The sequence below is a fragment of the Streptomyces sp. NBC_00203 genome, from assembly GCF_045206325.1.
GTDB classification, from domain to species: Bacteria; Actinomycetota; Actinomycetes; order Streptomycetales; family Streptomycetaceae; genus Streptomyces; species Streptomyces lutosisoli.
Map to the genome: position 1 here is coordinate 8,641,369 of NZ_CP108126.1, position 57,671 is coordinate 8,699,039.

The 57,671-nt window shown below is 70.0% G+C and carries 44 protein-coding genes and 8 pseudogenes (1 of these 52 running past the window's edge); 26 read left to right on the plus strand and 26 right to left on the minus strand.

Annotated features, from left to right (window positions below; translation table 11 throughout):
- Positions 1-442 carry the end of a cytochrome P450 gene (locus OG975_RS38385; RefSeq protein WP_406334096.1) on the plus strand. Its footprint begins 731 nt before the window's first position, so 442 of the gene's 1,173 nt are visible here — the last part of the coding sequence; the start codon falls outside the window, past its left edge; its stop codon occupies positions 440-442.
- Between the two features lie 272 nt (positions 443-714).
- On the opposite strand, the gene OG975_RS38390 is transcribed toward OG975_RS38385, so the two are convergent.
- Positions 715-1,728 carry a Gfo/Idh/MocA family oxidoreductase gene (locus OG975_RS38390; RefSeq protein WP_406334097.1) on the minus strand — a complete coding sequence of 338 codons (1,014 nt, stop codon included), beginning with the start codon at positions 1,726-1,728 and terminating at the stop codon, positions 715-717.
- Positions 1,729-1,854: 126 nt separating this feature from the next.
- Between OG975_RS38390 and OG975_RS38395 the strand changes: the two genes are divergently transcribed.
- The 7 genes from OG975_RS38395 (at position 1,855) to OG975_RS38425 (ending at position 10,587) form a co-directional block, all read left to right on the plus strand.
- Positions 1,855-2,592, plus strand: coding sequence for a GntR family transcriptional regulator (locus OG975_RS38395; protein WP_330310340.1), 738 nt, complete (start codon positions 1,855-1,857; stop codon positions 2,590-2,592).
- Between the two features lie 270 nt (positions 2,593-2,862).
- On the plus strand, positions 2,863-3,867 hold the full coding sequence (locus OG975_RS38400; protein WP_406334098.1) for a sugar ABC transporter substrate-binding protein: 1,005 nt from the start codon (positions 2,863-2,865) through the stop codon (positions 3,865-3,867).
- Entirely contained in the window at positions 3,864-4,931 is a 1,068-nt protein-coding gene (locus OG975_RS38405) for an ABC transporter permease (RefSeq protein WP_406334099.1), read from the plus strand. Before OG975_RS38400 ends, OG975_RS38405 begins: the two co-directional genes overlap by 4 nt.
- 14 nt (positions 4,932-4,945) lie before the next feature.
- On the plus strand, positions 4,946-5,746 hold the full coding sequence (locus OG975_RS38410) for an ATP-binding cassette domain-containing protein (protein WP_330310341.1): 801 nt from the start codon (positions 4,946-4,948) through the stop codon (positions 5,744-5,746).
- A 169-nt stretch (positions 5,747-5,915) separates the two neighbouring features.
- Positions 5,916-7,058 (plus strand): ROK family glucokinase, encoded by a 1,143-nt coding sequence (locus OG975_RS38415; RefSeq protein ID WP_406334101.1) that lies wholly within the window; start codon positions 5,916-5,918, stop codon positions 7,056-7,058.
- Positions 7,055-7,636, plus strand: a complete 582-nt coding sequence (locus OG975_RS38420) for a sugar kinase (protein ID WP_406334102.1) — start codon at positions 7,055-7,057, stop codon at positions 7,634-7,636. The genes OG975_RS38415 and OG975_RS38420 overlap by 4 nt, the downstream gene beginning before the upstream one ends.
- Before the next feature lie 101 nt (positions 7,637-7,737).
- The gene (locus OG975_RS38425) at positions 7,738-10,587 is read left to right on the plus strand and encodes a DEAD/DEAH box helicase (protein WP_406336664.1); all 2,850 of its coding nucleotides are present in this window, start codon (positions 7,738-7,740) and stop codon (positions 10,585-10,587) included.
- A 1,217-nt stretch (positions 10,588-11,804) separates the two neighbouring features.
- Here the strand turns inward: OG975_RS38425 and OG975_RS38430 are convergent.
- The gene (locus OG975_RS38430; RefSeq protein ID WP_406336800.1) at positions 11,805-11,966 is read right to left on the minus strand and encodes a hypothetical protein; all 162 of its coding nucleotides are present in this window, start codon (positions 11,964-11,966) and stop codon (positions 11,805-11,807) included.
- Between the two features lie 45 nt (positions 11,967-12,011).
- Between OG975_RS38430 and OG975_RS38435 the strand changes: the two are divergent.
- Positions 12,012-13,301 (plus strand): annotated as a pseudogene (locus OG975_RS38435) (SWIM zinc finger family protein); the annotation flags it as partial.
- Between the two features lie 98 nt (positions 13,302-13,399).
- Here the strand turns inward: OG975_RS38435 and OG975_RS38440 are convergent.
- The 5 genes from OG975_RS38440 to OG975_RS38460 all read right to left on the minus strand — a co-directional run bounded on the left by OG975_RS38440 (position 13,400) and on the right by OG975_RS38460 (position 19,056).
- Entirely contained in the window at positions 13,400-14,470 is a 1,071-nt protein-coding gene (locus OG975_RS38440) for a LacI family DNA-binding transcriptional regulator (protein WP_406334104.1), read from the minus strand.
- A 47-nt stretch (positions 14,471-14,517) separates the two neighbouring features.
- Entirely contained in the window at positions 14,518-15,465 is a 948-nt protein-coding gene (locus OG975_RS38445) for a carbohydrate ABC transporter permease (protein WP_406334106.1), read from the minus strand.
- Between the two features lie 11 nt (positions 15,466-15,476).
- On the minus strand, positions 15,477-16,385 hold the full coding sequence (locus tag OG975_RS38450) for a carbohydrate ABC transporter permease (RefSeq protein WP_406334108.1): 909 nt from the start codon (positions 16,383-16,385) through the stop codon (positions 15,477-15,479).
- Positions 16,386-16,481: 96 nt separating this feature from the next.
- Complete coding sequence (ngcE, locus tag OG975_RS38455) at positions 16,482-17,906, minus strand: N-acetylglucosamine/diacetylchitobiose ABC transporter substrate-binding protein (protein WP_406334110.1); 1,425 nt, start codon at positions 17,904-17,906, stop codon at positions 16,482-16,484.
- A 139-nt stretch (positions 17,907-18,045) separates the two neighbouring features.
- On the minus strand, positions 18,046-19,056 hold the full coding sequence (locus OG975_RS38460; protein ID WP_406334111.1) for a hydroxyacid dehydrogenase: 1,011 nt from the start codon (positions 19,054-19,056) through the stop codon (positions 18,046-18,048).
- A 242-nt stretch (positions 19,057-19,298) separates the two neighbouring features.
- Here OG975_RS38460 and OG975_RS38465 point away from each other — a divergent pair, with 242 nt between their 5' ends.
- The 3 genes from OG975_RS38465 to OG975_RS38475 all read left to right on the plus strand — a co-directional run bounded on the left by OG975_RS38465 (position 19,299) and on the right by OG975_RS38475 (position 24,680).
- Entirely contained in the window at positions 19,299-22,193 is a 2,895-nt protein-coding gene (locus OG975_RS38465; RefSeq protein WP_406334112.1) for a polysaccharide lyase family 8 super-sandwich domain-containing protein, read from the plus strand.
- A gap of 65 nt (positions 22,194-22,258) precedes the next feature.
- The gene (locus tag OG975_RS38470) at positions 22,259-24,010 is read left to right on the plus strand and encodes a DUF2264 domain-containing protein (protein WP_406334113.1); all 1,752 of its coding nucleotides are present in this window, start codon (positions 22,259-22,261) and stop codon (positions 24,008-24,010) included.
- Positions 24,011-24,035: 25 nt separating this feature from the next.
- A complete protein-coding gene (locus OG975_RS38475) occupies positions 24,036-24,680 on the plus strand; it encodes a ThuA domain-containing protein (RefSeq protein WP_406334114.1) in 645 nt (214 codons plus the stop codon).
- Positions 24,681-24,683: 3 nt separating this feature from the next.
- On the opposite strand, the pseudogene OG975_RS38480 reads toward OG975_RS38475, so the two are convergent.
- Positions 24,684-24,947, minus strand: a pseudogene (locus OG975_RS38480) (DUF5994 family protein); the annotation flags it as partial.
- Positions 24,948-25,547: 600 nt separating this feature from the next.
- Here OG975_RS38480 and OG975_RS38485 point away from each other — a divergent pair.
- The 3 genes and pseudogenes from OG975_RS38485 to OG975_RS38495 all read left to right on the plus strand — a co-directional run.
- A complete protein-coding gene (locus OG975_RS38485; protein WP_406334116.1) occupies positions 25,548-26,549 on the plus strand; it encodes an acyl-CoA desaturase in 1,002 nt (333 codons plus the stop codon).
- 33 nt (positions 26,550-26,582) lie between these two features.
- Entirely contained in the window at positions 26,583-27,026 is a 444-nt protein-coding gene (locus tag OG975_RS38490; protein ID WP_406334117.1) for a DUF5994 family protein, read from the plus strand.
- A 464-nt stretch (positions 27,027-27,490) separates the two neighbouring features.
- Positions 27,491-28,015, plus strand: a pseudogene (locus tag OG975_RS38495) (slipin family protein); the annotation flags it as partial.
- A gap of 82 nt (positions 28,016-28,097) precedes the next feature.
- Here the strand turns inward: OG975_RS38495 and mgtA are convergent.
- Genes mgtA through OG975_RS38520 form a run of 5 tightly spaced genes read right to left on the minus strand, consistent with a single transcriptional unit; the run spans position 28,098 to position 35,136 of the window.
- Positions 28,098-30,716 carry a magnesium-translocating P-type ATPase gene (mgtA, locus tag OG975_RS38500; protein ID WP_406334119.1) on the minus strand — a complete coding sequence of 873 codons (2,619 nt, stop codon included), beginning with the start codon at positions 30,714-30,716 and terminating at the stop codon, positions 28,098-28,100.
- Complete coding sequence (locus OG975_RS38505; RefSeq protein WP_406334121.1) at positions 30,698-33,118, minus strand: phosphoketolase; 2,421 nt, start codon at positions 33,116-33,118, stop codon at positions 30,698-30,700. Before OG975_RS38505 ends, mgtA begins: the two co-directional genes overlap by 19 nt.
- Positions 33,119-33,144: 26 nt before the next feature.
- A complete protein-coding gene (locus OG975_RS38510; RefSeq protein WP_406334123.1) occupies positions 33,145-33,870 on the minus strand; it encodes an ANTAR domain-containing protein in 726 nt (241 codons plus the stop codon).
- 31 nt (positions 33,871-33,901) lie between these two features.
- Positions 33,902-34,714: a GAF and ANTAR domain-containing protein gene (locus OG975_RS38515; protein ID WP_406334125.1), complete on the minus strand. Its 813-nt coding sequence runs from the start codon at positions 34,712-34,714 to the stop codon at positions 33,902-33,904.
- The gene (locus OG975_RS38520; protein ID WP_406334126.1) at positions 34,702-35,136 is read right to left on the minus strand and encodes a hypothetical protein; all 435 of its coding nucleotides are present in this window, start codon (positions 35,134-35,136) and stop codon (positions 34,702-34,704) included. Before OG975_RS38520 ends, OG975_RS38515 begins: the two co-directional genes overlap by 13 nt.
- 1,747 nt (positions 35,137-36,883) lie before the next feature.
- Here OG975_RS38520 and OG975_RS38525 point away from each other — a divergent pair.
- The 5 genes and pseudogenes from OG975_RS38525 (at position 36,884) to OG975_RS38545 (ending at position 40,091) form a co-directional block, all read left to right on the plus strand.
- Positions 36,884-37,510 (plus strand): transposase, encoded by a 627-nt coding sequence (locus tag OG975_RS38525; RefSeq protein WP_406334127.1) that lies wholly within the window; start codon positions 36,884-36,886, stop codon positions 37,508-37,510.
- 14 nt (positions 37,511-37,524) lie between these two features.
- Complete coding sequence (locus OG975_RS38530; RefSeq protein ID WP_406334128.1) at positions 37,525-38,010, plus strand: transposase; 486 nt, start codon at positions 37,525-37,527, stop codon at positions 38,008-38,010.
- A gap of 13 nt (positions 38,011-38,023) precedes the next feature.
- Positions 38,024-38,122, plus strand: a pseudogene (locus tag OG975_RS38535) (3-oxoadipate enol-lactone hydrolase); the annotation flags it as partial.
- Between the two features lie 237 nt (positions 38,123-38,359).
- Positions 38,360-38,515, plus strand: a pseudogene (locus OG975_RS38540) (transposase); the annotation flags it as partial.
- 139 nt (positions 38,516-38,654) lie between these two features.
- Positions 38,655-40,091, plus strand: coding sequence for an FG-GAP repeat protein (locus tag OG975_RS38545; protein WP_406334129.1), 1,437 nt, complete (start codon positions 38,655-38,657; stop codon positions 40,089-40,091).
- Positions 40,092-40,153: 62 nt separating this feature from the next.
- Here the strand turns inward: OG975_RS38545 and OG975_RS38550 are convergent, their stop codons facing one another.
- Both OG975_RS38550 and OG975_RS38555 read right to left on the minus strand, forming a co-directional pair.
- Positions 40,154-40,318 (minus strand): hypothetical protein, encoded by a 165-nt coding sequence (locus tag OG975_RS38550; RefSeq protein WP_406336802.1) that lies wholly within the window; start codon positions 40,316-40,318, stop codon positions 40,154-40,156.
- A gap of 443 nt (positions 40,319-40,761) precedes the next feature.
- Positions 40,762-41,139, minus strand: coding sequence for a hypothetical protein (locus OG975_RS38555; protein WP_406334130.1), 378 nt, complete (start codon positions 41,137-41,139; stop codon positions 40,762-40,764).
- 1,146 nt (positions 41,140-42,285) lie between these two features.
- Between OG975_RS38555 and OG975_RS38560 the strand changes: the two genes are divergently transcribed.
- Complete coding sequence (locus OG975_RS38560) at positions 42,286-42,495, plus strand: DUF6243 family protein (RefSeq protein ID WP_075032920.1); 210 nt, start codon at positions 42,286-42,288, stop codon at positions 42,493-42,495.
- A 369-nt stretch (positions 42,496-42,864) separates the two neighbouring features.
- Here the strand turns inward: OG975_RS38560 and OG975_RS38565 are convergent, their stop codons facing one another.
- The 3 genes and pseudogenes from OG975_RS38565 to OG975_RS38575 form a co-directional block, all read right to left on the minus strand.
- Complete coding sequence (locus OG975_RS38565) at positions 42,865-43,524, minus strand: NADPH-dependent F420 reductase (protein WP_406336666.1); 660 nt, start codon at positions 43,522-43,524, stop codon at positions 42,865-42,867.
- A 78-nt stretch (positions 43,525-43,602) separates the two neighbouring features.
- Entirely contained in the window at positions 43,603-44,538 is a 936-nt protein-coding gene (locus OG975_RS38570; RefSeq protein WP_406334131.1) for an SDR family oxidoreductase, read from the minus strand.
- A 91-nt stretch (positions 44,539-44,629) separates the two neighbouring features.
- Positions 44,630-45,262 (minus strand): annotated as a pseudogene (locus OG975_RS38575) (NADPH-dependent F420 reductase).
- Between the two features lie 180 nt (positions 45,263-45,442).
- On the opposite strand from OG975_RS38575, the gene OG975_RS38580 reads away from it, so the two are divergent.
- Complete coding sequence (locus tag OG975_RS38580; RefSeq protein ID WP_406334132.1) at positions 45,443-46,354, plus strand: LysR family transcriptional regulator; 912 nt, start codon at positions 45,443-45,445, stop codon at positions 46,352-46,354.
- Positions 46,355-47,003: 649 nt separating this feature from the next.
- On the opposite strand, the gene OG975_RS38585 is transcribed toward OG975_RS38580, so the two are convergent.
- Positions 47,004-47,615: a TetR/AcrR family transcriptional regulator gene (locus OG975_RS38585; protein WP_406334133.1), complete on the minus strand. Its 612-nt coding sequence runs from the start codon at positions 47,613-47,615 to the stop codon at positions 47,004-47,006.
- 144 nt (positions 47,616-47,759) lie between these two features.
- Here OG975_RS38585 and OG975_RS38590 point away from each other — a divergent pair, with 144 nt between their 5' ends.
- Positions 47,760-48,494 carry an SDR family NAD(P)-dependent oxidoreductase gene (locus OG975_RS38590; RefSeq protein ID WP_030354521.1) on the plus strand — a complete coding sequence of 245 codons (735 nt, stop codon included), beginning with the start codon at positions 47,760-47,762 and terminating at the stop codon, positions 48,492-48,494.
- 33 nt (positions 48,495-48,527) lie between these two features.
- A complete protein-coding gene (locus OG975_RS38595) occupies positions 48,528-49,151 on the plus strand; it encodes an NADPH-dependent F420 reductase (RefSeq protein ID WP_406334134.1) in 624 nt (207 codons plus the stop codon).
- A 501-nt stretch (positions 49,152-49,652) separates the two neighbouring features.
- Here OG975_RS38595 and OG975_RS38600 read toward each other — a convergent pair.
- The 6 genes from OG975_RS38600 to OG975_RS38625 all read right to left on the minus strand — a co-directional run bounded on the left by OG975_RS38600 (position 49,653) and on the right by OG975_RS38625 (position 54,773).
- A complete protein-coding gene (locus OG975_RS38600) occupies positions 49,653-50,099 on the minus strand; it encodes a hypothetical protein (protein ID WP_406334136.1) in 447 nt (148 codons plus the stop codon).
- Between the two features lie 114 nt (positions 50,100-50,213).
- Positions 50,214-51,020, minus strand: a complete 807-nt coding sequence (locus OG975_RS38605; RefSeq protein ID WP_406334138.1) for an ABC transporter permease — start codon at positions 51,018-51,020, stop codon at positions 50,214-50,216.
- Entirely contained in the window at positions 51,017-51,757 is a 741-nt protein-coding gene (locus OG975_RS38610; RefSeq protein ID WP_330310343.1) for an ABC transporter ATP-binding protein, read from the minus strand. The genes OG975_RS38605 and OG975_RS38610 overlap by 4 nt, the downstream gene beginning before the upstream one ends.
- Positions 51,758-51,764: 7 nt before the next feature.
- Positions 51,765-52,961: a hypothetical protein gene (locus tag OG975_RS38615; protein ID WP_406334139.1), complete on the minus strand. Its 1,197-nt coding sequence runs from the start codon at positions 52,959-52,961 to the stop codon at positions 51,765-51,767.
- 26 nt (positions 52,962-52,987) lie between these two features.
- Entirely contained in the window at positions 52,988-53,626 is a 639-nt protein-coding gene (locus OG975_RS38620) for a flavin reductase family protein (protein WP_406334141.1), read from the minus strand.
- Between the two features lie 55 nt (positions 53,627-53,681).
- Entirely contained in the window at positions 53,682-54,773 is a 1,092-nt protein-coding gene (locus tag OG975_RS38625; RefSeq protein ID WP_406334142.1) for a DUF1989 domain-containing protein, read from the minus strand.
- Positions 54,774-54,969: 196 nt separating this feature from the next.
- On the opposite strand from OG975_RS38625, the gene OG975_RS38630 reads away from it, so the two are divergent.
- Together OG975_RS38630 and OG975_RS38635 are read left to right on the plus strand one after the other, a co-directional pair.
- On the plus strand, positions 54,970-55,662 hold the full coding sequence (locus OG975_RS38630; RefSeq protein ID WP_406334143.1) for a GntR family transcriptional regulator: 693 nt from the start codon (positions 54,970-54,972) through the stop codon (positions 55,660-55,662).
- A gap of 329 nt (positions 55,663-55,991) precedes the next feature.
- Positions 55,992-56,093, plus strand: a pseudogene (locus tag OG975_RS38635) (IS5/IS1182 family transposase); the annotation flags it as partial.
- 24 nt (positions 56,094-56,117) lie between these two features.
- Here the strand turns inward: OG975_RS38635 and OG975_RS38640 are convergent.
- A pseudogene (locus OG975_RS38640) lies at positions 56,118-57,349 on the minus strand (IS110 family transposase).
- Positions 57,350-57,671: the final 322 nt, after the last annotated feature.

Sequence of the window (57,671 nt, forward strand, 5' to 3'; positions counted from 1 at the left end):
CACCCTGCTCACCCACCCGGACCAACTCGTCGCGCTGCGCGCCGACATGACCCTCCTGGACGGCGCGGTGGAGGAAATGCTGCGCTTCGAGGGACCGGTCGAGACGGCGACGTACCGCTACGCGGCCGAGCCGATGGAGATCGGCGGGCAGTCCATCGCGGAGGGCGACCCTGTCATGATCGGCCTCGACGCGGCCAACCGCGACGCGGCGTACTGCCCTGACCCGCACCGCTTCGACATCCACCGCGCCCCACAGGGCCATCTCGCCTTCGGGCACGGTATCCACTACTGCCTGGGCGCCCCCTTGGCCCGCCTCGAAGCCCGTGTCGCGCTGCGCTCGCTGCTGGAGCGCTGCCCGGATCTCGCCCTCGACGGGCCGCCCGGCGACTGGCTGTCCGGCATGCTGATGCGCGGCCTCCGCCACCTGCAGCTCCGCTGGTAACCACGGGCTTCCTTCGCCCCCGCCGCCCCTACCCGTCCCATCCCTGGGGGCTGCGCCCCCAGACCCCCGCTAAAAGATTGCGCAGTTCCCCGCGCCCCGAAAACGGGGGGCGGGCGTGGGATCGCGGGGCGCAGCCCCGCGCCTTAGGGGCGCGGGGAACTGCGCGACCAGCCCCCACCCACCCGCACCCGACACACAACCCACGGGGTCGAAGGGGCGGAGCCCCTGGGGGATGGGACGGGTAGGGGCGGCGGGGGCGAGAGAGCGCAGGCTCAGGTCCGCGCGTCCGGGATCTCAGCGAGCCGCACCGGACGCCGCTCCCGCCGAGACACCACACAGGCCTCGGCGATACGCAACGCCTCCAGCGCCTCACGCCCGTCGCACGGATTGCCCCGCTCACCACGCACCACCTCGACGAACGCCGAGAGCTCAGCCTCGTACGCGGGCCCGAACCGCTCCAGGAACCCCATCCACGGCTTGTCGGCAGGCGGCGGCCCGGCCGGTTCGGTGGACGCGATCGGCGTCCGGTCGTCCAGGCCGACGGCGATCTGGTCCAGCTCCCCGGCGAGCTCCATCCGGACGTCATAACCGGCACCGTTCAGCCGAGTCGCCGTAGCCGTGGCCAGCGTCCCGTCGTCAAAGGTGAGAACAGCCGCGGCGGTGTCGATGTCACCCGCCTCGCGGAACATCGCGGGCCCGGCGTCCGACCCGGCCGCGTACACCTCGGTGACCTCGCGGCCGGTGACCCAGCGCAGTATGTCGAAGTCGTGGATCAGGCAGTCCCGGTAGAGCCCACCGGAGAGCGGGAGGTAGTCGGCCGGGGGCGGCGACTGGTCGGACGTCATCGCCCGGACGGTGTGCAGCCGCCCGAGCCGTCCCGACCGCACCGCCTCGCGCGCCGCCGTGTAGCCCGTGTCGAAGCGGCGCTGGAAGCCCAGCTGCAGTACCGTCCCGGCGGCGTCGACCTCGGCGAGCGCGGCCAGCGTGCCCGCCAGATCGAGGGCGATGGGCTTCTCGCAGAAGACCGGGAGCCCGGACCGTGCTGCCCGACCGATCAGTTCGGCGTGGGCCGAAGTCGCCGCGGTGATGACCACCGCGTCCACACCCCAGGTGAAGATCTCGTCCACGCTGGGCGCCGCCGTCGCGCCCAGCCGGTCCGCCAGCCGATGGGCCCGAGCGGTGTCCGCGTCGGTGACGATGAGGGAGCCGCCGACCTCACGGTGACGGCTGAGAGTGGCCGCGTGGAATGTACCGATACGACCCGCTCCGATAAGTCCGATGCGCATGGGAACAGTGTGGGCGAACCTGGCACCGTGTCAATGGTTTGTCCGGACAATCGAACTTCACAACTTCCCGTCAACATCTCCCGGGGCTACGCTCGGCCCGTGCCGAAACCAGACGTCGATCCGACCGTGTCGCTCCAGCTCAGCGTCGACCGCAGCAGTCCGGTCCCGCTCTACTTCCAGTTGTCCCAACAGCTGGAGGCCGCGATCGAGCACGGGACGCTGACCCCGGGCAGCCTCCTGGGCAACGAGATCGAGCTCGCCGGGCGGCTCGGGCTGTCCCGGCCCACGGTCCGCCAGGCCATCCAGTCCCTCGTCGACAAGGGCCTGCTCGTACGGCGCCGAGGCGTGGGCACCCAGGTCGTACACAGCCAGGTCAAGCGCCCGATGGAGCTCAGCAGCCTCTACGACGACCTGGAATCGGCGGGCCAGCGCCCGGCGACCCAGGTGGTCCTCAACACCGTCGTACCGGCGTCCGCCGAGGTCGCGGCCGCGCTGGGCGTGGCCGAGGGCAGCGACGTACACCGTGTCGAGCGGCTGCGCCTCTCCCACGGGGAGCCGATGGCGTACCTCTGCAACTATCTGCCCCCCGACCTGCTGGAGCTGGACAGCGACCAGATGGAGGCCACCGGGCTGTACCGGCTGATGCGCGCGGCGGGCATCACCCTGCACAGCGCCCGGCAGTCCGTCGGCGCCCGCGCGGCCAGCGCGGAGGAGGGCGAGCGGCTCGGCGAACCGGCCGGTGCACCGCTGCTCACCATGCAGCGCACGACCTTCGACGACACGGGCCGGGCCGTCGAGTTCGGCACCCACATCTACCGGGCCTCGCGCTACTCCTTCGAGTTTCAGCTCCTCGTACGTCCGTAACCCCTTTTCGTACGCCCGTGCCTGACTGACCCGCGCCCCGCGCGGGCCTCGCCGTGCCACCGAGGTCCGCCGTCGTCACCGAGAGGGACGTGCCGCCGGGGGGAGAAGTCCACCGCGCGCGGGACCCGCTGGTGGGGTGCATGATCCCGGTGATTGATACTTGGGCGTTTGGGCCGGTGTCGACACCGGCCCACGAGGGCCTACGGAACGGCCCTCCGGCCGGCCCGCAGGGCCCGGCGCACCAAGGAGCAGCAAGAAGGGCACGGCCTCGTGGCACGCACTCGAACCTGGGTAAGCATCGCGCTCGCAGGGGCGCTGGGGGTGTCCCTCGCGGGATGCAGCAGCACCGGCGGGAAGCGGGCCGAGGACGCCCGCAAGGCGGCGGCAGCCCAGGGCAAGGCCGCGGTGAACACGCCCAGGTGGACGTTCGCGATGATCACCCACTCGGGCGACGGCGACACCTTCTGGGACATCGTGCAGAACGGCGCCAAGCAGGCCGCCGTCAAGGACAACATCAACTTCCTGTACTCGCACAACGCCGAGGCACAGCAGCAGGCGCAGCTCGTGGACGCCGCGGTCGACAAGCAGGTCGACGGCATCATCGTCACGCTCGCCAAGCCCGACGCCATGAAGGCGGCCGTCGCGCGCGCCGTGAAGGCCGGCATCCCGGTGATCACGGTGAACTCGGGCTCCGAGGAGTCCAAGGCGTTCGGCGCGCTCACCCACATCGGCCAGGACGAGACGATCGCCGGCGAGGCCGTCGGTGAGGAGCTGAACAAGCGCGGCCGGAAGAAGACCGTGTGCGTCCTGCACGAGCAGGGCAACGTCGGTCACGAGCAGCGCTGCGCGGGCATCAAGAAGACCTTCCACGGCACTGTGGAGAACCTCTACGTCCAGGGCACCAGCATGCCCGACGTGCAGTCCTCCATCGGCGCGAAGCTGCAGGCCGACAAGTCCATCGACTCGGTCGTCACGCTCGGCGCCCCCTTCGCCGACACCGCGGTCAAGGCCAAGCAGGACGCGGGCAGCAAGGCCGAGATCGACACCTTCGACCTGAACGAGAAGGTGGCCGCGGAGCTCAAGAACGGCACGCTCGGCTTCGCCGTCGACCAGCAGCCGTACCTCCAGGGGTACGAGGCCGTGGACCTGCTCTGGCTGTACAAGTACAACGCCGATGCCCTCGGCGGCGGCAAGCCGGTCCTCACCGGTCCGCAGATCATCACCAAGGACCAGGCCGCCGCGCTGGAGGACTACGCCAAGCGGGGGACCCGATGAGCACCACGGCACCCGCACCCGCCCCCGCGCCGTCGCCGGACACCAAGGCCGACGAGCGGCTCCTGAAGACCTCGCCGCTGCGCAAGCTGATGAGCCGCCCCGAGCTCGGCTCCGTGGTCGGCGCGATCGCCGTCTTCGTCTTCTTCGCGCTCTTCGCCGACAGCTTCGTACGGGGCGCGAGCCTGAGCACGGTGCTCTACGCCTCGTCGACCATCGGCATCATGGCCGTCCCGGTCGCGCTGCTGATGATCGGCGGAGAGTTCGACCTCTCCGCGGGCGTCATGGTGACCAGCTCCGCGCTGATCTCCTCGATGTTCAGCTACCAGATGACCGCGAACGTCTGGGTCGGTGTCTTCGTCTCGCTGCTGGTCACCCTGTCGATCGGCGTCTTCAACGGCGTCATGCTGACCCGCACCGACCCGCCGAGCTTCATCATCACTCTCGGCACGTTTCTGATGCTGACCGGCATGAACCTCGGCTTCACCAAGCTGATCAGCGGCACGGTCTCCACGAAGTCGATCTCCGACATGGAGGGCTTCTCCTCCGCCAAGGACGTCTTCGCCTCGACGATCACCATCGGCGGCGTCGACTTCAAGATCACCATTTTGTGGTGGCTGGCCCTGGTCGTCGTCGCCACCTGGATCCTGCTGCGCACCCGCGTCGGCAACTGGATCTACGCCGTCGGCGGCGGCGAGGAAGCGGCCCGCGCGGTCGGCGTCCCGGTCGACAAGACCAAGATCGGCCTCTACATGGGCGTCTCCTTCGGCGCCTGGATCTCCGGCCAGCACCTGCTGTTCTCGTTCGACGTCGTGCAGTCCGGCGAGGGCGTCGGCAACGAGCTGATCTACATCATCGCGGCCGTCATCGGCGGCTGTCTGATCACCGGCGGCTACGGCTCCGCGGTCGGCGCGGCGGTCGGCGCGCTGATCTTCGGCATGGTGAGCAAGGGCATCGTGTTCGCCGAGTGGAACCCGGACTGGTTCAAGTTCTTCCTGGGAGTGATGCTGCTCCTGGCGACCCTGCTCAACCACTGGGTTCGCAAGCGCGCGGAGGCGACGAAGTGACCACGGACGCGGACATGACCACCGACTCGGCCGCCACGGACCGTACGGCGCTCGTCGAGCTCGACGACGTCAGCAAGTACTACGGCAACATCCGCGCCCTCGAAGGCGTCTCGCTGGAGGTCCACGCGGGGGAGATCTCCTGCGTGCTCGGCGACAACGGCGCGGGCAAGTCCACCCTCATCAAGATCATCGCGGGGCGGCACCAGCACGACGCGGGCACGCTGCGCATCGAGGGCGAGGAGACCCGGCTGTCCTCCCCGCGCGAAGCCCTGGACCGCGGAATCGCCACGGTCTACCAGGACCTCGCCGTCGTCCCGCTGATGCCGGTCTGGCGCAACTTCTTCCTCGGCTCCGAGCCGACGAAGGGCGTCGCCCCCTTCAAGCGCATGGACATCGACCTCATGCGCAGGACCACCCATGCCGAGCTGCTGCGCATGGGCATCGACCTGCGCGACGTCGACCAGCCCATCGGCACCCTCTCCGGCGGCGAGCGCCAGTGCGTGGCGATCGCCCGCGCCGTCCACTTCGGCGCCAAGGTCCTCGTCCTCGACGAGCCCACCGCGGCCCTCGGCGTGAAGCAGTCCGGTGTGGTCCTCAAATATGTGGCCGCCGCACGGGACGCCGGCCTGGGTGTTGTGTTGATCACCCACAACCCGCACCACGCGTACCTGGTGGGTGACCGTTTCGTGCTCCTGAAGAGGGGCGAAATGTTCAGCAGCAACGCGCGTGAGGACATCACCCTCGACGAGCTGACCCGCCAGATGGCGGGCGGCAGCGAGCTGGAGGACCTGCGACACGAGCTGGAACGTACGTGACGCGGGGCGCTCCGTAACTGGAGCGCCCCGTAGGGGCGCGGGGAACTGCGCGACCAGCCACAACGGACTCGCAGCTCACAGACGACCCGCAGCTTTCGGAGCCAGCCCCAAGCGCAGCGAAGGGGCTCCGCCGTGCACCCCGTGGGCAGCGTGCGGCAGAATCGGCTCGATGAGCACCTACCGCGACCTCGCACACCGCGGCTCCGCGCGGGCCACCGTCCTGCGGACCGTCGGGACGCGCGAGCGCCGTTCCCACCTGACGGCGCCCCGCGTCCCCACCGTCGGCATCGACATCGGCGGTACGAAGGTGATGGCGGGCGTCGTGGACGCCGACGGCAACATCCTGGAGAAGGTCCGCGCCGAGACGCCGGACAAGTCCAAGAGCCCCAAGGTCGTCGAGGACACCATCGTCGAGCTGGTCCTGGACCTCTCCGACCGGCACGACGTGCACGCGGTCGGCATCGGCGCCGCCGGCTGGGTCGACGCGGAGCGCAGCCGCATCCTGTTCGCCCCCCACCTCTCGTGGCGCAACGAGCCCCTGCGCGATCGCCTCGCGGGGCGGCTCGCCGTCCCCGTCCTGGTCGACAACGACGCCAACGCCGCGGCCTGGGCCGAGTGGCGCTTCGGCGCCGGCCGCGGCGAGGACCACCTCGTCATGATCACGCTCGGCACCGGTATCGGCGGCGCGATCCTGGAGGACGGCCAGGTCAAGCGCGGCAAGTTCGGTGTCGCCGGCGAGTTCGGCCATATGCAGGTCGTGCCCGGCGGCCACCGCTGCCCGTGCGGCAACCGCGGCTGCTGGGAGCAGTACAGCTCCGGTAACGCGCTGGTCCGCGAGGCCCGCGAGCTCGCCGCCGCGGACTCCCCGGTGGCGTACGGGATCATCGAGCACGTCAAGGGCAACATCGCCGACATCACCGGCCCGATGATCACCGAGCTGGCCCGCGAGGGCGACGCCATGTGCATCGAGCTGCTCCAGGACATCGGCCAGTGGCTCGGCGTCGGCATCGCGAACCTGGCCGCCGCCCTGGACCCCTCCTGCTTCGTCATCGGCGGCGGCGTCAGTGCCGCCGACGACCTGCTGATCGGCCCCGCGCGGGACGCGTTCCGCAGGCACCTCACGGGCCGCGGCTACCGCCCCGAGGCCCGGATCGCCCGCGCCCAGCTCGGCCCCGAGGCCGGCATGGTCGGCGCCGCTGACCTCGCCCGCCTCGTCGCCCGCCGCTTCCGCCGCGCCAATCGCCGCCGGGTGGAGCGATACGAGCGCTACGAGCGGTACGTGGAGTCGCGCCGCACCCCGGAGTCGCTGTGACGGCCTCGCTGCCACGCCAGGCGTCGCCGCCGGACGAGCCGCAGCGGCCGCCGGAGGACCCGCGCCGCAAGTTCCGCCGCCGTGCCCTCACACTGCTGATCATCGTGCTGCTCATCGGCGTACCCGCCGGCTATCTGGTGATCTCCGCCAACCAGAGCCGCAACAGCGGCAAGCAGAAGGAGGAGAAGTACTCCGCGACCGGCCTCACCGAGGGCTGGCCGTCGCGCGTCCAGCGCCGCCTCTACCAGGTGCCCATTCCGGGGAAGTCCACGGACGCCGCCTACTACGAGACGAACAACTGGAAGACCAGCCGCCTGTACGTGCAGTTCGGCACCACCAACGCGGGCCTGGACAAGTTCCTGGCCGACGTCGGCACCAGCCGTGACGCCCTGCAGAAGGGCGACATCACCATCAGCGCCCGCGACCAGAAGGTCGTCGGCTGGGAGTTCACCGGCGCCGGCCCCTGGTGGGGGCTCATCCACAAGCAGAAGGACCCGGCGCCCACCCAGGACATCGTCGTGAACTGGTCCCAGCCCCAGCACCCCATGGTCTACGTGGTCTCGCGCACGATTCCCTGACCCGGCCCCGGCCCCGCGGGGTCGCCGAGGCCGATTGTCAGACCCCGCCCGTAGAGTCGAAGACAACTGATTCGACTGAGGGGCGGGAGGTGACCGGACGTATGGGGGACGGCGTGTATTCGGCGGGCGCGGCGGTTGCCGAGGACGAGCCGGTGGGGGCCGACACGGCGGTGTCCGTGCGCCTCGCCGCCGTCTTCCTGCCCGCGCCGCTTCCCCGCGAGGGACGGGTCGCGTTCTGGGATCCGGACGGCGACCGGCTCCCACCGGGCAAGCGGACCGAACTGACGGTCGTACGGCCGCACGGCCCCGGAGTCCGCAGAGGTACCGTCCCCGCGCTCACCCTGCCGGTCGCCGAGGCCCTGCCACTGCTGGCCGGGGCACGCCGGGACCCCGCCGCGCATCCCGCCACGGCCTGCTGGGGCGCGGCCGCGCTGCACGCGCTGCGGCTCGTCGCACGCGGGCGACTGCTGCCGGGGCTCACGGCCGACGGGCTCGACGCCTGGCGCGCGGGCCCGCTGGACCAGGACGACATCGCCCACCTCAGGGCCGTGGCCGCGGCCCTTCCGTACGAGGGACACGCCGTCCCGCTGCCCGGCAAGGGCCCGCTCCGGCTGCCCGAGCCGGAAGCGCTGATGCGGTCCTTCCTGGACGCGGTCGCCGACACACTGCCGCGCACCCCGGCCGCGCCGTACACCTCGGGGAAACCCTTCGCGGCGAGCGAGCCGCAGCGGCTGCCCGGTGCCCACGACTGGGCCGCCGAGGTCGCCGCGGGCATGGACGCGGGCGTACGGATCTCACTCCGCCTGGACCTGTCCGCCTACCAGCTCTTCGACGACGGCGAGGGAGCGCGGCGGGCGGGCGCGGCCGTCGTCCAGGTGCACAGCCTCGCCGACCCCACCCTCGTCGTGGACGCGACGGCCCTGTGGGCGGGGGAGGCCGACGCGGTCTTCGGTCCCCGCGCGCGCGTCGACGCGGCCCTCGCCGTCCGCCGCGCGGCCCGCGTCTGGCCGCCCCTGGACCGGCTGTCCGAGCAGGACGTGCCGGACGTACTCGCCCTCTCCGAGGAGGAGCTGTCCGACCTGCTCGGGATCGCGGCGACCCGGCTCGGCGCGGCCGGGGTCGCCGTGCACTGGCCCCGGGACCTCGCCCACGACCTGAGCGCGGCGGCGGTGGTGCGCCCCGCGCCCGGGTCGGCCACGGACGGCACCGGGTTCTTCGAGAGCGAGGAACTGCTCCAGTTCCGCTGGCAGTTGGCCCTCGGCGGTGACCCGCTCAGCGAGGCCGAGATGGACACCCTGGCCGAGGCCCACCGCCCGGTCGTCCGGCTGCGCGACCAATGGGTGCTCGTCGACCCGGCCCTCGTCCGCAAGGCCCGCAAGCGCGAGCTGGGACTGCTCGACCCGGTCGACGCGCTGTCCGTCGCGCTCACCGGCACCGCGGAGATCGACGGCGAGACGGTCGAGGCGGTACCGGTCGGCGCGCTGGCCGCACTGCGCGACCGTCTGACGGCGGGCGTGGCTCCCGTGGAACCGCCCCCAGGCCTTGAGGCCAAGCTCCGGGACTACCAACTCCGCGGCCTCGCCTGGCTCGACCTCATGACCTCCCTCGGCCTCGGCGGCTGCCTCGCCGACGACATGGGGCTCGGCAAGACTATCACGGTCATCGCCCTGCATCTGCGCCGGGCCCGCAGCGAGCCCACCCTGGTCGTCTGCCCGGCATCGCTGCTGGGCAACTGGCAGCGGGAGATCACCCGTTTCGCGCCCGGCGTCCCCGTCCGCCGCTTCCACGGCCCCGACCGCACCCTGGAAGACCTCGACGGCGGCTTCGTGCTCACCACGTACGGGACGATGCGGTCGGCCGCGTCACGGCTCGCCCAGCAGACGTGGGGCATGCTCGTCGCGGACGAGGCACAGCACGTCAAGAACCCCTACTCGGCGACGGCGAAGGCCCTGCGGACGATTCCGTCCCCCGCGCGCGTGGCGCTCACCGGCACCCCCGTGGAGAACAACCTCTCCGAACTCTGGGCCCTGCTCGACTGGACGACCCCCGGCCTGCTCGGCCCCCTCAAGTCCTTCCGCGCCCGGCACGCGCGCGCCGTGGAGAACGGCGAGGACGAGGAGGCGGTGGCCCGCCTGGCCCGGCTGATCCGCCCGTTCCTGCTCCGCCGCAAGAAGTCCGACCCCGGAATCGTCCCCGAGCTCCCGCCCAAGACGGAGACGGACCACCCGGTCCCCCTGACCCGCGAACAGGCCTCCCTCTACGAGGCGGTGGTCCGCGAGTCCATGCTGGCCATCGAGACCGCCGGAGGCATCGCGCGCCGCGGCCTGGTCCTGAAGCTCCTCACCTCCCTCAAGCAGATCTGCAACCACCCGGCGCTGTATCTGAAGGAGGACGCCCGAGCCGCCGCCCACGGTCCCACCGCCCGCTCCGGCAAACTGGCCCTGCTCGACGAGCTGTTGGACACACTGCTGGCCGAGGACGGTTCGGCTCTGGTTTTCACACAGTACGTAGGGATGGCCCGGCTGATCACGTCCCACCTCGCCGCCCGCGCCGTCCCCGTGGAGCTGCTGCACGGCGGCACACCGGTCGCCGACCGCGAACACATGGTGGACCGTTTCCAGAGCGGGGCGACCCCGGTCCTGGTGCTGTCCCTCAAGGCCGCCGGCACCGGTCTGAACCTCACCCGCGCCGGCCATGTCGTCCACTTCGACCGCTGGTGGAACCCCGCCGTCGAGGAACAGGCCACCGACCGCGCCTACCGCATCGGCCAGACCCAGCCCGTCCAGGTCCACCGCCTCATCACCGAGGGCACGGTCGAGGACCGCATCGCCGAGATGCTCGAAGCGAAGCGCGCGCTCGCCGACGCGATCCTCGGCTCCGGCGAGGCGTCCCTGACAGAACTGACCGACCGTGAGCTGTCGGACCTGGTGTCCCTTCGGAGGTCGGCGTGAACGGTTCCGAGGGTGAGGACACCGAGCGGGCCGAGGACAGCGGCCAGGCTGAGGACGGCGGCCAAGCTGAGGACAGCGGCAGGGTTGAGGACAGCGGCCACGCTGAGGGAAGCGGCCAGGCTGAGGACTGGGGCCGGGCTGAGGTAAGCGGCCGGGTTGAAGGCAGCGAGGGGGCCGGGGACAGTGAGCGGCCACGCCCCGAGGCCGGGGCGCGACCGGCCGACGTGGCCCGGCGGGCTCTGCGGGCGGCGCGGGAGCGCGAGGGTCGGGAGGCCGAGTCGGCTGACGACCAGCCGGATTCGCCTCCAGCGCGGGGCGCCGCCGGTGCGCCGTCCCCAAGGGCGTTCTCCCCGGGAGCACGGCCGGGCGACGTGGCGCGTGAGGCCTTGCGGCGGGCGACCGGGGCGGGGAGAGCGTTGGGTGCCGGTGCCGGTGCCGGTGCCGGTGCCGGTGCCGGTGCGGGCGTAAGTGCGGGTGCGGATTCCGGTGTGGGTGCGGGTGTGGGTGTCGGCGCTTCTCCGGTCTCCGACGAGGCTGTGGCACCCGATTCGGTGGGACCCGCTGCCGGGGCGGAGACCACTCCGGTGGGTCGTTCCGCTGAGCGGGCCTCAGTTGGGGCGCGTCCGGGTGACATCGCGCGTGAGGCGTTGCGTGCCGCGCGGGATGAGGCGAGGCGGGTGCGGACGGAAGGGACGGACGCCGTATCCGAAGGGGCAACGGGCGCCGGAACCAAGGGAGTCGAAGCCAGGCGCAGGCCCGCCGAGCCGGCGCCGACCGCTTCCCGGACTCGGCGGAACCCTCGGGGCCAGGAGCGGGGAACCAGGGCCCGGGACCTGCGGGAGCTGCTCGCCGGTGCCTTCCAGTTGCCCGGCGACGCGGAATCGGGCGGCGCGCCTGCCGCCGGACACTCGGCGCGCGCCGACGACGCGGTGAGCGGGCACCCGGCAGGGCTCGCGAGCGAGCCGGGTGAGGCGACCTCGGACTCGCGCTCTGTGCGGCGTGGGGGCGCGGGCGAGGCGACCTCGGACACGGCTCCAGTGCGGCGTGGGGGCGCGGGCGAGGCGACCTCGGACTCGCACTCCCGGGGGCTCGGGGGCGCGGGTGAGGCGGCCTCGGGTTCGCATCCCGCGGGGCCCCAGGACTCGCGCGAGGTGACCTCGGATCCGTCCCCCGCACAGTCCGGCGCCCTGGGCGAGGTGACCTCGGATCCATATCCCTCACAGCCCGGTGCCGTGCGCGAGGTGACTGCGGACCTGCCGTTCGTGCAGCCCGGTGAGGAAGGCGACGCGTCCCGCCGCCCTGCGCCCGCGCCATCCGGGCCGGCGCGTGAGGCGCACCCCGGCCAACTTCCCGTACCCCTTGGAACGGACCGGGCACATCTCGGTACACCCCTGGCGAGCCCCGGGTCAGAGCCCCGGATCGCGCCCCCAGCGGGCCGCCTCCCTCGGTCCATGGCATCCCCCGGACGTGACGGGGAGTTGCGCCGTACGTTCCCCGCCTTCCCCGCGCGGGTGTCGGACGCCGACGCCTTCGCGGAGACGTGGTGGGGGAACGCATGGGTGACGGCCTTGGAGGAGGGGGCGTTGGACGCGGCGCGGCTGGCGCGCGGGCGGGCGTACGCCGGGCACGGGTACGTCGACGCCATCACGGTCACCCCGGGGCTGGTGCTCGCGTATGTGCACGGGAGCCGGCCGCGGCCGTATCGCGTGCAGGTCAGCGTGCGCACGTTGTCCGACGGCGACTGGGACCGTTTCCTGGACGCGGCCGCCGAGCGGCCGGGGCACATCGCCGCGCTGCTCGACAAGGAGATGCCCAAGTCGCTCGCGGAGTGCGGGGTCGCGCTGCTCCCCGGCCCCGGCGAGCTCGAACCGCACTGCAGCTGCCCCGACTTCGGCCACCCCTGCAAGCACGCGGCCGCCCTCTGCTACCAGATGGCACGTCTGCTGGACGAAGACCCCTTCGTGCTGCTCCTGTTGCGCGGCCGCGGTGAACGCGAGCTGCTGGACGCGCTGTCCCGCCGCAACGCCGCCCGCGCGGCCCGCGCCGCCCAGGAGCAGGAACCGGCGCCCCTCCCCGGCGTTCGGGCTCGCGATGCCGTCGCCCGGCGGACGCTGCCACCCCTCCCGGCGCCGTTGCCGCCGCCCGCGCATCCCGAGCAGCCGACGACCTACCCGGGCGCGCCGGGCGGCCCGGACCCGTTCGCGCTGGACCAGTTGGCCACGGACGCGGCTGTCCGCGCGCATGCGCTGCTCACCGCCGGCCGCGATCCGGTCGCCGAGCTGACGCTCTGGCAGGACGCGGTGCGCCTGGCCGCCGCCCGACCGGGTTCCGGCCTCACCGCCGCCACTCGCGCGCTGTACTCCTCGCTGGCCTCGGCGACCGGGCGTACCCCGGCCGACCTGGCGCGGGCGGTCGCCGCGTGGCGGCAGGGCGGATTCGAGGCGCTCAGCGTCCTCGAAGACCCCTGGGATCCACCGGCGGGCCGTTTCGACCGGGCCCGCCCGCTCCTCCTCGCCGCCGACCTCCCCGCCTTCCGTCCCTGGCGCAACCAGCTCACCCACCCCCGGGGCCACGCCCAACTCCGCCTCGGCCACAACGGCCTCTGGTACGCCTACGAGTCCGAACCGGGCCACGACGACTGGTGGCCCCGAGGCACCCCCGACCTCGACCCGGTCGGCGCCCTCACCGGCCTCGGCGCCCCCGGCGACCTCTGACAAGCCGAAGCGAGCCGTCCGAGCCGGCTCCGCTGGTGCACCGGCACCGGCACCGGCACCGACCGGCGGCCGGCGACTCCAGGGACGTACATGCCTGCCTATGGTCTCGCGCGGGCCGAGCGCACGCTCTGGCGCATGACGAGGTGCGTGCCCAGCATGATGTCCTGGTCGCTGTACATCGGATCGTCGCGGTGCAGGGCCATCCGCACCGCGGTGCGGCCCAGTTCGTCGAAGGGAACGTGCACCGAGTTCAGCGGCGGGTACAGGTCGGCGCAGATCGGCTCGTCGTTGTAGCCGATGAGCGACAGGTCGTCCGGAAGGGACAGACCTCCCTCACGGGCGGCGGCCATGGCGCCGGCCGCGAGATAGTCGTCGAAACAGAAGGCCGCGGTGTATGGCAGGCGTCCGGCGGCCAGATGGGAGCGCACGGTCGTGTAGCCGAAGGTCCGGTCGGTTCCTCCGAGGTGGAGGAGTCCCGGGTCGGGAGTGATGCCGTGGTCCTCGTGCGCGCGGCGGTAGCCGGCGACGCGCAGGTCGGTCGTGGTGTGGTGGGGCGTGCCGCCGAGGAGGGCGATGCTCCGGTGGCCAAGGGACAGCAGGTGGCTGACGGCCGCGTGGGCGCCGCCCTCGTGGTCGTAGTTCACGACCGTGATCGGCAGGTCGGGCTCCGGGGCGGGGCGACCGCAGAGCACCAGCCTGGAGCCGCTGGCGTCGAGGACCCGGGCGAAGCGGGCGATGCGCTCGGCGTAGTGGGGGGTCACGACCGTCCCGCCGATGAGCACGACCGCCTCGGTGTTGTGCTGGCGCAGCGTCTCCAGCAGCGCGATCTCCCGGTCCGGGTTGCTTCTGGTGGAACAGACGACGCAGAGCCGGTCCTCGTTGATGGCCTGCTGTTCGATGCCGCTGGCCACCCGGTTGTGGAACTGCCAGGACAGCGCCGGAAGCAGGATCGCCACGGTGCGCGAGTGCGGGGCAGACAGAGCACGCGCCTGGGCGTTGACCACGTAGTCCAGGTCTTTGATGGCCCGCTGGATGCGTGCCTGCGCCGCGGAGGACACCGGGCGGCTGCCGGTCAGCACCCGGGAGACGGTCGCTGGGGAGACTCCTGCTCTTGCGGCGACGTCGCGGATGGTCGCGGCTCTCGGAGGCCCGTCCTGGGGGTCGTGCATGCGTGAAGTATACGGTTGCCTGTCTGTTTCCTCCGGGGACGACGGGCTCACTTGAGCATCCCCACGGTCAGACCGGCCTGGATGCGTCGCTGGAGTACGAGATAGAGGCCGATCACGGGGACCGCCGCGATGACGAGTCCGGCGAACAGGGCACTCCAGTCCGCCTCGTAGCCCTGCTGGCTGGCCAGGTTCGCCAGGCCCTGCGACAGCACGTACTTGTCGCGGTCGGAGTTGAGCGCGACCGGCAGCAGGTACTGGTTCCACATGCCGAGGAAGTTGAAGATGCCGACCGACAGCAGGCCCGGCTTGGCCATGGGCAGCATGATCCGGAAGAAGATGGCCTCCTGCGACGCGCCGTCGATGAGGGCGGCCTCGGCCACCGCCGTGGGCAGTGTGCGGAAGAAGCTGGTCAGGAAGAAGACGGTGAACGGCAGCGCGTACGCCGTGTAGACGAGGATCATGCCGTGGTAGCTGCCGAGCAGGCCGAGGTTCTTGACGACGAAGAAGAGCGGGACCAGGGCCAGTACGACGGGAAACGCCATTCCGGCGACGAACGCGAAGTAGATGAGCCGGCATCCGGGGAAGGTGAACCGGGCCAGCACGTAGGCGACCATGGAGCCCAGGATCATCGTGAGGACCAGCGAACCGAACACGACGATCAGGGTGTTGACGAAGTAGTCCCCGATGCTCGCCCTGGACCAGGCGCGGGCGAAGTTGTCGGCGTGCCAGGTGCTGGGCAGCTGCCAGGGATTGCCGAACAGCTCCCGATTGTCCTTGAACGCGCTGATCAGGGCCCAGAGCAGGGGCACGGTGGCCAGCAGGGCCCAGAAGACGAGCAGGGCGTGGGTGGCTCCGGTGGCCGCGTGAGCGCCAACGCGCTTGATGCGCCGCTGAGTTGGCCGTGTGGCGGGCTCCGGGACCCGATCGTGCTCTTGGTGCGCGGCGGGGCGCGGCAGGCTCGTGGCCGTGTGCGTGGGATAAGACGAAGTCTTCATGGTGGTGGGCCTCAGAACTCGATCGTGTTCTTGCCGCGGGAGCCGCGGAAGGTGAACGCCGTCAGCAGCAGGCTGAGCAGGCACAGCATCACGCCGATCGCCGTGGCGTAGCCGAACTTGCCGTTCCCGAACGCGGACAGGTACAGGTACTGGGAGAGCACCAGGGTGGAGTTGTCCGGGCCGCCGGTGGGCGTGAGAACCATGAACAGCGCGAACGCGTCGAGCGCGTGGATGCCCAGGTAGATCCAGGCGACCTGGACGGTCTCCCGCAGCAGCGGCAGGGTGATGCGGGTCAGCGTCTGGAAGCGTCCGGCACCGTCCAGGTCGGCGGCCTCGAAGATGTCCTTCGGGATGGACTGCATCGCGGCGCTGAACAGCACGACGTAGAAACCGACACCGGCCCAGACCATCACCGCGATCAGCGACCACAGGGCGACGGCCGGGTCGCCGAGCCAGGTGTGGGCCAGTCCGCCCAGCCCGATCGCGTCCAGTCCGCCGTTGAGCAGCCCGATCTGCGGGTTGTAGATGAACTGCCACAGGATCGCCGTGATCACCACGGGGAGGATGTGCGGAAGGAAGTAGACCCGGCGGTAGAGGGCCGAGCCCCGGACTCCCGCCACCTTGCCGCCCGAGCCGCCCACGTTGAGCATGGCGGCGAAGAACAGCCCCAGCACGATCGTGACCAGCGGAACCACCAGCAGGAGCAGCCCGTTGTGGCCCAGGGCCCGCCAGAAGACCGGGTCCTGGAAGAGGCGTTGGAAGTTGTCGAGCCCGACGAAGGGCTTGTCGGCGGTGAACCCGGACCAGCTGGTCAGCGAGATCGAGAACGCCTGTGCGTAGGGGGAGACCACCAGCACCCCGTACAAGGTGAGCGGCACCACCAGGAAGAGAAGGACGATGCGGGTTTTTCCGTGGTTCACGATCGACTCCGGGAAAGGGGAAGGCAGGGTCCGCCGCCCCGGTGGGTCGGGAGCGGCGGATCCTCTGTTGCTGCGGCGTGAACGGCCGGACAGGCCTTAGATCTTGAACTTCGTGATGGAGGAGTCGGCGGCGACGGCGTCTGCCTTGGCCTGCATCTTGGCGAGGAACTCACTCGCGTCGATGCGCCCGGCGAGCAGGTTGGCGATCTCGGACTTCAGCGTGGTGAGCAGGTCGGCGTACCAGGTGGTGAACCGGAAGGCGAACAGGTCGTCCCCGGCCGCGGTGACGGCCTTCAGCACCGAGCCGAGCGCGGTGGAACCGAAGTCCTTGTCGCCGGTGGCCCCCTTGACGACGGTGAGGGCATGGGTCGTTTCGGTGAAGTTGGACGCGGCCTTCTTGGAGAGCATGGTCCGCAGGAACTCCTTGCCGCCGCGGACGTTCTTGGCCTTGGCCGGGACGACGTAGATCTCCCCGGCGGTGGCGTGCAGCGCGCTCTGCGGCAGGGCACCGTCCGCCGAGAGCGGGGGGACCGGGCCGAAGACCATGTCGAACCCGTCCGGGGTGATCGCCTTCATCTCGTTCTCGATGAACGAACCGGAGTGGTACAGCGCGGCCTTGCCCTGGACCCACGCGGTCTGCGCCTGGGTGTGGTCCAGGCCCTCGCTGCCCTTGAGGAAGTACCCGGACGAGGCCAGCCCCGCGATCGCCGCGGCGGCGGCCTTGACCGGTGCGGCGTGCCACGCGTCGGCTTCCAGGTTGTCGATCGCCTTGATCACGTCGACGCCGCCCTGCTTGGCCGCGAGTGCCATGAGCGGGCTGAAGAAGTAGTCGGGCGCCGTCGTGCCGCCGTACGCGAACGGGGCGATGCCCGCCTTCTTGATCTTGGCGGCCAGCTCGGTCAGGCCGTCCCAGGTGGTCGGCCAGGTCCAGCCGTGCTTGTCGAACAGCGTCTGGGAGTACCAGAAGCCGTTGACGGTGAAGACGTACGGAAGGCCCATCACCTTGCCGTCGAACGTGGCCGCGTCCAGCGCGCCCGGCAGGATCGTGTCCGCGACGGTGGTGTCCTGGTCGTCGGCCGAGGGGGCCTTCAACAGGTCGGCCAGCTCGGCCAGTTGGCCGTCGGCGACGAGCGTGCCCATCGCGATCTTCTTGGCGCCGCTGTTGTCGATGACGTCCGGCGGATTGCCGGCGACGAACCGCGGCTGAAGCTCGGTCTGGACCTCGGTGATGCCGGAGTGGCTGATCTTCGCCTTCGGGTACTTCTTGGCGTACAGCTTCTCGTCGAACTTGGCGTAGTCGTCGCTGTAACCGCCCTTGAAGACGACGACGTCCAGCGCGGCGCTCTCGTCGATGCCGAACGGGTTGGTGGCGCTGGCCTTGCCCTTGGCCGAGCCGGCGTCGGTGTCACCGTCGGCGGAGGCACAGGCGGCCAGCAGGCCGGAGCCGGACACGGCGAAGGCGGCGACCGCCGTGGCCCTCAGCAGAGATCGTCTGGAGAACTTCGGGGGCTGGGTGTTCACGGGTGCTCCTTTGTGCGGCGGGGTTCGCTGTGCGAAGGGGGGCGGGTAGGGGAGGGCCTGCTCAGGCGCGAGGCCAAGGGGCTGTACGGGAGGACCCGCTCGGGCGAGCAGGGCCGGAGGCGGTACGGGGAGGACTTGCTCAGGCGAGCTGCGCCAACTGGTCGGCGCGGATGCGCCCGTGCAGGGGCTCGTCGGCGGTGAGGCGTTCGATCTCGGTGACGGCGAACTCGCCGAGCCGGCGTATCTCGGTGCCCATCGCCCCGGCCACATGGGGCGTGACCGTGACGTTGGGCAGGGACAGCAGCGGGTGTCCGGCGGGCAGCGGCTCGGGGTCGGTGACGTCCAGGACGGCGTCGATCCGGCCGTCCGCGCAGTGCCGTAGCAGCGCCTCGGTGTCGATCAGTTGTCCGCGGGCGGTGTTGATCAGGACGGCACCGTCGCGCAGCAGGGCGAGCCGGCGGTCGTCGAGCAGGTGGTGGGTCTCGGGCAGGGCCGGGGCGTGCAGGCTGACGATGTCGCTGCGGCGCAGCAGGTCGTCCAGGTCGACCAGCTCCACCTGTGCGGCCGGATGCAGTCCGGCCGCCCCGTGCGCGTCCAGGGTCGGGTCGCTGACCAGCAGTTGGAAGCCGTGCGGGGCGAGCAGCTCCAGGACGAGACGTCCGGTGCGGGAGGCGCCGACGATCCCGACGACGCGTTCATGGTTGCCGGTGTCGCCGGCGAGCCTGTTCTTGTACTGGCCGCGTGTGTAGTCGCGGGCCAGCCGGAACGCGCGCTTGCCGGCGAGCAGGATCGCGCCGACGGTGTACTGCGCGACGGGGAGGGCGTTGGCGGAGGCCGCCGAGGAAACGAGGATCCCTCGCTGCCAGACCTCGGGGGTGAGGTGGTGTTTCACCGATCCCGCGGCGTGCACGATCGCGCGCAGCCGGGGTGCCGCGTCGAGGACGGCGTCGTCGACGAGCGGGCAGCCCCAGCCGGTGAGCAGCACGTCCGCGTCCGCCAGGTTCCGGCGGGCGGCCGGGTCCGTGAAGTCGACGATGACATCGGGCTGGACCTGCGCGTTCTTGTCGAGCCGAGCGATGAGCTCTTCGGTGAGGGCGAGGGCGGCGACCTCTGGCTGCATCGCGATCGCGACGGTCATGCGACGGCTCACCGATTCACTGCTCCTTGGGGTTTGGGTGATGGTTGCTTCATTGCGTGCAACCGGTTTCATGCGAGGTGGCCGTCAAGCTATTGAGCGTGGATGCGTTCCGTCAAGGGCTTCTTGGCAGAAATGAACTCTTGCTGATGGGAAAGCTGTGAGTTCAGAGCGAGTTGGACCCGAGGTCTTGTCTCGTCGTATGAAACCGGTTTACCGTCCCCGCCCAACTGCCCCACCTACAGAGGGGATCCCCCATGCTCACTCGCCGACAGCTGCTACGCCTCGCCACCACCACGGCCGGTGCCACCCTGGGCGTGGCCGTGATCGGCTCACGGCCCGCCTTCGCCGCCGACGCATACGACACCCTTCGCCTGCGCTGGATCGACAAAACCCTGCTGGGCACCGGCTACGACGCCACGCAGGAACCGTTCGCCACCCTGCTCACCCTCACGGGCAGCACCGCGTCCGGCTTTCTGTCCGACATGAACCCGTCGACCGCCTCGCTCTGGGACGACCTGCCGATCGGCGCGGTCAGCGCCAACGTCACCTCCAGCTACGTACGCCTGAAGTGGATGGCCCAGGCATGGGCCTTCGACGGCACCGGGCTGACAGGGGACGCCGACCTGCTAGCCGCAGTGCTGACCGGCCTGGACTGGATGTACGCGACCGCGTACACGCCGACGACCACCACCTACGACAACTGGTGGGACTGGCAGATCGGCGCCTCGCGGCTCTCGCTCGACATCGGCTGCCTGGTATACGCCGAGCTCAGCAGCACCCAACTCGCCCACTACCTCGCGGCGATCGACGCCTTCGTGCCGGACTCCGCGGTCGCCTCCTACAGCGGGGTGAGCACCGGAGCCAACCGGGTCGACCTGTGCCGCGTGCTCATCCTGCGCGGCATCCTCGCCAAGAGCTCGGCGAAGATCGCCACGGGTGTCGCCGGTCTCTCCGCCGTGTTCCCGCTGGTCCGCAGCGGCGACGGACTCTACGCCGACGGATCGTTCATCCAGCACACCAACGTGCCCTACACGGGGTCCTACGGCTCCGTCCTGATCAGCGGACTGGCCGGGCTGTTCTCGCTCCTCGCGGGATCGACCTGGGAGGTGACCGACGACAACCGGCAGCTCGTCCTCGACGCCGTCACCGGCGCCTTCGCCCCGTTCCTGTTCAACGGGCTGATGATGGACGGCGTGTCCGGTCGGGCGATCAGCCGCGGCGTCAAGACCGTGGACAACCCGCTGGGCATCCAGCAGGACGACCACGTACGCGGCCATCTCATCGTCGGCAGCATCCTGATGCTGGCGGACGCCGCCTCGGCCGACGAGGCCGCCACCTGGAAGGCGATGGCCAAGGGCTGGCTGGAGCGCGACTACTGGGCCCCGTTCCTGGAGGACTCCTACCAGACGCTGCCCGTGCTGGCCCTCGGCAAGTCCGTCCTCGACGACACCTCGATCACCGCGACCGCCGAACCGGTCGCCTCCCGGGTCTTCGGCAGCATGGACCGGGCCACCCACCGCCGCGCCGCCTGGGCCCTCGCCGTCTCCATGTGCTCCGCGAGAACCGCGTTCTACGAGTGCATCAACGGCGAGAACCTGCGCGGCTGGCACACCGGCTCCGGGATGACCTACTGGTGGGGCGGCACCTACGGCAACGGCCAGTACTCCGACGCCTATTGGCCGACCGTCGACCCCTACCGCCTGCCCGGCACCACCGTCTCCCGCATCCCGCTGACGGACGGACAGGGAACCCCCCGGCCCGCCCCGCCCACGGGGGCCGTCTGGGCGGGCGGCGCCACCGACGGGACGTACAGCGCACTCGGCCAGGACACCCGCGGCCTCGGCTCCACGCTGGCAGCCAAGAAGTCCTGGTTCTGCCTCGACGAACAGGTCGTCTGCCTCGGCGCCGGGATCACCGCCACCGACGGATACACGGTCGAGACCACCGTCGACAACCGCAACCTCGGCTCCACCGCCTCCAACGCGCTGACCGTCGACGGCACCGCCCAGTCGACCACGCTGGGCTGGTCCGGCAGCTTCACCAACGCCTCCTGGGCGTCGATCACCGGGGTCGGTGGCTACGTCTTCCCCGGCGGCGCGACCGTGAAGGCGCTGCGCGAGGCCCGCACCGGCGCTTGGAGCGACATCAACACCGAGAGCTCCACGACATCCCTGACCCGCCGTTACGTGACCCTGTGGGTCGACCACGGCACCGACCCCAGCGGCGCCTCCTACAGCTACGTCCTCCTGCCCGGCGCCACGCCCAGCGTGACCGCCGCCCGCGCCGCCGCCCCGACGGTCACCGTCGTGGCCAACACCTCCTCCGTGCAGGCGGTCACGGACACCGCCACCGGCGTGACCGCCGCCAACTTCTTCGCCGCCGGCAGCGCGGGCCCGATCACCGTCTCGGCCCCGTGCTCCGTCCTCGTGCGGGAGTCCGGCGGCACGCTGTCGGTCAGCGTCGCCGACCCCACCCGCGCCGCCGCGACCGTCACCGTGACCATCGACCGCAGCGGATACACCACGGCTGCCGCGGACGACGGCGTCAGCGTCATCGACCTCGATCCCCTCACCCTGGTCGTGGAGGTCGGCGGCGCCCAGGGCGCCTCGCGCACGATCACGTTCGGCTCCGGCACGACTGTCACCGCCGGCGCGTACACCAAACTCGCCCCCACCGCCGACGCCTACGTCCGCGACGGCTCCTACGCCGACACCAACTACGGCAGCACCACCGACCTGGTCGTCAAGAACGCGAGCACCGGCTACCACCGTCGGTCCTTCCTCAAGTTCGACGTCTCCGCCCTGGCGGGCACCCCCACACGCGCGGTGCTGTGGGTGTACGGGGCCACCTCCGACTCGACCGGCACCCAGGCCACCCTCACCGGATACGCGGTGAGCAGCGACAGCTGGACGGAGACCGGCCTGACCTGGAACAACCAGCCGGCGCTCGGCGACGCGCTGTCCTCCGGCGCGATCGGCAGCGCCAAGGACTGGATCCCGATCGAGGTCACCGGTCACGTCCGGACCCAGTACGCGGGCGACGGCACGGCGACCGTGGCCCTCGCCGAGAGCGCGGCCGGTGTCGCCGTTCTCCTGGCCGGCCGGAGCAGCTCGGCGAACCAGCCGTTCTTGCAGGTCATCACCGGGTGAGTCCGGTTCCAGGAAACAGATGAAACCGATTGCACACCCCGCAGTCGATCTCTACGATGACGGCCATGCCCACCCCGTCACAGCTCTTCGGCCCAGCCCCCACCACCCGGGAGGGCTGGGCCGACGCACTGCTCGCCCTCGCCGCACCCGCCACGCGCACGGCGGCCGCCGGCCCCGGACGTATGCCGGTGCACGCGAGCATGAGCGATCCTCAGGCGGTCTGGTTCGAGCTCGTCGCCCGCCCCCTGTGGGGACTCGCCGCGCACGCCTCCGGGGGCCTGTCCGGCGCGGACCGGCAGTGGGAGGAGGTGCGCCACGCGCTGACCCGCGCCGTCGACCCCGAACACCCGTGGTACGTCGGCCGGCCCGCCGACATGGACCAGCGCCTCGTCGAATCCGCCGCCGTCGGCTACGCGCTCGCCGTCGCGCGGCACCAGCTCTGGGACCCGCTCACCGAACGGCAGCGGCAGCATCTCGCCGACTGGCTCTCGGCGGCGGCGTCGGCGACACCGTGGGACAACAACTGGTGCTTCTTCCCGGTCCTCGCCGCCGTCGGACTGCGCTCGGTGGGCGTGCCGGTGGACGAGACACGGGCGGCCGCGCATCTGGACCGTATCGAGGACTTCGCCCTGTCCGACGGGTGGTACGCCGACGGGCCCGGCACGCCGGAGCGGCCCGGCTCGCGCGACCACTACGTCCCGTTCGGCTTCCACTTCTACGGGCTGCTGCTGGCCTCGCTGAAAGCGGTCGACGAGGAGCGCGGCCGGCGCTACCGGCAGCGTGCCGCCGAGTTCGCCGGGCAGTTCGCGCACTGGTTCGCCGCCGACGGAGCCGCCCTGCCCTTCGGACGCAGCCTCGGATACCGCTTCGCGCAGGGCGCCTTCTGGTCGGCGCTCGCCGCGGCGGACCAGCCCGCCGTCGGCTGGAGCACCGCACGCACGCTGGCCCAGCGCAACCTCGCCTGGTGGTGGCAGCGGCCGGTCCTCGCCGAGGACGGCTCCCTGACCGTCGGCTACGCCTACCCGAACACCGGCGTCGTCGAGCAGTACCTGGCCGGCGGCTCCCCGTACTGGGGCACGAAGGTCTTCGCGAGCCTCGCCGCGGCCGAGGACCATCCGTTCTGGACGGCGCAGTCCGTGCCGGACCTGCCGCCGGGGATCAGTAGCCAGCCGGCCGCGGCGATGATCCTCGCGCGGGACGCGGCGGGGGACGTCGTCGCGCTCGCCGGGCAGAACGCGCCCGCCTGGAACCCTCGCGGCGGGACCGCCAAGTACGCGAAGTTCGCCTACTCCACACTCGCCGGCTTCAACGTGCCCACCGGCGAACCCTCCCTGGAGCAAGGGGGTTTCGACAGCGCGCTGGCCCTGTCCGACGACGGCGAACGCTGGCGCACACGCTCCGCCGGAGAGTCCCGGATCGACGGCGAGACGCTCGTCGTGCGCTGGCGGCCCTGGCCGGACGTGACCGTCGAGACCCGGCTCCGGCACACCGACGGCGGGCATCTGCGCGAGCACCGCATCACCACCGGACGCCGACTGCACACGGCCGAAGGCGCCTTCTCCGTCCCGAAGACGGGCCTCGGGGCGACACCCCACAACGTCACCGAGCGCCCCGGCCTGGCCCGGGCGACGGCCGACACCGCCGTCAGCGAGATCGTCTGCCTCGCCGCCGACGCGGCACAGCGCGAAGGCGTCGTCGTACTGCCGCTGCCGGGCTCGCACCTCCTGCACCCGCGCACAGCCCTGCCGACCCTGCGCGGCGTACTCGATCCCGGCGAGCACGTCCTGCGCTGCCGGGTGTCCCTCACCCGCCGCTGAGTCCCTTCCTCGCACTGGAGCACGTATGTCCGCCAGCCAGATCCTCGTGTACACGGCGACCGCCGCCTACCGGCACGCGTCCATACCCGCCGGTGTGGCCGCCTTCCGCGAACTGGGCGCCGCACACGGCTTCGACGTGCACGCCACCGAGGAGCCCCTGCGCTCCTTGGACGGGTACGACGCCGTCGTGTTCCTGTCGACCAGCGGCGAAGTCCTCGACGCACCGGGCCGGTCGGCGCTGCTGGACCATGTCGCGGGCGGCGGCGGATTCCTGGGGGTCCACTCCGCCGCCTGCACCGAGTACGAGTGGCCCGCCTACGGCGACCTCCTCGGCGCCCGGTTCGCCGGGCACCCGCCGGTGCAGCCGGCCGTCCTCACGGTCGACGGCTCCCACCCCGCCACCGCACACCTGCCGCGGCGGTGGCACTGGACCGACGAGTGGTACGACTTCAGGACGCCGCCGCGTGACGTCACGGTGCTGGCCACCGTGGACGAAACGACCTACACGGGCGGCGGCATGGGTGCCGATCACCCCCTGGTCTGGTACCGGCACCACGGCCGCGGGCGCGTCTTCTACACCGCACTCGGCCACGCGCCCGAGACCTACGCCGACCCGGACTTCAGGGCGCATCTCCTCGGTGCCCTGCGGTGGGCCGCAGCCCGGCTGTAACCATCGAGCGACATGGCCGCTGACGGGCACCTTGTGCGGGATGACCGGCCAGTGCTCGGGGTTGACGGCGACATGGGTGATGCGGCCCCACCGGCTGTCCAACGCATCAGTCAGCGCGGGCAGTTCGCGCAGCAGGTCGCGGGAGCGCGGCCACCAGGCGCCGTCCAGGAGCCCACGGGAGGGGACGTCGGCCTTCAGTACGAGACGGGCGGGAGGGGCTGCGACGGGTGCGAGCCGCGGCAGGGTTGCTTCGAAGGCCGCGGTCATGATGAGAACCCGTCTCCGGGCTGCCCCTGGAGTTGCGGCCCGGGTTTCACCTTTCGCCGGGAACGACCCGGCGTGGAAGCCGGTGTGCGAAATGCCCTCGGTGTCTTCACCGTACTTCTTCTCCTGCTCGCTGCCGCGGCCGTCGTACCGGCAGGAGTACGCTGACAACGTCGAGGGCACGTCGTACGCCGGTGATCGCACAGGCCTCGTCCTCGTCGCAAGAGAGATACGGGCCGCCCAGGTCCGGGCAGGTTCCGCCCCATGACATCCGAAGCCGCGCAGCGCCCACCCCGTTTCGAGGCCGCGCACGAGCGGGCAGGGCCGGGTGGAGGTCCGCATGGTCGCCGCGGACTTTGAAGCGGTTCGGCGCGTCGCGGACGCTCTCCGGTCGCCTTTCGCCGGTGACGAGCAGCGTTGCGGGCCCCTCGGGAACGGGGACGCGACTGCACCTCACAGCGGACGCCTCGCACGCCGCGGGTCCGCTCCGCTCCTGGCTCGACTTCAGCGGACCGCCCGCCGATCGCACCCACCCACCCGCCGTCGAAGAGGCGCAGCCCGAGACCCCGGCCGCACTGTCGTCACCGAGGTCAAGGACCGCCCATGTCTTTCCAGTCTCTCCGTCCCCCGTCCGCCGCTCAGCCGGAAAGTGCCCCGCCGCTCCTGGAGTACGACGGGAGGGCACCTTTCCCGCGCGGCGGAACGACTTGCGAGCGCACCGGCAACGAGCGGCTGTCCCTGACGATCACGGCGTTGATCGTCTTCCTGCCGTTCCTGGCACTCGGCCTGGCCGGCTGGTTGCTGTGGGGGCGCCTGATCCATCCTGTCGATGTCCTGCTCGCCGCGGTGCTCTACACGGTCACGGGCCTCGGCGTCACAGTCGGCTTCCACCGGGGCCTGACCCACGGCAGCTACCGGGCCGTACGGCCACTGCGCATCGCGCTCGCGACGGCCGGGTCGATGAGCTTCCAGGGTGACGTGATCGGCTGGGTCGCCATCCACCGCCGCCACCACGCCTTCACCGACCGGCCAGGCGATCCGCACTCTCCGTACCGCTACGGCACGTCTGTGCGCGGCCAGTTGCGGGGTCTGGTGGACGCCCACGTCGGCTGGCTGTTCCGCAACGAGCCTACGTCTGCGGCGCGTTACGCTCCCGACCTCGTCGCCGACCGCGACATCCGGGCCGTGTCCCGGGCCTTCCCGGCCCTGTGTGTGCTCACCCTCGTCCTCCCCTTCGCCGCGGGCCGGCTGATCGGCGGCACCTGGGCGTCCGCTCTGACCGCCCTGCTGTGGGCGGGACTTGTCCGCATCGCCCTGCTCCACCACGTCACCTGGAGCGTGAACTCCCTCTGCCATGTGATCGGCGAGCGTCCGTTCCGCACCCGTCGCCACGACCGCGCCACCAACTTGTGGCCTCTGGCCCTGCTCTCCTTCGGAGAGAGCTGGCACAACCTCCACCACGCCGACCCCACCAGCGCCCGGCACGGCGTCGACCGCGGCCAGCTCGACCCCTCCGCCGCCGTCATCCGCCTTTTCGAACGCCTTGGCTGGGTCAGGGACGTGCGCTGGCCCACCCCGGACCGTATCGCCGCCCGCCGCGCGTGAACCCGATCGACCGTGTCCCCTTCAGGAGTTCTCATGACACTCGCTCCCCCGCCCCCGCCCCCGCTCTCGTCGTCGTCCGCCGTCCGCCTGCGCCTGTTGGCCCAACCGGCACAGGGCCACATGCCCCGGCGCATCGACGGCGCCTGGTGGCCCCGCTCGACCGATCTGACGTCCGAACTGCCCCAGCTGCTGGGCGGACTGCCGCCCGCCTGGGGGCACGTCAGCAGCGTCCTGGTGGACGAGGCCGTATGGGCCCCGTTCCCCGGACGGCTGCTCGTCGCCGACCAGGTGGTACGCCTGCGCCGGACGACCAGCCAGCACGCCCCGTCCACCGTCTGCCTGCTGGCGCCCGGCCGCGGCCGGTGGGACCTGCTGGTCGTACCGCCCGCGGCCACGGAGGCGGAGGCCGGGTGGCTCATGGACAGCATGGACACCGCTGTGAAGGACAGCGTGGGGTTGGGAACCGCTGTCCGTTGACGGTGTCTGTCGGACCGGCCGTGGGCCCGTGGCACCCAGGGGTGCTGTGGGCCCGGGGGGTGTTGTCACCGGACCGGTTGAAGGCCGCCAGTGCCTTCAGTCCGGCACCGAGCGGCGCAGCCCGCAGCGGTGGAGGTCGGTGGTGCTGCGGTCACCACGGCCGGCCCGGACGGGGGTTCTCGCTCCCGGTCCTGCGGCAGCCGTGTTGCCCGGACGCGGAGTCCGTCCGGACCGTCGGCGGAGTACGCTCGGTGCTACCGAGGGTATTTCGCGCACCGGCTCCCATGTCCGTGTCGCTTTCGGCGATTTGATCACCTCGGGCCGGTTTCGGTCGGTCCGGAGCCGGGTTCGTGTCATGAATGCGACCGCTACCCCCACGCCGATCCCCGAATACACGCCCTCCTCTCCGTCATGCCGGAGGCCTTTTGCTTCCGTTGATTCCTCGCCGACAGCCGTGCCCGATCCGCTGCGGGGTCAAGGACATCGCCCTTCCGGAGTCGATGATGCGCTCGATGTCCAAGCAGGCCGAGGCGGAGCGGGAACGCCGTGCCCGGGTCATCGCCGCCGACGGGGAGTTTGAGGCGTCCCAGCGGCTGACCGACGCCGCCGCGACCATGGCCGACACCCCCGGAGCTCTCCAACTGCGCCTGCTGCAGACCGTGGTGGACGTCTCCGCCGAGAAGAACAGCACCCTCGTGATGCCGTTCCCCGTGGAGATGCTCCGCTTCTTCGAGCACCAGAGCAGGGAAACCGACGGCGCGTCCGACGGACGGGTCACGCACCGGAGCACCAGGCGCCCCGCGGCGCCCGCGGGCGTCGTGATCCCCGAACCCGCCACCCCGGCACCGGCCATTGCGCCCGCCTTCTCGCTGAGCGGAGAACGGGTCGGCTCCGGCGGCAAGCGGATCGGCAGCCGTGCGGAGTTGGCCCGGGAGCGACGGGACAACTGGCCCACACGGAAGGACGCCGAGGAGTCACTGAACGGCTGACCGTTCCGCCGCCGGGGTGACGCGGATCGCCTTGGTACCGGGTGGTGCCGCTGATGACCCTGGTGACAGTACGTCACCAGGGTCACAGCGGTCCGGGGTGGCTGAAGCGGCCGGCCCGGCGCTGGATGCGGTGCCGGCGCGTGCGGTGGCGCACGGGTGGATGCGCGGCCCGCGCGTCGGCACGGGCGTAGAAGATGTGCTTGGCGCCCTCGATCAGTACCAGGTAGAGCACGACCATCAGGGCCAGGGTGAGGAGGAGTCCGAGCGGCAGGGACTGGAAACCGAGCGGCCCCGCGAGCGGCGACATCGGCAGCGCGACACCGACGGCGACGACAGCGATGGCGCTGACCATCAGGGGGCGGCTGGGTCGGCTGCGGTAGAACGGCACCCGGCGGGTGCGGATCGCGAAGACGACCAGCGCCTGCGTGGCGAGGGACTCCACGAACCAGCCGGAGCGGAACAGCGAGGCCCCCGTGTGGAAGATCTCGATCATGACCGCGAAGGTGAGGAAGTCGAAGACGGAGCTGACGGGCCCGAAGAAGAGCATGAAACGGCGGATGAAGGCGATGTCCCAGTGCGAGGGCGCGCGCAACTGCTCCGGGTCGACGTGGTCGGTAGGGATGGTCAACTGACCGGCGTCGTAGAGAAGGTTGTTGAGCAGGATCTGCGAGGGCAGCATCGGCAGGAAGGACAGCACCAGGGAGGCTCCGGCGGCGCTGAACATGTTGCCGAAGTTGCTGGAGGTGCCCATCAGGACGTACTTGATGGTGTTGGCGAAGATCCGGCGGCCCTCGGCGACCCCGTCGGCGAGGACGCCGAGGTCCTTCTCCAGGAGCAGGACGTCGGCCGCGTCCTTGGCCACGTCGGTCGCGGTGTCCACGGACAGCCCCACGTCGGCGGCGTGCAGGGCCAGCGCGTCGTTCACGCCGTCGCCCAGGAACCCGATGTCCCGGCCCCGGCGCCGTAGCGCCCGTACGACCCGGGCCTTGTCCTGGGGCGAGACACGGGCGAAGACGGTGGTGGTCTCGGCCGCCCTGGTCAGCTGCTCGTCGTCCAGCTCCCCGATGTCCCGGCCGGTCAGGGCCAGGCCGGGCGGCAGGCCGAGGTCGGCGCAGACCTTCTGCGCGACGAGCGCGTTGTCGCCCGTACAGATCTTGACAGTGATGCCGAGGTCGGCCAGGCGTTTCAGCGAGGCGGCGGCACCGGTCTTGGGCGGGTCGAGGAAGACCAGGAAGCCGGCCAGGCGCAGCCGGTACTCGTCGGCGGCGGTGAGGGACGTCTGCCCGTTGGCGTCCCTGGTGGCGACGGCGACGACCCGGCTGCCCGCCGCGAAGTGCTCCTGGAGCACCACCGCGGACTCGTCCGGTACATCACCGCAGCGGGCCAGGACCGCCTCGGGCGCCCCCTTGGCCACGAGCAGGCGGCTGCCGTCCGCACGCTCGACGAGCGCGGAGCCCAGCTGCCGGTCGTGGTCGAAGGGCAACAGTGCGAGCCGGTGGTGACCCGTCGGGGGTGTACCTGTGGCCTGCCACAGCGCGATGTCCAGCGCGTTCCCGCCCACTTGGTCGAGGTCGCCCTCGGTGGCCAGCAGGCCCAGCTTGAGCACCATGTCGGAGAGTGCGCCGGCCGGGTCGAGGGCCGCCTCGAAACGGATGCGGCCCTCGGTGAGCGTGCCGGTCTTGTCGGTGACCAGGACGTCCATGTCGCCCAGGTCCTCGATGCACACCAGTCGTTTGACGAGGACCTTGCGCCGCGCCAGCTGCCGTGAACCGGTGGCCAGACTCGTGCTCACCACGGCGGGCAGCAGCTGCGGGGTGATGCCCACCGCGATGGCCAGCGAGAAGAGCAGGGCGTCGAGCAGCGGCCGGTGGAGCAGGAGGTTGATGACGAAGATCCCCGTGGTGAGGGCGGCGGCGACCTTGAGGAGCAGCATGGAGAAGCGGCGCAGCCCCGCCTGGAAGTCGGTCTCCGGCTGCCGTTCTCCCAGCCCCAGCGCGATCCGCCCGAACTCGGCACGGCCCCCGGTGGCGACGACCACTCCGGTCGCGCTGCCGCCGTGCACCACCGTCCCCATCAGCGCGCAGGAGGTCAGCTCGGCCAGTGCCGCCCCCGTGGCGACCGGCTCCGCGGCTTTGTCGGCGGGGGCAGACTCCCCGGTGAGGACGCTCTCGTCGCAGGCGAACGCGGTGCACTCCAGCAGGCGCAGGTCCGCGGGCACCACCTGCCCCAGCGTCAGACGTACGACATCACCCGGCACCAGCTCGGTCACATCGACCTCGGTGGCCGCGCCGTCCCGGACCACGACGGCCGTGTGGCGCACCCGCGAGTGCAGGGCCTGCGCCGCCTTCTCAGCCCGGTTTTCGTTGACGAATCCCAGGGCCACGCTCAGCACCAGGATCCCCGCGATGATGATCGCGCCGGTCCGCTCGCCGAAGAAGTACGAGACCCCGGCCGTCACCGCCAGCAGGATCAGCAGGGCGCTGCGCAGCTGCCGCCCGAGGACCGCCAGGACGCGGACGTGGTGCGTGCGTACGGCGTTCGGCCCGACGGCCGTGAGCCGCTCGGCTGCCTCACCCGTCTCGCCCCCCGACAGACCCTCGGGACTGCTCGCGAGCGCGGCCAGCACGGCCTTCGCGTCTTCGGCGGCGGCGTCCTCCACCCGTAGCTCTGCCACCCGGGTGGTCACTGACTCCAGGTCCATTCGGCCACCTCGGGCAGGTCCGCCCCGTGGGCGCGGATCCAGTCGTGATGGCGGTAACGGACGTCGACCATCCGCTGCCGCAGCGCCGCCGCGCGGACCGCGAGACCGGGCACCCGGTCGATGACGTCCATGACCAGCCGGTACCGGTCGAGGTCGTTCCGGACGACCATGTCGAACGGGGTTGTGGTGGTGCCCTCCTCCTTGTAGCCGCGCACGTGCAGGTGCGGGTGGTTGGCGCGGCGGTAGGCGAGCCGGTGGATCAGCCAGGGGTAGCCATGGTATGCGAAAACAACCGGTTTGTCGGGGGTGAACAGTGCGTCGTACTCGCTGTCGGGCATGCCGTGCGGGTGTTCCTCCGCGGGCAGCAGCCGGGCGATGTCGACGACGTTGACCACCCGTACCGCCAGTTCGGGCAGGTGCTGACGGAGCAGCGAGGCGGCGGCCAGCACTTCGAGGGTGGGTACGTCGCCCGCGCAGGCGAGCACCACGTCCGGCTCACCGCGCTCGGACTCGGTACCGGCCCAGGACCAGATCCCGGCGCCGCGGGCGCAGTGCGCACGGGCGGTGCCGAGGTCGAGCCAGTCGAAGCAGGGCTGCTTGCCCGCGACGACGACATTGACGTAGTCGCGGCTGCGCAGCACGTGATCCGCCACGGACAGCAGGGTGTTGGTGTCCGGGGGGTAGTAGACCCGCACGACCTCCGGCGACTTGTTGAGTACGTGGTCGACGAAACCGGGGTCCTGGTGCGAGAAGCCGTTGTTGTCCTGGCGCCACACGTGCGAGGTGAGCAGGTAGTTGAGGGAGGCGATCGGGCGGCGCCAGGGGAGCCGGCGGGCGACGCGCAGCCACTTGATGTGCTGGTTCGCCATGGAGTCGACGATGTGGACGAAGGCCTCGTAGCAGGAGAACAGGCCATGCCGTCCCGTGAGGAGATAGCCCTCCAGCCAGCCCTGGCAGGTGTGTTCGGAGAGGATCTCCATCACCCGGCCGCCGCGTTCCAGGTGCTCGTCCGTCGGCAGTACCTGGGCCTCCCACGCCTTGCCGCTCGCCTCGTAGACCGCCTGGAGACGGTTGGAGGCCGTCTCGTCCGGGCCGACCAGCCGGAAGTCCCGCCGCTCACCCGTGTCGGCCATCACCCGCGCCAGCAGGTCGCCGAGGACACGGGTCGGCTCATGCGCCGTCGCGCCGGGCTTGTCGACCGGGACGGCGAACCGCTCCAGGGGCGGGAGCGGCAGGTCGCGCAGCAGCAGGCCGCCGTTGGTGTGCGGGTTGGCACCCAGGCGGTGCGCGCCGTCGGGGACGCAGGCCAGGACCTCTTCCCGGGGGCGTCCGTATTCGTCGAAGAGCTCCTCGGGCCGGTAGGAGCGCAGCCATCGCTCCAACTGCCGCAGGTGGTCCGGGTTTTCGCGTACGGCCGGCAGCGGCACCTGGTGTGCCCGCCAGGTGCCCTCCACCGGGAGGCCGTCGACCTCGGCCGGTCCGGTCCAGCCCTTGGGTGTGCGCAGCACGATCACCGGCCACCGTGGGCGTTCGGTGACAGCGGAACCGGTGCCCTCGGTGCGGGCGGCCTGCTGGAGGGCGGCGATGCGGTCCAGGGCCTCGTCCATGGCGCGAGCCATCGCCCGGTGGACGGCGCGAGGATCGTCCCCGGTGACATGGAGGGGCTCGTGGCCGTATCCCCTGAGCAGGGAGTCGAGTTCGGGCTCCGGTATCCGCGCCAGAACCGTCGGGTTGGCGATCTTGTAGCCGTTGAGGTGCAGGATCGGCAGGACGGCACCGTCCCGTACCGGGTCGAGGAATTTGTTCGAGTGCCAGGAGGCGGCCAGCGGGCCTGTCTCGGCCTCACCGTCGCCGATCACGCACGCCACCAGGAGCCCCGGGTTGTCGAACGCGGACCCGTACGCGTGCGAGAGGGAGTAGCCCAGCTCGCCACCCTCGTGGATCGATCCGGGGGTCTCGGGCGCGACATGACTGGGGACGCCGCCCGGGAAGGAGAACTGCCGGAAGAGGCGAGCCATGCCGGCCGCGTCCCGCGTGATGTCCGGGTACGTCTCGGTGTAGCTGCCCTCCAGCCAGGAGTTCGCGACCACGGCGGGTCCGCCGTGACCTGGTCCCCAGACACAGATCGCGTCCAAGTCCCTGGCTTTCACCACCCTGTTGAGGTGGGTGTGGACCAGGTTCAGTCCCGGTGAGGTGCCCCAGTGTCCCAGCAACCGCGGCTTGACGTGCTCAAGAGCCAGGGGCTCGGTCAGCAGCGGGTTGGACAGGAGGTAGATCTGCCCGACGGCCAGGTAGTTCGCCGCCCGCCAGTGGGAGTCCAGCGCGCTCAGTTCCTCCTCGTCGATGTTGTCGATGCAGGCAGGGGTGTCGAGCGAGGTCTCGCGAGGGGGGTCGAGTGGCATGACGAACCCTTCTTGAAGAGGGCTGCTCAGGAACTTCGGGAACTGAGGCCGGGGAGGAATTCGGTTTCGTCGATGAAGGCGCGGGCGACATCCGAGAGGCGGCGGTTGTGGGAGCGGGCGTAGGCCCTCAGGGTGGTGAAGGCCTGTTCCATGTCCGTGTGGCGGCGTTCGGCGAGTTTTCCCTTGGCCTGTTCGATCAGGACGCGGCTGCTGAGGGCTGTCTGCAACTGCTCGTTGAGGAGCGTGTTGCGCTCGGTGGTGCGTTGTTGCAGCAGGCTGATGGTGGCGACGTCGGCGAGGGCCTGGGCGAAGGGGGCGGCGGCGGGGCTGATGGGCGCCGGGGTGGCGTGGAAGAGGTTGAGGGCGCCGACGACCTCGTCGCGCAGGCGCATGGGCAGCGCCTGGACGGCGTTGAAACCGCTGCGCCGGGCCTGGGCGGTGAACAGGGGCCAGCGGGCTGCCTCGTTGCGCAGGTCGTGGACGGAGACCGAGATTCCGGTGTGGAAGCAGTCCAGGCAGGGGCCTTCGTGGTTCTGGAGCTGGAAGAGTTCCAGGAGGCGCACCCGTTCGTCGGAGGCGGCCATGACGCGCAGTACGCCGTCACCGTCGGCGAGCAGGACGCCCGCCGCGCTCGCGTCGAGCAGGTCGACGCAGCGGTCGGTGAGCAGGCGCAGGAAGTCCATGAGGTCGAAGTCGGCGACGAGACTGTCGGCGAGCTCGACGAACGTCCGGGCCATCAACTGTTCCTTCATCGTGCACACCTCTGTGTATGGGGCGTGAGCATCAAGACTCCTCGTCGAGGGGTCGCGCATCCGGCGGTTGGATGTCGGACGGAGCCGTGTCCGGGGGGAGGCGGAGCCGGTGGGCGACCACGTCGGCGGCGACCACCGAGATCCGTGTCCCCCGGGCATACGCGTGGGCGCGCAGCCGGATGAAGGCTTCCTCGAAGCCGACGTCGAGCTGGACCATGAGGATGCCGGTGGCCTGGTCGATCTCGGCGCGGTATCCGCCCAGGTCGTCGAAAGGTGCGGCATCCGGCCGGTCGGTGTCGGCCGCGTCGGTGTCGAACGGGACACCTGTCTCACTGATCCGGGCATCGAGCAGAATCAGCGTGGCAGCGTCGGCGAAGGCCATCGCATCGGCCACCTCCTCCGCGTCCAGCTCGACCGAGCTGCTGGAGTACAGGTCGAGTACGCCGGGGCTGACGGCCCCGATCTGCAGGGGGAAAGCGAAGACCGCTCTGGCACCGGCTTCCAGGGCCGCGTCGGCGAACACCGTCCAATGTCGCTGGAGTTCACCGGCCAACAGGTCGGGGCAGAGGACCGTCGAGCCGAGGACGTAGGCGTCCACGCACGGTCCCTCGCCCAGGGTGAGCTGGAGTTCTTCCAGATGCTGACTGACGGAGTCGGTGCTGCACAGCGGATGACTCGCCCGGTCGCGAGACATCGCGGACATCCCGGCCCCGCCAACCGGCAGTGCCGCCACTGCCGCCGTGCACACGTCGAGGACGCCGACCCGGGCGCCGCGCAGGGCCGCCTGCTCGGCCACGAGAGCCTGGATCCGCGCCGACCGGCTGCCGGGGATCACGATGACCACCGGGTCCAGGAGCGGTGATCAAGTCCCTCCGGCCTCGTCGTCGTTCGCACCCCCAAGGGGAGGACCAGCGTCAGGAGCACGGCGCCGTCGGCCGCCCTGCGGCCGTCTCCGACGTCCGTCCGATCCCAGCAGCGGAGAGCGGCCAGGATCGGCTGGTCAGGCCGGTCCGCCAAGGTGACACCGAGTGATGCCCGGTGCTCGGTGAGCAGCCGTTCCTGCAGCCGCCGGGCCTCGTCCCGGCCCCGCGCGTGCGGACGAACCAGGATCCCGGCGAAGGCGAAGGTCAAAGCCCGGTCGGCACTGGTGAGCCGGCCGACCGCGATCGGGAGTGCTCGGTCGAATCCCAGCCCACCGGAGTCGTCACCGCGTACGGGGAATCCGGACGCGCACCCCACCAGGTTCGATGCCTCAGCGGTCAGCATCGCGGACCCCGGTCTCCAGGTGTCATGCGCGACACGGTGCAGGACTCCACGTACGGGTCCGCCAGATCCTTCCGCGGTTCCATGACCTGCCTGCGGTTGAGCCGACCCTGACTCAGGGGCGTCGTGTGTGTGGTGAACGGCTGATGGTCTGCGCGCCCCCGCGATCGGATCGGCCCGGCCAGGGCCGTCGCAGCACACCGCCCGGGAGAGCACCCGGCGCCAGGGCGAGCCGGTGCGTGGCCCGGTGCACGGGAGAGGGCCGCGAGGGCGGTCGGCTCCCGGCGAAGGCATTTGGAAGGGCGAGGACGAGGGACCGATTGCAGGTCAATCTCGCCAGTCAGGGTGACCAGCGCCCGGTTGTCCGCGTCGTGCCGGCAGACGTTCAGGATCGGTGGGATACCCATGGGCAGGGTGCCTCGGTTCACGAGACCGTACCGGGTACGCGGTACGGTCGTATGGTCGTGCAGGCAGGTGAATGACCGATCCAGCAGCCGCTGTTCCGGAGCGTAGGACCCAGCCGGTTACCTCGGGGATGCGCGCGGCGGGCGGACGGGTGATCCGCTCTCCGCAGGCATGTGGGCCAAGCAGTGGTGGCCCGCCGGGGTCTGGGACGTCCGTACGCAGCATAGTCCCGGGGCCGGTCTCCTGGTTGGTCCGGAGAGGGGCACCACGATGTATACACGGCGGTGATCGGGCGGCTCCCATGCCGTGCCGGGGCGCTGATCGCAGGTGAAACACCGTCAGCCGGGCAGTCGTGTCGTTGTACCGTCCGCTCCGGCGAAGAAGCCTCACCTACCCCCGCGCTCAGCGGGAGAGATCTCCCGGTACTGCCTGAACGCGAGCCGTGGTTCCTCGGTCTGCGCGTTGGTGTCCGGTTCCTGCCGGGCGGTAAGTATCCACAGGATCGATGCCGGTCCTCCGGATCGCGGGAAATTCCTGACTTCAGCGGGGTCCGGCGAAGCGGAAGGCGGAATGCGCCGCCCGGGTGATCCGGAGCGGCATGGCTTACGCCGTGCTGTCGGTCAACGCCCGGCTACCTCCCTTGTCAACGCAGTCTCGACAAGCGGGAGTTCCACGAGCTGGGCAGGGGCCGCTGGGGCGAACGGAGCCTCGGCGGGAGCGTTCACCGGGTCGGCCGATGGCGCCGGCAGGATGCGGTCCTCCCACCAGGACAGGCCCATCACGGCGGCGAGCAGGACGAAGGGGGTCGAAGCCGGAACCGCGTGAACTGAGTCGTGATGCGTCGGCAGTAGCTGGCGAGGCTGTGGGCGGAAACCGAACGCCCCACCGGTGCCAGCGTTCCAGTCCGGGAAATCTGATCGTTCCCCGCTCGGCCGACGGCCGCTCCTCGGCGCGAACTGGGCAGCCGGTGTGGCGCGCCGCTCGGCTGTCCGTCAATGCCGGTCATGGGTGGACGAGGAGTCAACTCATCGTTATCCCGTCCAGAGCAGGTTCAGTACCGGTTCGGACGAAGCCTCCCGCGAGCGGTCGGGGCATGCGGTTGTGCTGGGGGCAGTGGGACGGTTGCGTAGCACCGTTCGGGGCGGGGTCTGACTCATGACATCTTTGATCAAAGTGTTTTGTCACGGACATTTCGACTGCCGTTGCGGGTGGTGCCTGCTGTCACCGAGCCGCAGGGCGTGTCCCAATAGGGGCCTTGCTGTCTTTCAGGCGCCATCACGGTTCAGACCGCCCGACCGGCAGGTGCCAGCCACCCAGCACATCACCACGCGGGAGGCGGACCGGCATGACGACCAGACAGCGCAGCATCTCTTCCACCAGCACGGATCCGCCCGCGTGGGGCGAGGTCGTCCTGGGCGTGGACACGCACGGCGAGGTTCATGTCGCCGCAGTGGTCTGCCCACTGGGCCAGATCCTGGGCACCAAGTCCTTTCCGGCCACGGCGGTCGGCTACCGTCGGCTGCTCGCCTGGGCCCGCAAGTCGGGAGTAGTGCGGCGGGCCGGGGTGGAGGGCACCGGTACTTTCGGAGCGGGCCTGTCGCGCTACCTGCTGGCGCAGCATGTCGTGGTGTTCGAGGTGAACCGGCCCGACCGCTCGGCCCGCCGTCTGCTCGGGAAGTCTGACCCGCTCGATGCGCAGGCTGCTGCGCGGGCCGTGCTCAGCGGTCGCGCCCGGGCGCGGGCGAAAACTGGCGACGGTCCGGTGCAGAGTGCTCGGATGTTCAAACTCGCCAAGGATTCCGCGGTCAAGGCCCGTACCCAGGCGATCAACCAGCTCAAGGCCGTCCTGGTCATCGCCGACCCCGCCCTGCGGGAACGACTCTCCAGCCTGGGCTCCGCGAACTGTTCCGCACCTGCGCGGGCCTCAGCCCGCGCGAGGGCGGGGCCGGCGGGGGCGATGAGGACACCGTAGCTGAGGCCACTCTCATGACGCTGAACCTGCTGGCGCAGCGCATCGAGCAGCTCCCCGGGCAGATCGATGAGCTGAATCAGCGACTGACCGGGCTCGTTGAACGCCATGCACCGCAGCTGCTCGCGCCGGTGGGTATCGGCCCGGACTCCGCAGCCACGCTCCTGATCACCATGGGCGACAATCCCGAGCGGCTGAGCACCGAGGCGTCTTTCGCCGCGCTGTGCGGAGTCAGCCCCATCGAGTACTCCTCGGGCGGTCGGAGCTCGCGCCGGCTTAACCACGGCGGCGACCGGCAGGCGAACGCCGCTCTGCACCGCATCGTGTCCACCTGGCTGCGCCACGACCCGCGCACCCAGGCGTACTACGAACGCCGCACCCAGGAGGGCAAGACCCGGCGTGAGATCATCCGGTGCCTCAAGCGATATGCCGCCCGCGAGGTCTTCAACCTGGTCAAGACGGTCTCTACCGACCCCCGTTATAGGGGCGTCTGTGACAGATGAGAGGGCCAGGCGGGTGAGTGAGCCACCGATGAACACCCTGCAATACCGCTTTGACGGGCCAGAAGACGCTCCTGTCCTGATCTTGGGTCCCTCACTGGGTACCGAATGGCACAGGTAGGCAGAACCGTCTTCTGGCGTCCATGTGGTCCAGGGCGATGCTGTTTGTGCAAGTGGGGGCTTTGCGGTCCCGGTGCATCGATGGTGTTCGTGACAGGCGCGTGACAGAACAGGCGATGCAGAACCCCCGCTGGCTCGCCCCCAGCCGGGGGTTCTGTCGCGTACTGAGTCGGGCGCCTCGGCGAGCTCGTCAAAGTGGTGGCACGCGTGGAGCTCGACGATGAAGGCGTAAGGCATTGAGTCCTCACAGCGACTAGGCCGACACCGCTGGGTCGTCGAACGCGCTGTCTCCTGGCTTTCAGGATGCCGACGGCTCCACCGACGCTACGAACGCGAACCCGTGCACTTCCTCGCCTGCACTGCCATCGCGGCAACCCTCATATGCCACCGCCGCATCACGAAACGAAATGACGTCCAAGGCGTGTTCACCAGGCGGCCGCCTTTGCACAACCCTTTGTACGCCGCGTGAGTCACATCCCCGGAAGCCCTTCCCTCTCATTTCCCCCTTCGACTACGGGAGTTCCACCGTGCGTGTACGTACCCTGGCCGCCACCGCCGCCGTAGCGGCACTCACCGCCGCCGGTCTGACCCTGCCGCTGGCAGGAAGCGCCGCGGCTGTCACGACTGCGCCGTTCGACTTCAACGGCGACGGATACGCGGACATCGCGGTCGGCATGCCCAACGCCACGGTTGACGGCAAGGCCAAGGCCGGCTACGTCAGCGTGATCTATGGCGGCCCGCAGAGCCCGAGCCAGTCCACCGGCGTCATCAGCCAGGCCGAGGCCGGCATACCCGGCACGCCCGAGGCCGGCGACCGTTTCGGCTCCTCCGTGGCACCCGTCGACGTGAACGGCGATGGTGTCTTCGAGCTCGTCGTCGGCGCGAGCGGCGAGTCGCTCACCTCCGAGCAGCTCAAGGACGAGGGCACCATCACTGTCCTGGACGGCTCGGAGTGGAACGTCAAGGGCACCACCGTGGCCAGGGGCGCGTCCGAGTTCAGCAGCATCGGCCGCACCATCGCCACGGGCGACTACGACGGCGACGGCGACACCGACCTCGCGTACGGCGAGAACGGCGAGGAGGGCGGCGCGCTCCGGTTCCGCCCGGGCCCGCTCACCGCCGACCCGGTGACCACCACCACCCTGCGCAGCTACGGCATGGGCGGCAGCACCCGTGACCTGGTCACCGGCGACTTTGACGGCGACGGCCGGGACGACCTCGCCACCACCTGGCAGGCCACGGAGGACTCCGGCACCTTCATCACCCGCTGGGACGACCAGGCCAAGCCCGCCCAGTGGTGGGCCGACGCCGACCGCGGCAGCGCGCTCGCCGCCGCCGACTTCGACCGGGACGGCACGGACGACCTCGCGGTCGGGCTCGTACAGCCCAACCCCGAGTCCGAGACCACGCATTGCGAGGACCGGCTCGGCGGTGCGGTGCTCCTGCTCAAGGGCTCGAAGACCGCGCTCTTCGGCACCGAGAACGAGTGCATCACACAGTCCACCCCGGAGGTCGGCGGCGCCGCCGAGGAGGGCGACGACTTCGGCGCCGCGCTGTCCGCCGACGACCTGAACGGCGACAGCCGTCCGGAACTGGTGGTCGGCGTGCCCGGCGAGGACGTGGGCACCGTGAAAGACGCGGGCGGATACGTCACCATGAACGGCACGGAGCACGGCCCCTACGGCGGTCTGGCCCGCAGCCAGAGCACCCCGAACATGCCCGGCACGGCCGAGGCCGGCGACCGCTTCGGCGCCCAGGTGGCCGTCGGCGACTACAACCGCGACGGACTGTGGGACACCGCGGTGAGCGCGCCCGGGGAGAACGCCGGTGAACCCAGGTCGGGTGGCGTCTGGTTCGCGCCGAGCAGCACCGAGGAGACGTACCCGCTGGGCAAGTCGCTGACCCCGTTCGGCTTCGCGCTGCCCAACGGGGCCATCAAGTACGGCGAAGTGCTGGGGCTTTAGACATCCGCCTGCCCAGCTCGAAATGAAATGACGTCTGAAGCACCGTGTGGGCGGCAGATTCTTCAGCGATCGCCGCAGCCAACTCCTGCGGAGGCCGGGGTGTAGCGGACGCCGTGCAGGGCGAGCGGGATCGGCGCCACGACGATCAGGGCGTTGAAGATGTTGGGCCGGGGCTGGTGTTGGAGTGCGCGTACGACAGTGTGGAGCCGGGTGAGTTTGGCTGGCACCGGGATAGGGGTGAGTTCGGTGAGGCGTCAGGCTGGGATGTCGATCAGCTTGATTTCGTCGCCCCGGTCGCTGCGTTATCAGTGGAGCTGTTGCGTGTGGGTGGCCTTCCCGGATTTGCGTGGGGAGTGGACGAGTGAGCTTCAGTTCACCGAGTGCGGGCCAGCATGAGACCTAAGCTTTGCGGGGCCTGCGCGCTGATCTCGTGGGTGCTGTCTTTCCAGATCCCGTCGGGGCACCCATGGCTGACCCAGTCGAGGACGTCTTGCTGACGCGCGTCCCGGGTGGGGCACCAGGTTGAGCGGCCCGAACTCGTCTATGCAGAAGGCGACTTCGGGCTCGGCTTCCTCGGGTATGACGTCGCCGTCGGCGATCGCGCGCCGCCCGAAGCAGCACCGACACGGCGCGTCACATTACAACAGTGCAAACGGTGCCTGATGCGACACTAGTTCGTCGGCGTAGCGGCGTTCAGGAGTTCCTGCACGGTGCCAGCGTCCTTGCCGTACGCCTCCTCCTCCAGCCCTCCGGGCTCACCCGTCTCGCTGGTGGATTCGGTCCTGCTCGCGGTCTCACCTGTGGTGACTGTACCCGCGACCTCGCCGTCGCCGACCGTCCCGTTGTCATAGGGCATCGCGTTCAAGGTGGCGTTCCACTTGCCGTCGTCACCCTTCACCAGCAGAGCGATGTACTTGTGCCCCTTCTCGTAGCGGGGCTCACCCTTCCAGGCGAACTTCCTCTCGCTGTCCCCCTCCCACCACCATCCGAGGAGTTCAGCATCGTAGGTCTCGGGTGCAGCGTCGGCATCTGGCCTGGACCAGAGCACCGTGCGCCTGACGCGGCCCGGTACCGGCAACGCGACGCGTCATAGGTCCGGAGGGGGAACGGGCATGTCCAGTTCGGTCATGTCGAGTACGTCGCCTGCTCCGCTGTGGGGCGACCCGCAAGGACTACTACAAGCGCCGGATCAAGGAGGGCAAGACCCGGCGCGAAATCGCCTATTGCCTCAAACGCTACGCCGCTCGCGAGGTCTTCCACCTGGTCAAACAGCCACAGCCAGGACCCCGCTCATAGGGGCTGTCGTGACAGATGAGAGGGTCAGGCGGGTGAGTGAGACACCACCGAACACCCTGCAATACCGCTTTGACGGGCCAGAAGACGCTCCTGTCCTGATCTTGGGTCCCTCACTGGGTACCACATGGCACAGGTAGGCGGAACCGTCTCTTGGCGTCCACGTGGTCCAGATCGACGCCGTTCACGCAGTTGGGGCCTTTGTGGTCCAGGTGCATCTACGGTGTTGGTGACAGCGACGTGACACGTGATGCTCACTGAGGCCCCTGCCGGGCAGGTGCTGGCAGAGGGCCTCAGAGTTCGTCAGCGGCGATGTCCGCTCGGTACTGATGCGGCGTCTGCGAGCGCCTCGAGTCCCCGCAGCGAGCGGCTCCGCTGGTTGGCCACCTGCTGTGAACCGGCCCGCATGCCCACGCGTTGGTGCCCTGCCTCGTGACGCCACGGCCGTGGGAGGCCGCACCGGTCGTGAAGCAACCTGAACCAAGTGTCGACCTCCGTGCCGCATAACGATCGGCAGGGCGACGACGGGTCTGCGGAGCAGGCGGCGTGCTGGACATGGTCGATCTGGACATGCCCGTTCCCCTTCCGGATCGATGACGTGTCGCGTTGCCGGTACTGGGCCGCTCTGGCGGGGATCCGTGATGTGAGGGGGCACGGTCCCTTAGCTGACTGGAAGGAAACGGCTGACCCCGGGTGCTCGCCGAAGGTCCGGCCGACTCCGGGACGGCGAATAACTTGGTGTGCGGGGTCGACGGAACCGGGTAACGTCTTGGTCATGTTCTTCCAGACGCCGATTTACGAGTGAGAGCGTGATGGGCCCTTGCTGACGTCCTTCGACGTCGCCGCGCCCATCCCCCACCGATGAATCCGTAGGTCACTTCACATCATTTCGGGAGAACCCGTGAGCAAGAACATCAATAACCCTGTGGGCATGGGCGGCGGCCAGCGCAAGAAGTTGTCCCGCGCCGAGCGGCAGAACAACGGTCCGCACCGCAACCTCGACCGCCAGGGTGCCGCCGACCAGAAGGCGGAGCTGGTGCGCAAGATGCGCGAGAAGGTAGGCGCAGCTGAGGGCGCCGGGCAGACGAGCGACGACACCGCCCAGAGTTGACGCACCGCCGCCGCAGGGCGGCACCGCATGGGGCAGGGCCCGGACCGCGACGCGCGGTCCGGGCCCTGCTGCCCTACCGGGCGCGGCCGGTCCCGCTCAGCTCTCAGCCGAGCACCCGCGTCTCAGCCGACCACCCGGGGCAGCCGGGGATTCAGCAGCGCCAACACGAATCTGCGCGGGCAGTTGGCTGCCCAGGGAGCAGTCCGCGACCTGACCCAGCGACGTCGAACCTGACTCCGCGCGACGAGACGCAGGGGCAAACCCTTCGCTGGATTCGACGCCTTGCGTGCGAAATATGCCCCCGCCCGGTATCCCCCGGGCGGGGGCATGGCACGGCCGGAACACATCACGGTCCGCGATAATTGACGGTTACCGCGTTGCGGTGGCCAGGGCCGCGCGGATGGCGTCCTCGCCGACCGGCTGGCCCTTCTCGTTCGAGTACGGCCCGTACGGTGTTCCCCACGCCGGCGTGCCCGTCGCCTGCCGCCAGCTGTCGGCCAGCGTTCCCGCGTCTACCACGCTGTAGCCGATGGAGTCGATGAATTCGGTCACCGCCGCCTTCGCCGGTGCGGAGTACCCGGCGATCGGCAGGTAGGAGCGGTCGGCCGCCCCTGCCGGGCGGGCGAGTGACAGCAGGTGCTTGAAGAGGATGTTGTTGAAGGCCTTTACGAGCAGGGCGTCCGGGACGTACCGCAGAAGCAGCTCGCTCGAGGTGAGGGACTTGCTGTCGAGCTCGGGGATGTGCCCGTCACGCTCGGCGCCGTAGTTGCAGGTGTCGATGACCGTCTTCCCGGCCAGTGGCGCGGCGGGCACGTGGGGGAAGGCGCTGACCGGCACCGTGACCACGACAATGTCACCGGCCGCCGCGGCCTCTTCGCTCGTCGCCGCGGACGCCCGCGGCCCCAGTTCCTCGACCGTGTCCACGAGTGTTTCGGGACCGCGCGAGTTGCTGAGCACCACCTGGTGCCCGGCCCCGACAGCGAGTCGCGCGAGGGTCCTGCCGATGCTTCCGCTTCCGATGAATCCCACAGTCGTCATAATCTCAACGTCCTTCAGAAGAGCCGAACTTGCCGGTTGCCGGGCTCGTTACGATCCGGGTTCCCGCCGTCAGCCGGCGGGGAAGTAATGGCCGTTGTCCAGATCGGCGAGCAGGCCGGGCCGGGCGGGTTCCCAGCCGAGGGTCCGGCGGGTGATGAGGTTGGACGCCGGGTAGCTCTGCGTGACGATATTCGTGAGGAACCCGAAGTACCCCGGCGTCATCAGGGCATCGTTGGGAACGCTCACGGCGGGCAGGCCCAGGCGGCTGGCGATGGCCTCGGCGATGTCGCGGAACGGGATGCCCCCGTCCTCGACCGCGTGCCAGTATTTGCCGGCCGGCCCCTTCTCCAGCGCCAGGCGGAACAAGGTGGCGGCATCGCGGATGTGCACGGCGTTCCACAGGTTCGCGCCGTCGCCGTGGTAGCCGACGAACCCCTTTTCCTTCGCGAGCGCGATCAGCGTGGGGAGGAAGCCGGCACGATCGGTCGTGCTGTGCGCGATGTTGGCGATCCGCACGACCGAAGACCGCACCCCCTGCTCGGCGAGGTCCACAACGGCCCTTTCCACGACGTTGCGGACCCGCAGGGTGCCCTTGTGCTCATCGCCGGCGGGGAGGGCCGGGTCCTCCTCGGTGGCCGGCCGCTCCAGGTTCCCGGGCGAGCCGATGCTTCCCGCCGTGACCAGCGGCTTTCCGGTTCCCGCGAGTGCCTCGCCGTACGCGAGCATGATCGGGAGCTCCGCGGCGGCCACGGCGTCGAGCCCGCCGGAGGGCAGCAGATCCTGCCTGTGGGCGACGTGGATGACGCCATCGGAGCCCGAGGCTGCCTCCTTGAGCCCGTCGAGATCCTGAAGGTCGCCGCGACGCACCTTCGCGCCGAGCGCGGACAGGGCCGCCGCGGAAGCGTCCGACCGGGCCAGGCCGGTGACCTCGTGCCCGGCGGCGATGAGCTCGGGGATGATGTACGAACCGGAATGGCCGGTCCCCCCAGTGACGAATACGCGCATCTAACTGTCCTTGTGAGGGTAGGTGAAGGGTCTTCCCGTGCCGTAAGTGAATTGGCGTAATGCGGCACGAGAGGTAGTGGTAGAGGTGCGCTCAGCCGAGAAGGGTGATGCCGAGGGAGAAATTGGTGTGCTTGACGGAGTGGTTCATGAGGCCCAGCTCCAGCAGGCCGACGTTCTCCAGTGCCCGCGCCATGAACAGTTCCCCGGTGTCCCAGGGGCGCAGCCCCAGGCTCTCGACGAACGCCTACACGCGTGCCTTCGCCTGCGCGTCGTCGCCGGCGATGAACACGTCCAGAGGGCGGTCCTCGGCCGGGCCGGCCGCCAGAACGTGGGAGAACACAGTGTTGAACGCCTTGACGACATGCGCGTCGTCGGGAGCCGCCTTGGCGATCTCCTGTGCGCCGGAACTGTCGTCGGGGACGACGAAGCCCTGCAGGTCGGGGGCTACGGGGTTGGTGATGTCAACGATGATCTTGCCGCGCAGTGCGTCCCCGTACTCCCTCACCACCGCCGCCGCGCCGACGTACGGCGCGGCGAGAATCACGATGTCCCCGTTCGGGGCGGCCCCGGCCGTCCCGACGGGGGCGCCGCCGAGCGTGGCGGCCAATTCCTTGGCCTTGGCCTGGTCGCGGCCGATGATCTCGACGGCGTTACCGCCGGCGAGCGCCCGGCCGGCCAAAGCACGGGCCATGTTTCCCAGTCCGATAATGCTGATGCTGCTCATCGGTGTTCCTGCTTTCCGGGCTTTGGCTCTGCTGTCAAATTCCAGTGTCGAATTCTTGTGCCGAATTCACTTCGACGCCCTTAAGCGCCTGTTTTTCATGCTGCCATCGGGTCTGAGTGGCGTCCAAGACCTATTGAAGCCGTGGTGATACCCTGGAGGTATCACCGGGCTGGGGATTCTATGGATCTGGATCTGCGCAAACTGCGTTACTTCGTCACCGTGGCCGACCGGCTGCATTTCGGCCGCGCCGCCGATGAGCTTCACATCGCGCAGCCGGTGCTCAGCCGGCAGATCCGCGCGCTCGAGCAGGATCTCGGCGCCTCGCTGTTCACCAGGGATCGCCACGGCGTAGAGCTGACAGATGCGGGCCGGCAACTGCTGGCCGACGCCGGTCCGCTGCTCGCCTCAACCCACGCGGTCCGCCGCCGGGTGTCCGCGGCCGCCAGCGGCAAGCGGCGGCTGATGGTCGGTTTCCGGGCCGGCATTGCAGTCATCCCGGCGGCCCGTGCGTTCGAGGACCGGCACCTGGACGTGGTTGTGGACGTTCAGCGGATCGAAGGGGACGACCAGGCTGCGATGCTGCTCGACGGCCGCATCGACGTCGGCTATGTGCGGCTGCCCATCGACGAGGCCGGCCTGCGCGTCACCCCGCTGTACACCGAGCCGCGGGTAGCGGTACTGCCCGCCGGACACCGGTTTGCCAGCAAGGAGGAGGTCACCGAGGCCGACCTGGCCGGCGAACCGCTGGTCTGGCACGGTGACCCGAGCACGCAGCCCACCAAGCGCCCGCTCCCCAATGCCGGGTACCGGGTGCGCGGGGTGGACGAGACGCTCGAGCATGTCGCGGCTGGACGGGGCATCTCCTTCCTGGCCCGTTCGGCGTCCGTGTTCTACTCGCATCCGGACGTCGTCTATGTGCCCATCCCGGATCTGGCGCCCGACCAGGTGTGCCTCGCGGTGGCGGCATCGCACACCTCGCCGGTAGTAGATGACTTCGTCACTGCGGCTCAGTCGACGGCCGAGATCACGGCGGAATGTGGGAACTACGAGATGTGGCAGCTTGGAGGCGATGTCGTCTCAAGGCACGCTTGAGTAGTTCGACTGACCCCCGTTCATCAGGCGCTGGAGAGTGAAATGGCCTGACGGAGTGGTGCTGTTGCGGCTGACCTCTGAGCCGGTTCCGTTCTTCGGCCAGCAGTTGTCTGAGGGGGCTCCGAAGCACCTGAGACCGTCTGGAAGTACGTGCTGCGGACGCGGCTCAAGTCGGCTGATCGCCGTGTCGTCGTAGCGGAGCCGTTCGCCGGCGGTCTGCCGTTCGTGGTGTCGGGAGTCGGTCCGTGGGATCCAGAACCCGACGGCGGGTTTCAGCCGGACGTGTTGGCTGCCCGCCTGTTGGCCTTCGTTTCGGGCCGGCGTGGCCCAGATGGGCCACCCGCATCTTCAGAATCTCCCAGCTGCGTACGAGTTCTTCATGCGCCACCGCGTACGGACTTATGTGATCAGCCGTCTGTTCGAGCCGGCGGCGCGTCAGCGTCCTGGGCCGGGATGACGGCCTCGAACTCCTGAAGTCCTCGGGGGTCGCCGGTCTCCCCGGCGGCTTCTGCTGTGGCCTTCAGCAGGCGGGCGGCCAGTTCCGTAAAAGCCAGCAGGTCCGGGCCAGGTGCCGGGCGGCTGGTGTCGCGTACCAGCGGGTGCAGCCGCGCGACCGGCAGCGCGCCCAGCCCGGCCGCGGAGTGCCGACTTAACTTGACACTTCCTCCCGTCGCCGGTCATCGCTGGCTGTGGCGGGGATGGCGTTGTCGATGAGGACGGCGGCGATGGCGGCGGCGGTGGGGAAGGCGTCGGCGTTGAGGACCCGGGTGCGGGCCGCGGCGCCGTCGATGAGCAGCGCGAGCTGCTCGCCGAGCTGTTCAGGGTCGGCGGCGCCGGCTTCGCGGGCGGTGTCGGCGAGCCGCGCGGCGACGGCTTTCTTGTAGTCGCGTGCGTACTGGGACGCGGGGTGTTCGGGGTCGTGGAGTTCGACGGCGGCGGCGATGTAGGGGCACAGGGGGGTGGTGGGGGGGACGTCGAAGGCGGCGAGGAGCCGTTCGCGGGGCGTGAGGTCGGTGCGGTCGAACACGCCGGACAGAACGGAGGGGTCGAACCGGCGCAGGTACTCGGCGACGAGTTCGTCCTTGCCGGCGAAGTGCTGGTAGGCCGTGCGCTTGGACACCTCGGCCGCCGCGCAGAGCTGGTCCATGCCGGTGCGGTTGATGCCCTGCTCGCGGAACAGCTGCTGGGACGCGCCGAGGATGCGCTCGCGGGCGCCCCGGCCGCGGCGGCGGCCCGTGGGGCCCTTCTCCAACTCCGTCATGGGTCCATGGTACTCGAGCTGGGTAACGACCGGTGTACATAGTTTGCGTCCCGGCCATCCGCCCCGTACCGTAAGCACACAGGACGGTGTACTTAACGCCGTCGCCCCAGGTACACCCGGCACCACCGACCCAAGGGAACGACTATGGGAAAGCTCGACGGCAAGGTAGCGGTCATCACCGGCGGCACCACCGGCATGGCGCTGGCCGGCGCGAAGCTGTTCGTCGACGAGGGAGCGCACGTCTTCATCACCGGCCGTCGCCAGGACGCCCTGGACGAGGCCGTGAAGCAGATCGGCCGCAACGTCACCGGCGTCCAGGGCGACGCCGCCGACCTGGACGACCTGGACCGCCTGTACGACACCGTCAAGCGGGAGAAGGGAAGCCTCGACGTGCTGTGGGCCAGCGCCGGAGGGGGCGAGCCCGCCCCGCTCGGCGAGATCACCGAGGCCCACTTCGACGCCGCGTTCTACCTCAACGCCCGCGGCACCCTGTTCACCGTCCAGAAGGCCCTCCCGCTCTTCAACGACGGCGGCTCCATCCTCATGACCGGCTCCAACGCCTCCCTCGGCGCCTTCCCCGGCTGGAGCGTCTACGCCGGCAGCAAGGCCGTCCAGCAGGCCTGGGCCCGCGTCTGGCTCAACGAGCTCAAGGACCGCCGCATCCGCGTCAACGTCCTGACCCCCGGCCAGGTCGCCACCGCCAAGCAGGAAGAACTCTTCGACGAGGCCACCAAGCGCCAGTTCGAGTCCCTCATCCCCCGCGGGCAGATGGGCCGCCCCGACGAAATCGCCACCGCCGCCCTCTTCCTCGCCTCGGACGACTCCAGCTACGTCAACGGCATGGAACTCGTCGCCGACGGCGGCACCACCGCCATCTGAACCGGACAACACACAACCAGGGCAGGGCATCTCATGAGCAACATCAGCATCATCGGCACCGGGAACATGGCCCGCACCATCGGCGCGCGGGCGGTAGCGGGCGGCAACACCGTCGAGGTCATGGGCCGCGATCAGTCCAAGGCCGCTGACCTGGCCAAGGCTCTCGGCGGCGGCGCCACGACGGGAGAATGGGGCACCGCCCCGGCCGGGGACATCGTCATCGTGGCCCTGTTGTACGACGGTGTCGTGCCGGTCGTCGCCCAGTACGGAGACGCTCTCGCGGGCAAGGTCATCGTCGACATCAGCAACCCTTTCAATTCCACGTTCGACGGGCTGGCCCACCGCGAGGAGACCTCGATCGCGCAGGAAGTCGCCAAGGCGGCCCCGGCCGGCGCCAGCGTGGTGAAGGCGTTCAACACCGTCTTCCGCCATGTCCTGGAGAAGGGTCGGCCCGACGTCTTCATCGCTGGTGATAGTGCGCAGGCCAAGGCAAGTGTGGAGGCGTTCATCGAGAGCCTCGGGCTGCGCCCGCTGGACGTCGGCGGCCTGAAAATGGCGCACTGGCTGGAAGGAGCGGGCGTGGTCACGGTGGGCCTCGCCAACCACGGGGTGGGGAACTTGGACTTCGCCCTCAGCATCACCGAACTTCCCGTCTGAGTAAACGGTTGACGGATCACCGAAAGGACTCGCCAAGTGAGCCCGTGGCGAGTCGGTGGGGTAGCGGTCCTGCACGTCCTTCTCGAAGGCGAAGAACACTTCCGTCAGGTCGATGACCGCTCCGTCCAGCCGTGCTTCGGCCGCCTCCAGCCCCCGGGCCGCCAGGCAGCCGTCGGTGAACTCGGCAAGCAGCCTGATCACGCGTGTGTAGGTCTGGCTGTTCGTCAAGGCCGGTAGCCCGGTGGTGGGCGATCCAGGCATGCGCCAACTGGGCGACCAACTGCGAGCACCGATAGTTCCCCGGGCGGATCACGCGCCGCATGGCCGTGCCCTTGGGATTGGTGTAGATCAGCTCACGCGTCTCGATCCGGGACACCTGCCCGCCCCGCTCAAGCGGCTTCGCCGCCTGGCGGGACCTGCGTTCTCCTCGTCTGGGCATCAGACCGCCTGCCGTTCTGCCAGACGGCTCGCGTAGTCGGCGTAGGTCTTGTTCTGGTCGTTTCACTCCGCGATCGTCCTCGCAACCAGCAGGTTCGTCCGCCGGATGTAGCGCAGAGACCGCATCGTGGAGCTGGCGTGCAGGTGTCCGAGCAGCCGCTGAACGATCAGCAGGGCGTTGAGGTTGGCGTGTTCGGCCAGCAAAGCATCCTGTCCGCCTTCGGCGATCTTCTCGGCGAGGTCGGACAGGATCATCTTGGTCAGGATTTCCAGCGTGATCACGGCGTTCGCCGCCTTCTCTGGCAGCATCTCGACCGCGCACCGCCGGGCATCAAACCCGCCCTCACCAACGTGGCGAAAGGCCCAACTGGCCCCCGGCGGCCGGCCGGTGTAGCGCACCGACGCGGCGACAAGGAGCCCGGCATCGGTACGGTCGGCCGGCTGTCCCGCAGATATCGGGTCCGCGGGTGTCGGGTCCTTCTCACGCGCCCGGGTTGCCACCTCGGCCACCTCACATCCTGAACGTTCATGAACGTGCCGGTCGCGCGAAAAGACACGCGCGTCGGGCAGTCCATCCGGAGCGCCGGCCTCCGCCAACGAGGACGCGGCCTTCCGGGTGACCCTTCACCGCGTGGCGTCGTACCACCGCCCCACGCACCGCCGGGTCAGCAGCCCGAACCCGGTGAAGACCGCCACCCCGAGCAGCGACGCCACGAGGACCGAGGCGAACAGTTCCGGGGCCTGGGCGCGGGCCTGGTAGCGGCTGATCAGGGCGCCGATCCCGGGCTCGCCCTGCCGGAAGAAGAAGTCGGCCACGATCGCGCCGACCACCGCGAGCCCCGCGGAGATCCGTACGCCCGCGAAGATCGCCGGCAGGGCCGCACGCAGTTTCAGCTGGGTGAGCACGACCCACCTCGACGCCCCCTGCAGGGCGAACAGTTCGCGCTGCGCGCGCTCCACCGACCGCAGCCCGAACAGCGTGTTGGACACCATCGGGAACAGCGCGATCAGTACGCAGACGACGACCCGCGCGAAGAAGTCGAAGCCGAACCAGAAGCCGATCAGCGGCACGAGCGCGAGCACTGGGATGCACTGCAGCATCACCGCGTACGGGAACAGCGATCGCTCCACCCACCCGGCGTGGTTCATCGCGATCGCCCACACCACGCCGATGACGACCGCCGCCGCGAGCCCGGTGAACGCCACCTGCGCCGTGCTCAACAGCCCGTCCCCTATCTCGCGGCGCACATCGGCGTCGAGGAACGCCTCGGTGACCACGGTGTGCGGCGCGGGCATCAGGAAACGCCGGGCCGGGTCGAGTACGACGTACGTGATGAGGTACCAGACGCCGACGATCCCGGCTGCGACGAGTAGCGGCGGCCCCGCTTTGCCCAACTGCCGCCGGACCGCTGCCGATTGAGACTTCTTCATGCCGCGTACCCCTCCCGCAGTGAGGTGCTGATGCGTTCCGAAAGCGCCCCGAACTCGGCCGTGAACCGCAGGCCCGGATCCCGCTCGATCCCGAACGGCACGTCGACGGTGTCGACCACCCGGCCAGGACGCCCTGACATGACGATCACTCGGGTCGACAGATAGAGCGCCTCGCTGACCGAGTGGGTGACGAACACCCCGGCGAACCGCATCTCGGCGAACAGCCGAAGGACCTCCTCGCCAAGGCGCTGCCGCGTCAATTCGTCGAGCGCGCCGAAGGGTTCGTCGAAGAGGAACAGGTCGGGTTCGAGGGTCAGCGAGCGCGCCAGCGAGACCCGCATCCGCATGCCGCCGGAGAGCTGGTGCGGCAGATGGTCCTCGAACCCGTCGAGACCGACCGTCGCCAGGGCCGCGCGCGCCCGCTCCCTGCGGGCCGGCTTACCGGCCCCCGTGAGCCGGGGGAAGAGCGCCACGTTGTCGAGCACGCTCAGCCAGGGCAGCAGGGTCGCCTCCTGGAATACGTAACCGAGGCGTTTGGCGTCGACGATCGCCTCGCCCTCGCTGGCCCGCCCGAGTCCGGAGGCGATCCGCAGCAGCGACGACTTGCCGCAGCCCGACGGTCCCACCACGGCGACGAACTCGCCGCGCCGCACTTGGAGATCGACGGACTCCAGGGCCGTGGTACCGCCGGGGTAGGTGAGCCCGACGCCGCGGAAGTCGAGCATGAGATCCGACATCGTCACGTCACCCCTTCTTGCTCTCTGCAAGCCCGATGGACGGGTCCAGGAATTGGTTGGTGGCCACGTCCTGCGCCTTCAGACCGTCGGCCGGCGCGGTGCCGTTGCGGGTCAGGATCGGGGTGGTGATGTCGAGGATCTTCCGCACCCGCGCCTGGTCGAAGTCGCCGATGGTGCGGTCGTCGCCGTTGCTGACGATGCCCTCCGCGAGCTGCCGCTTCGCGGAGTCGGCGGCCTGCCCCTTCGTGTAGACCCAGCCGGTGTCGAAGGCATCGACAGCCTTGACGATCAGCTTGTTCACCGGGGCGGGGTCGGCGAAGTAGTCAACAGTCGACTGCTGCACGACGGGGATCAACTTCTTCAGGCACTTCGATTGCGCGGTCACGTCCTTGCTGCGTACGGACAGCGCCACGGCGTACAGCGGATACCCGGTGTCATTGATCAACTGGTGGGCGACCGGCTTGTCCCACTCCTTCAGGTCGTGCTCGTAGAGATACGGCTCCACGGTGGCGAAGCCCTGTTGGGCGTCCTTGCCGCCGGCCGCGAGGAAGGCCGCGGGCGAACCGTCGTAGCTGCCGTCGATCTGGTCACGGCGCAGGATGCCCTTGCCGAGGAGGTAGTCCATCCAGGTCGCGCCGTCGAAGTACCGCACGGTCGCGTCCGTCTTCCCAAGGTCCTTGATCGTTTTGACCTTTGGATACTTCTTCGGGTCCCACATGATCATCCAGGGAGCCTTGTCGAAGGTGGCGAAGACCTGGGTGACGGGCTTGTCCGCGGAGTTCTGCACGGCCTCGTCGGTGTTGACCCAGCCGAGCATGATGTCGGGGTCGGTGTACATCTGCACCGGCACCGGCTGGTTGCCGATCGCCGGGCCGCCCGCCCGTATCTCCACGTCGACACCGGTCCAGGAGCCGCCCGCGAAGAGCGGCCCCCGCACCTGCTTGGCGGAGGAGTCGATGACCGGGTCGGGCCCGAGCAGCTTGTACAGGCCGCCCTGCTCGGCCTGTGGGTTCCAGTCGGTCTGGATGACCACCTTCTTCGGGCAGACACGGGACAGATCGGTGGAGCCGACCTTGTACTTGTCCGCGCTGCCGAGGCCGTCGGACCCGGCGCCCGAGCCGGAACCGCAGGCCGCGGTGAGGAACAACAGCGCGGCGGCACAGAGCGTTGCGGGGCGAACGGCGTGAACGGGGCGAACCGTCATCCTGGTGACTCCTTCGGTGGGCCGGGTCACAGCGAGTCGATCTCGGTGCGGTGGGCGGGCGGGGCTCCGGCGCCGTCGCCGTCCCGTGAACTCAGGGCGAAACGGTCGCGGCTGGTGACGTAGAAACTCGCGCCGAACCGCCCCACCGGGTGGTAGTCGGTGAGCCGTACGTGCCAACGCTCCGGGTCGATCAGCCCTTCGCGGGCCCACAGGTGCTCGATGCGGCCGAAGTAGATGTCCCGGCTCGCCGTCTGCAGGCGCTCGTGCAGGGTGCACTCCAGGGCGACCGGTGCCTCGGCGATCCGCGGCGGCGCGACCTGGGTGCTGGGGGCGGCGGTGAGGCCGACGTGGCGCAGTTCGTCGACCTCGGGCGGGTGGGCGAAACCGCAGTCGTGCATCTGCTGCGCGAGTGCCTCGTCGACGAGATGGACCACGAACTCACCGGTCGCGTCAATGTTGATCGCGGTGTCCTTGCGAGCACCCCCCACCCGCCGGTCGAGGCTGATCATCACCAGCGGTGGCTCCTCGCCGACCATGGCGAACATGCTGAAGGGCGCCGCATTGACCACCCCGTCAACGCTGACGGTGGTGACGAACGCGATCGGCCGCGGGACGATGAGACCGGCCATGAGCTTGTAGCGCTCGTAGGCACTCAACTCGCCCATGACGACGTGTGTTTCACGTGTGGGAACAGATGAGGTGGGCACGGATACGGTCCGCTCAGCCATGGCTCGCCACCCACCACGACAGGAGTACGTCGCGCAGGGCCCCCGCGTCGTCGGTGTACAGATCGGACCGACGCACGGAATCCAGCGCCGCCAGCTCCCCCTCGCCGAGTTCGACCGCGAGCTCCACCGTCCGGACTGGAGTGCGCGGGAAGTCGGGCACATAGGCAGGGTCGCGCTCCAGGCTCCGCTCGGCGCGGATGTGCGGTTGCCGGAACTGGTCCGGGGTGCGCTGGGTGTCGTACGCGAGGACCTCGGGCGTCGCATCGATCTCGGCCCGCGACGCGGTGGACAGGACGGCGAGCACCGGGGAGAGCGTGTAGTTGCTGGTGCTCATGATGTCGTTGCCGCAGATGTTGGGGACGGCGAGGACGTCCATCAGGGCGAGCAGTTCGACGTGGTCGCCGGGGGCGGTTCGCTGGCGCACGATCTCGGCCTGCCCGTCGACGACCCGGGTCGCCATGAAGAGGTTGAACGAGTCGTGCACGTCGTCGGGGGTGAGCCCGTACTCGCGCTGCGCCTCGGCCTGGATGTCGGCGCAATTGGTGTGCTCGGCGAAGCCGTGCATGGAGGCGTACATGGTGGCGCTGCACCGTGGGAAGAGCGTGTCGTTCAGGTCCGCGGTGTCGGTGAGCAGGTACATCATGGCGCGCTCGCGCGGCGGCGCGGACCACAGGAAGTCGCCCTGCCCCGGGTGGAGTCCGTGCAGCGTACGAGTACGTCCTACGTGCATGGCCTCGCGATAGTCGTGCAGGTTGAACGCGTTGAGGTCGACACATTGATTGCCGTACAGCTGCTCAATGCGCAACACGTGTCCGGCCGGTACCTCGATGGCTTTGCCTGTACCGGGGGCGATCTCCCAGCGGGCCACTTCCTTGCGTTCACCCGGGGGCTCCTGGGTGAGTCCGTCGAACCAGCGCCAGGGGCGTCCGGTGATCCGGGGATGCGGCCGCTTCCGTATCCCCGCGGCCGACTCGGCCAGCGCGAGCCGCACCAAGTCGGCGCGGGAGACGGCCTCTTGGGCCGTGACGGAGGCGTCGACGAGTTCGAGCTGCTGGTCGGTCAGGCTGAGCACCACGTGCGGCATCCGGACTCCTTGCTGCGCTGTCCGCGCTGTTGCGCTGCCGGAACCGGCCGCGCTGTTTCTGTATACTGAAACTATGATTTCCGTATACGAACAGCAGAACGTTGCGCCCGGATCACCGCTTGATTTCCGCCAGGTTGCCAGTCTGCATGGGAGGTTCGGAATGCTTTTCCGTATACACAACGGCTAGAGTCACTCCATGCATCCCTCAGCCGACCGCCCCGCGCAGCGCGCCGAAGCAGCCTTTGTGAGCCTGCGTACAGCCATCGTCGAAGCGGCGCTGCCGCCCGGCATGAAGCTGCCCGAGGACACCCTGGCCGCGCAGTACGGCGTCAGCAGGACACTGGTGCGGGCCGTGCTTGCCCGGCTCGTCGCGGCCGGGCTCGTCGACTCGGGCAAGGCGAAGTCCGCGACGGTGGCGAGCCCGAGCGCCGAGGACGCCAAGGCGGTGTTCGAGATGCGACGCTGTCTGGAGCAGGAGGCGATCCGGCTCGTGGCGACGCAGTGGGACCCTGCGGCGTCATCAGCGCTGCGCGAGCACGTACGGGCCGAGCGGGACGCGACGAACCGCCGCGACCACCGCCTCTCCGGCCGCCTCGCCGCCGAATTCCACGTAAAACTGGGCGAGTTCAGCGGGAACCCGCTCCTGGAGCGCTATCTCACCGAGGTCGTCTGGCGCTGCGCCCTGATCCTTTCGATCTACGGCCATCCGCACGACCAGATCCAGTCCATCACCGAACACGAGGAACTCATCGACCTGTTGGACGAGGGGGACGCCGAGCGCGCGGGCCGGCTTGCGTTCCAGCACATCGCGGCGGTGGAGGAGCGGGCACTCGCGCGGACGGCACAGACGGAGGCCCCGGATCTCAGCGCGATCCTGAGCCGGTATTGAGCCGGCTGCGATCACGGCCTCCAGGGCACCTCCGGGCGCCGAGGCGGAACTGTACCGCGGCGTCGGCTACGGGCGAGCCCTGTGGCGGGCGGCGATGCACTGCTGCTGCCGGCGCGCAAGACCATCCTCGAAGAGCTGCAGATCGAGGCCGATGCCGCCCCTCCGGACGGTGCGCCGGCCCGGGACGCTGAGCGCAGGCAGTGGGCGGTGAACATCGACTCGACCTCCTGCCGGGCACATCAGCACGCGGCCGGGGCACCGCGCCGGCCCCCGGCCGACTACCCGGAAAAGGGGGCGGGGCGCGTGAGGAAGCCGATGGCCGCGAGGCGCTGGGACGCTCACGGGGCGGGCTGACGAGCAAGGTTCATCTGCTGTCCGACGACCGGGCTCGCCCGCTGACCTGGCAGACTTCACCCGGCCGGCGCGGCGACAAGACACCCCATGCAGCTTTCGGGTCAAGCAGCTGCCGAGAGTGGAGCTGGGGCGGAGGTGCTGAAGGCGATCGCTTCGTCGAACTTCTGGCGGTTGGTAAGGCAGCGGTGGAGCTGGCCGAGCATGCGGTTGAACAGATTGCGGAGGGCCGCGTGGTAGTGGTCGCCGGTGTCCCGTCGGCGGTTGTAGTGGTCGTGTGCGCCGGGGGAGGCGGTCAGCGCGGCGAATGCCCAGTGCCGGCCAGTCGGTTGTTCTTGATCCGGCGGTGGGCGACGTGGCGGATCTTGCCGGACTGGCGGGTCACGGGTGCGCTTCCGGCACAGGCCTTCAGATTGCTGGCGTGGGTGAACCGGGCGCGGTCGTCGCCGATCTCGGCGAGAATCCGTGCGCCAGTGAGCGTGGCCAGGCCGGGAAAGCTCGTGATGATCTCCGCGTCGGGATGCTGCAGGAACAGCTCTTCTGCGTCGGATGCCAGGTCGTCGCATGCCTGGCAGGCTGCGGCGAGCTGGGCAAGGAGGGCGAGCGTCTGCCGTCCCATCGCCTGCTCGACCAGGGCGGGTTGGCGAAGCCGGCTCTGGCGGAACACCTGAAGCAGCCGGTCGGTCTCGGCGTCGATGCGGCGTTGACGTCCGGCTCTGGTGACGGCGGTCCGCAGCCGTCCGCGGGACAGTCGGGTGGCCTCAGCCGGAGTGGGCGCGATCGACAGGATCGTGCGGGCCTCCCGGGACAGCAGCCGCTCGCGCTTCGCTGCGAACACCTCGAGGATCGCGGGGTAGTACTCGCGCAGGTGTGATCGGAGCCGGTTGTGAGCGCGGGTGCGGTCCCAGACCGAATCCTGCTGAGCCCTGGCGAGGACGGCAATTGCCCTGACCAGGTCCGAGTCGGTCGGCAGCGAGCGGTGGAACTCGGTGTCCGTGCGCAGGATGTTCGCCAGGACAACCGCGTCCTGGTGGTCGGACTTCTTCCGGGAGACGGTATGCCGGTCACGGTATCGGGCCACGGCCATCGGATTGATGGCATAGACCCGGCGTCCGGAGGCCCGCAGGCAGGCGACCAGGAGTCCGCGGGAGGTCTCGATCGCCACCGGGACGGGATCGTCCGGGCTGTCACCGTGCTCGGCGAGCAGATGCAGCAGGCCCTGGAAGCCCGCCGCGTCATCGCTGATCCTGAGTTTGCCGAGCAGCCGGGCATCGGAGTCGACCACCGCGACATCGTGGTGGTCCTCAGCCCAGTCAATTCCGCAGGTTGCGTGCACGACGCGCTCCTTTCAGGGCTTCGCTGCCCATCGGCATCAAGCCGCGGCAGGGCCACCCGGCGACCTAATAGAAGCGCTCTCGGGCGCACCACCCCATCAGCCGTCCGTGGCCCCAGCCCTGCCCAAAGTCCTCGCTCTCGTGAAGAGCTCGAAGGCTCTGGCCAATTGGGAGGTGGCTCTGGGAACGGCTCGAATCACGGCACGGTACGGCGACTGGAGCCGACATGGCAGGGGCCTGAACCGCGTCCGTCTTGTCGAAGCGCTCCTGGCGCTGCGTATATCCCAGACGTCTCGCTCTGGCCCCTGCCGACCGACCCAACCG

What these genes read in the sequence shown, in the direction of transcription:
- OG975_RS38390 (WP_406334097.1), bottom strand. Translation starts at nt 1,728, where the DNA reads ATGCGCATCGGACTTATCGGAGCGGGTCGTATCGGTACATTCCACGCG.
- OG975_RS38405 (WP_406334099.1), top strand. Translation starts at nt 3,864, where the DNA reads ATGAGCACCACGGCACCCGCACCCGCCCCCGCGCCGTCGCCGGACACC.
- OG975_RS38410 (WP_330310341.1), top strand. Translation starts at nt 4,946, where the DNA reads ATGACCACCGACTCGGCCGCCACGGACCGTACGGCGCTCGTCGAGCTC.
- OG975_RS38415 (WP_406334101.1), top strand. Translation starts at nt 5,916, where the DNA reads ATGAGCACCTACCGCGACCTCGCACACCGCGGCTCCGCGCGGGCCACC.
- OG975_RS38425 (WP_406336664.1), top strand. Translation starts at nt 7,738, where the DNA reads ATGGGGGACGGCGTGTATTCGGCGGGCGCGGCGGTTGCCGAGGACGAG.
- OG975_RS38430 (WP_406336800.1), bottom strand. Translation starts at nt 11,966, where the DNA reads ATGTGCCCGGTCCGTTCCAAGGGGTACGGGAAGTTGGCCGGGGTGCGC.
- OG975_RS38440 (WP_406334104.1), bottom strand. Translation starts at nt 14,470, where the DNA reads ATGCACGACCCCCAGGACGGGCCTCCGAGAGCCGCGACCATCCGCGAC.
- OG975_RS38445 (WP_406334106.1), bottom strand. Translation starts at nt 15,465, where the DNA reads ATGAAGACTTCGTCTTATCCCACGCACACGGCCACGAGCCTGCCGCGC.
- OG975_RS38465 (WP_406334112.1), top strand. Translation starts at nt 19,299, where the DNA reads ATGCTCACTCGCCGACAGCTGCTACGCCTCGCCACCACCACGGCCGGT.
- OG975_RS38470 (WP_406334113.1), top strand. Translation starts at nt 22,259, where the DNA reads ATGCCCACCCCGTCACAGCTCTTCGGCCCAGCCCCCACCACCCGGGAG.
- OG975_RS38475 (WP_406334114.1), top strand. Translation starts at nt 24,036, where the DNA reads ATGTCCGCCAGCCAGATCCTCGTGTACACGGCGACCGCCGCCTACCGG.
- OG975_RS38485 (WP_406334116.1), top strand. Translation starts at nt 25,548, where the DNA reads ATGTCTTTCCAGTCTCTCCGTCCCCCGTCCGCCGCTCAGCCGGAAAGT.
- OG975_RS38490 (WP_406334117.1), top strand. Translation starts at nt 26,583, where the DNA reads ATGACACTCGCTCCCCCGCCCCCGCCCCCGCTCTCGTCGTCGTCCGCC.
- mgtA (WP_406334119.1), bottom strand. Translation starts at nt 30,716, where the DNA reads ATGGACCTGGAGTCAGTGACCACCCGGGTGGCAGAGCTACGGGTGGAG.
- OG975_RS38505 (WP_406334121.1), bottom strand. Translation starts at nt 33,118, where the DNA reads ATGCCACTCGACCCCCCTCGCGAGACCTCGCTCGACACCCCTGCCTGC.
- OG975_RS38510 (WP_406334123.1), bottom strand. Translation starts at nt 33,870, where the DNA reads ATGAAGGAACAGTTGATGGCCCGGACGTTCGTCGAGCTCGCCGACAGT.
- OG975_RS38520 (WP_406334126.1), bottom strand. Translation starts at nt 35,136, where the DNA reads ATGCTGACCGCTGAGGCATCGAACCTGGTGGGGTGCGCGTCCGGATTC.
- OG975_RS38525 (WP_406334127.1), top strand. Translation starts at nt 36,884, where the DNA reads ATGACGACCAGACAGCGCAGCATCTCTTCCACCAGCACGGATCCGCCC.
- OG975_RS38530 (WP_406334128.1), top strand. Translation starts at nt 37,525, where the DNA reads ATGACGCTGAACCTGCTGGCGCAGCGCATCGAGCAGCTCCCCGGGCAG.
- OG975_RS38570 (WP_406334131.1), bottom strand. Translation starts at nt 44,538, where the DNA reads ATGCGCGTATTCGTCACTGGGGGGACCGGCCATTCCGGTTCGTACATC.
- OG975_RS38580 (WP_406334132.1), top strand. Translation starts at nt 45,443, where the DNA reads ATGGATCTGGATCTGCGCAAACTGCGTTACTTCGTCACCGTGGCCGAC.
- OG975_RS38585 (WP_406334133.1), bottom strand. Translation starts at nt 47,615, where the DNA reads ATGACGGAGTTGGAGAAGGGCCCCACGGGCCGCCGCCGCGGCCGGGGC.
- OG975_RS38590 (WP_030354521.1), top strand. Translation starts at nt 47,760, where the DNA reads ATGGGAAAGCTCGACGGCAAGGTAGCGGTCATCACCGGCGGCACCACC.
- OG975_RS38595 (WP_406334134.1), top strand. Translation starts at nt 48,528, where the DNA reads ATGAGCAACATCAGCATCATCGGCACCGGGAACATGGCCCGCACCATC.
- OG975_RS38605 (WP_406334138.1), bottom strand. Translation starts at nt 51,020, where the DNA reads ATGAAGAAGTCTCAATCGGCAGCGGTCCGGCGGCAGTTGGGCAAAGCG.
- OG975_RS38610 (WP_330310343.1), bottom strand. Translation starts at nt 51,757, where the DNA reads ATGTCGGATCTCATGCTCGACTTCCGCGGCGTCGGGCTCACCTACCCC.
- OG975_RS38615 (WP_406334139.1), bottom strand. Translation starts at nt 52,961, where the DNA reads ATGACGGTTCGCCCCGTTCACGCCGTTCGCCCCGCAACGCTCTGTGCC.
- OG975_RS38620 (WP_406334141.1), bottom strand. Translation starts at nt 53,626, where the DNA reads ATGGGCGAGTTGAGTGCCTACGAGCGCTACAAGCTCATGGCCGGTCTC.
- OG975_RS38625 (WP_406334142.1), bottom strand. Translation starts at nt 54,773, where the DNA reads ATGCCGCACGTGGTGCTCAGCCTGACCGACCAGCAGCTCGAACTCGTC.
- OG975_RS38630 (WP_406334143.1), top strand. Translation starts at nt 54,970, where the DNA reads ATGCATCCCTCAGCCGACCGCCCCGCGCAGCGCGCCGAAGCAGCCTTT.